This window comes from Desulfobulbus rhabdoformis, assembly GCF_016919065.1.
Lineage (GTDB): Bacteria > Desulfobacterota > Desulfobulbia > Desulfobulbales > Desulfobulbaceae > Desulfobulbus > Desulfobulbus rhabdoformis.
Genome location: NZ_JAFFQA010000034.1, coordinates 1 through 56,713 on the forward strand (window position 1 = coordinate 1; position 56,713 = coordinate 56,713).

Consider the following 56,713-nt stretch of genomic DNA (forward strand, 5'->3'; position numbering starts at 1 on the left):
TTCGAAACAACCCGGACCATGACTCTTCAAGAAGTTTGCGCCTCTTGGGCCCAATGTGACCCCAGGGATCGAAAATGTGCAGCTGTTTGTGGTTTTTTACGTAAAACATTTAAGCGCCTCGTATCATGTTGAATCTACGAAGCAATATTAACATTTGTCGAAGATTTTCTCAACTTAGAAAATAAATTTTATTTTGTAAAATTAGCCAGTTAAACACAAAAACTTTTTACGAAACCATCAAGATTCCCAACAATCAATTTCATATTCACGGGCATCCTAACGCAGGGAAAAAATTTCCTGATGAAACCGCTCTTCAGGCAATCCATGCTGGCGAAAATCCTGTAAGAGCAAGCGGCCGAAATCACTGAGGCCGCAAAACCAGAGACTCGCCTCCTGCCAGTGCTTCACCGTTTCTCGAATCTGTTGCGGTGTAAGACGCCCATCTGTACGGGTGCAGACAATATGAAGATGAATATTTGCCGCCTCGGCATCCCTGTGGAGCTGCGGCAAGGTAAAAACTCCACTCTTTCAGGGTTTCTGCTCGACCGCACTGACTTCCAATCCATTGTTCCCAAGGTGAAAGTTCTACCGTTGGTTGAGAATGCCTCTCGGGCCGGTCCAGCCAGCCCCAGCCAACCATCCATTTTGTTCCTTTGGCCAGCCACCAATGGAGGATGGACAGAATAAGCCACCTATACCGAGCCACTTATGCAAACAGTACATTTTATCCAGTCCGTTCAATAAGTTCTCGAGCCAGAAGGGCCGGGTCGCCAAAAGGAGCCCCAGACTCATCATGGCAATGCCAATAATCCCTGTATACTGAACAGAGACAACACGAAATGAAAAGAAGGTAAGGGAGTGAGGCATCGGGGGATCGGCAAACAACCAGAGTACGCTTGGAGCCAAAACACTCAGCCACAGGGCCAGCTTAATAGGAAACATAGCAAAGGGGGCCATTTCTTATGGGGTGGCGCTGCCAGGAAAACAGACAGACGACGAATAGGAACTCAAAACAAATTAAGTCGATTCAAACATACCAACAAATTCTGGATTAATCACCACCAACCGTGCTGCATCAAGCTGTTTCTCGCTTTGCGGCTCTGCAACAGTTGATACACCCAGGGGCAGGATTCCGCAATACCAAGTGCCCAAGCTCCCGGTAGGCTGCAGCCTGCTTCTCATCAGGAGTCACGGATTTAGAGAATCTTGAATAATTGCTTTTTCTGCCAATCCCGCGGAGTCTGGCGCTTACCTCGTCACGCTTGAAATTTTCCCCTCGGAGGTAAGCGAAGACTCCGATATCAGCGATATACCTGCGGTAAAATTTTGCGCAATCCTTGGCCTTGATTGAAAAATCTAATTATTCAAGACACCCTTTAGTTAAAGACCTAAATCCTGATTCACCAAAACAACCTTCACCCTGCTCTTGGGAAAGGATTTTTCCGTTATAGTCCAGCTATTACAGAGACGATCGGGACTGCTGCAATCCATACAGGTCGAGGTTTTGATACAGGGCGTTTTAAAACCAGGATGACGAATGGCGTTCACCGGAGCGGCAAAGCTTTTAATCCGCTCCATGGCAGCGGCAACATCAGGCACGATTTTGTTGCGTCCGACCACCACAACCACATGTTTGGGACCAAAAGTGAGCGCTGCCACCCGATTACCCACCATATCCAGATTGACCAGTTGCCCTTGCTCAGTCAAAGCGTTGGAACCGGTAAAAAACAGATCAACCAGAAGTGCCTGCCTGCGTCGTTCAATGATTTCCTCTCGGGGAACTCCTGGCTCAAAGGTTTTGAGCAATAAAAATTCCTTCCGTTTTTCTATCTCCTCTAAAATCCCGGTGGCTCGCATGGACATGGAATCCCCCCAGGAAACGGTTGTAGCCTCCACCTGGGGTAAGATATCCTGAAGAATAATCTCCAGGGCGGACTCGGTGTTTTGGGCAAGAAAAGGCAAAAAATTATTTTTTGCCAAGGCATCCCGGCACTTTTCAAGCCGCATCTTCCAGTAGATATCGATGGATTGCTGCATACGCTTTCTTCCTGTCAAAGGTGTTGTCCCTCAAGATGACGAAACTGATGAGTGCTCACGGCTTCAGGGCTAGCTCACCAGTTTATCAAAACCGGTATAAAAAAACTGACCAAGCCCAATGGTATAGAGCAGGCACCCGTAGAGGGCATGCTCAAAACTCACCGCCAGAAGAGACCGGGTCTTAAAATAGGTCCAGGAGAAAAGATAGCCCCCCAAAAAGCTCAGCACAATGGAGAGAGGATGAAAATAGATAATATGCCCAAATCCAAAGGCAAAGGCAGAGAGATGGATAAGGGAACGTTTTCTTCGCACGACCTCACCGTAACGGTGAAAAAGAAAGGCCCGATAAATCAGCTCCTGGGGGTAAACCGCCAAGAGTGGATAAACTACCATTAAAGAAACCCAAACGGGAAAATGGTTGCGTGGGCAGTAAAAAAGAGCCTGTGGGTATATCAGGGCGGTAAACAGAAGCAAGATACAAGCCGCCACGGCAAAAACACGCAGCACACGGGGCAGATCCCGCAACCACCCTTTTTTGTTTAGAAAAAAATAATTCCTGAAGCTCCTGTTTTTATAAAGAAAAATCACCCCAACCCCACCAAGCAACAGGAGAAAAACCAGGGGAGAAGAGTGTCGGTGAAAGGCATAAAACAGGGGCGCAAGAAAATAAAGCGCAGCAAACTCTCCCCAAAGAAGAAATGGACGTTTTGAGATGTCCTTGACTGTTGTTTGCAAAAGAGACATTGCGGAAGCCGGTATATGGGAAGAGTGGTGGGCTGACAAAAAATAACGAGAACTGTAACCATACCGCTCTAGAGCTGTTTTGGAAATAGTTCAATCAGCGATAAAAGTCGTTTTCAGCGCCAACAACTTTTGTTTGATGACCTGCAGATGTTTGCATACGGAATATTCCTTGCTCAGGGATGTTCACTTTTGCTTATCCGCCCGCCATCCCGCAGTATTCTGCCCACATGCACCAGACTGGTCAACTTGATCAGTGGTTTGATTAAGAGCTGGGCACTCCCAACGATAATAAGCCAGGTCCCACCTTTGACCAGCTGATCATTTAAGAAGAAAAAACTGCCTAATAAAAACCAGACAGCAATAAAAAGATCATTGCAGGCCCCCAGAGCCTCATATCGCCGTTGGATGACTACATGGCGGTGCCCAAGGTTTATATCAAGTTCACTATTCTTACCTGATTCCACACTCCCTGCTCCCTCTCACATGGCTAATAGGAATTTTCGCTTTAGCAATGAAGCATTTACTTTTCAGGCAGAAAAAACTCAAGGGTGTTTTTAATAGTGCCCATCCAGAAACGTTCTTTTCTAAGTCTACGCTTACCTACCCAATTTCCCGGAGTCTGTTCTTTCCTCGTGTTGCTTAAAATTTGCTCCTCGAAGGTAAGCGAAGACTCCGGTATAACAAATATGCCTGCGGTTTAATTTTGTGCAAGCATGTCCCCTTAAGGGTGTCTTGAATAATTAGACTTTTCAATCAAGGTCAAGGATTGCTGATAATTTTACCACAGGTATATAATTGATATCGGAGTCTTCGCTTACCTCCGAGGATAAAATTTTCAGCATGACGAGGTAAGCGTTAGACTCCGCGAGATTGGCAGAAAAAGCAATTATTCAAGATTCCCTTAATAATAATACCAGTACCCGTGGCGCCAATAGTACCTGTAGGGATAATCGTAGTACCAGTAGCGATAAAAACGCGGTCGCCATTCCGATTTCCAACGATAGTAGGCATGTTCACTCTTTTTAGCCGCGCTTGCCTGTTTTAGTAATGTGCGGGACTCTTTATCCCCTCGCCCCGCCGCGATGGTCAGCCACTTTTCCGCCTCCTGAGGATCTGAGCCCATTTCCTCAAGTCCCGTCAGGTAGAGCCGCCCCAACGCTTTTTGGGCGCTGAGATCACCATGCTCTGCAGCCTGGCGCATCCACTGCAGGGCCTGATAGCTGTCCTGACGCACACCGTCCCCGCGAAAATAACGTAGCCCCAAATCATAGGCAGCCTTGGGATCTTTGCGGGCGATCTCTTCCAGCGCGGACACCCGCGCTTCATCCTCAGCGGGCATCGTATCTCGTGAATCAAAGCTACTGTAACTGGTCGGCACCTCATGAAATCCAGTTTCGTCATGGATGATCATGGTATCTTTGGGTGTGGACTGTACACATCCCACCAGGGCACAGCAACACAGCAGGGTCAAAGAACACTTGTATGTGATATTCATAGGTTAACTCAAGGCATCCTGAAATAATCTAGTGTCCATCCAGAAACGGTCTTTTCGGAGTCTGCGCTTACCTGCTCAATTTCGGCGTTATGCTTAAAATTTAATCCTCGGAATATTAATTATATGCCTGCGGTAAAATTTTGCGCACGCCTCGGAATCGGGGCTTACCTGAACTTGAACAAAAATCCTCATTTCTTGACGGACACAATCGAACTGCTTTACCTTTCGATTTGGTTCTGTTGCTAAAAAAAAGACGGCTTGAATGATTATCGTCTTCAAGCCGTCCTGTTCGTCAAGTTACTGATACGAGGCGAGGGAGAGAGTAAAAATTCTGTTGCCTTTCCCTACTCGTCCGTAGAGGGGATCAGTTCACTTTCAGGACTCCACCACGGCCCAATCCACCACGAACATTTTGCGCTTTGTAATTACGCAGGGAGCGAACCATACCATTGTAGGCATCAAGAAAGGCTGCGACAGTCGCTTTTCCTTCAGGGGTCTGGGTCATACCACTCAGTCTCCCCCCAACCCCACTGCCAAAAGCGTTCAATGCTGCACCATAATTAGTGGCGGTTGAGCTGCCTTCAGAGGCTGAGATCTGCACAGCAGAGCGAATATCAAACAGGGAGAGGGTCACAACAGAACTCTTCATATTCATATTGCCGGCCAAACCACCAATGGTACTGTTGAACAGACCACCTATAGATCCGGCAACATTTCCCAGGGAAGAGTTGTTTATAACGATCTGTGGTTCCATGTAATAGTCGGCAGCAACCCGTTGCCCTTTATGTTGTTTGGAGCCGGCACGATACTCTCCAGAATTTCGCTGAATGTCAGTGATGCGTTTCAGACGGCTATCGGTACGACTGTTGCTGATGGAGGTTATGACAAAGCAATTTGACTGCTGAACGGCAAGGCGCAACAAAGGCTCGATGGAGGTAATATTGGTTGCGCGGCCAAAGTCATGATACCAGCTGGAAGCCCGGCCATCATCAACGGCCAAGGTTCCCAAAGTCTCATTGCAATGCTCCAGGTTACCGGCGCCAACACTGGTGCCACCACCGGCAGAGCCTTGGATCATTGTGCCCCCACCACCTGCAGTTACACACCCTGACAGGGCAAGCCCACAGGACAAGACAACAACAGGAAATATTCGAGTCAGCCATTTCTTTTGCATGCAGATGCCTCCAGAATTTTGTTACTTTCTTAACAATATGTTTCATCAGATCAAAATATTAAAGTTGCAACAAAATATCTGGATCAGCAGACTTTGTCTAGCCCGATTACTCTTTTCTCTTCTGACTTTTCTTCCTGTCTGCAGTCAAATTCCCGCAACCCCTTGCGCTCACAGGATTCCCCAGTAAAGGAAAAAGCATGTCTGACTCCACTGAACAGCCCAGAAAAAGAGCAGCCACATTCAGCCCAGATCCATTACAGGAATATCAAAAGAGACTTTTGCTCAATCTTCTGCCGCCTTTTTCAAAAGCGCAGCTTCGATCTGTTGCATGACCTCCCCGTTACAGGGATAGTGCTGCATGGCCATTCGCAAGCCTCGTAAATTCTCACTCAGGGTGCTGAGAGAGGTACGTACACCGCCCTTCCTCACACCAAACTGGCCCAACAGAGAGTTGACGAACTTCAGACTCTCTGCATTGGCAGGATCCTTAACGCGGTCAAAGATATACCGGTGTCGCCTTGCTATGGTATAATAGGTGGTTTCTGAATGGGGAATTCGGGAAAGCTCTACGCCATAGCCGTTGACCAGTACCTCATCCCATTCTTTGATTCGTTCTATCTGGATGGGATTTTCCCCCAGACACTGGGGAGCGAGACTGGCAAGGGAAAGGACATAAAATCCAGCCAGACTGGTGGCCATAGAGGCGGTTTCCATTTTTCGCTGCATATAGTTCTTCAACTGTTTTCCCTGCACCTGCCCACCACTGAACATGGCCATCAACTCATAGATGCCGCTGTCGTTCATGGGTTGCATCATTCTGGCGATTGGCAGAGCAAAGCTTCGATCCTCTTCCCTGATGGTTTTCCAGTCATTACGATATAAGGCATTAAGATAGACAGCACCAGGATGCTCAGCTTTAAATGGTCCATCCCCGACCCGTGCCGCAAAGGCCTGTTGTTTGAGGATCGCTTTCCGTTTGGCCTGAACACGTCCAAGCTGCTGCAAGGCGCGAGAACGCGACCGTTCTTCCGGGAGAATCAAATTCGTTCCCCATTGATCCACCGCTGCCATGCTTTCAAGCTCTGCCACCTCTTTTTGCATCTTTGGCAGCAGCAGGGTTAGCATCCGCTCCCGTTGTTCCCAAAACCGCTGGAGCAGCTGCTGGACTCCATCTGTTTCAGCAAACGGGGAAAAGAGATCGCTGTTTTTCAGATACCACTGTTTCCCCGCCTGCAAGGCCCTGCGGGGGGTACTCAGGTTGTTGGCCGAAGCTGGGAAGCTGTCATTGAGATATCTGCCAAGGGGGGCGTTTGCCGCCTGATGAAAATGGCGGGTCAGATGGTCGGCATCAGCCGGTGTGAGTTTTTTCCAGCCAGCCTCCTTTTTCACCCGAGCCAGTTTTCGCAAGCCCTCAAGCGTGCCGGACCCTGCTGCCAGAATATCGATTTTTGCAGTCAGTTCGTCTCTCGCCACCTGACTAGCCACCCGAGTGAGAGTATTTTTTGCCTTCTGAGTCTCACGGGGCCACAATGCTCGCATGGGGGCTTGTCCTTGGGCGGCTAAGGCCTCAACTCCAGCCAGGCGGCCTCCAACGACAACGCTTTCCAAGGTCTCCTGCAGCCACTGATCTACAAGATCAAGAGCTTCTCCTCCAATGGCCGCGCTGATGAAATTGAGCCCATGCCCCTGAGCAGCGAATCCCTTGGCAACACTTGTGATGTTTGCCCCCCGAGAAAAATCGGTGTTTAAGCGGGTACAGTCCCGCTGCAGCGCCATCCCTAAAGCGTTGCGTTGCCCTGCATCCATGGAAAACAAATCCGCAGCAAAGTACAAACGAAACACAGAAGGACGAAACAGGTTGATCAGCTGAGTCAGTCCTTTGAAACTGCCTGCGGATGCTCCGTTTTTCTCTAACTCAGAGGCCCAGTTCAAAACGATCTCCGGACAGTTGCTCCCAGCGGTTCTTGCAGCTGATCGGGCCTGTACTTGCCGAGTCTGCAGCCTAATCTGCTGTTGCTTCAAGGCCTGCACCTGCTGGGAGAGCGCTTGCAGCCTGGACCGGTCTTTTGCCTGTGAGGCGGTCAGGATCTCATCTTGTAGGCTTAAAAGCTGTCGCTCCACACGTGCCAACTCCGGGTTTTCTCGTGCTCTCTGCTCCAACCGCAGCGCCTCCACCTGTCGCCTCTGCCGGAGCTGCAATACATGCTGCTGCTCGCGTGTGGCACGAAGCTCCTGTTGCAAAGCCTGAATCTCCTCGCGTATCTGGCCAACAGCCGCCGTATCCCCAGCCCTCGTGGCAGCTCGCAACCTGTTGTTCAGTACCTGGTAGGCGAGCGCCTTTTCCTGGAGAGCCTGCACCGATGCCTGCATGGCATCCTGAGCTTTCCAGTACTTGGCCGTATCATCCTGCGAGGTTGCAAAGGGAGCAAGTTCAGGGGGGAGAGACTCTCCCCGTACCAGATAAAAAGGAAGCATATTGGTGCCAGCGCGTCCTTCATAGATCAAAGCCATTTTGTCTCGTTCCCCAACCAGTACTGCTGTCACCGCAAACTTGCCTCGGCGAGGCTGGTTGTACTCAAACCTCAAGAGATTGATTGCCGGATATATCCTCCCCTGAACAGCTACCGTCTGTGGAACAGTCCTCCTCCTGCCCTGCAACTGGGCCGGTTCAAAGCTCAAGGTGCCTTGCAGGGGATAACTGATCCCTCCAGCCCCCTCTACCGGGGAAATGGAATCAATGGTGAACGTTACCCGATTAAACTGCTTCCCTTCTTGCTGCAGTCCAGTCCAAATTTTTTCAAAAGCAGGGGGATGTAGTGCAGCAAAAAGGACTTGAGGATCAACGAGTAAGCACCAGAAAACAAGAAAAACAACGAGGGAAGACCGTTCTCTTTTGTGAAATGGAGGGTTCATTAGAAGGTAATTCCTACCAGAATCGTCATGTGAATATTTTTATTTTATTGAGAACACTCTTTACGAACTCTTTTTGCTCGCTCAAGGTCTCCACTTGTCTTACATCCCCCGAGGAAGAGAGCTGGCAGCAGTTTCCGTGCAAGCGCCATCCGCTTTCAATCCGTCCCGTTTCTCTTTGTCCGTTTCGATTTTGCCAGAAAGACGAAAGGGATCGCCAGCGGACCAAATAAAACTGCCATAACAAGCCAATATCGTTGACTTAAGCCACCCTGCTTGGCAACATAATAACAAACGGCTACACTGATAACGGTTAGAGCTATGAGTAAATATGCAGTCATATAGCCTCTCCAGAGATAATTTTGTGATCCATTTGAACAATACAAATAACATTGTGTTTTTCTCAATGTTACAAAAGGATCGTCGCATGGAATATTTTTATAATTCTCAATATCTCCCCAGCAACGTCGATTCTCAGGGAGAAGTAAAAATTACACAATCCCTTTTCAAGCAACAATCTTATTTTTATGTTCCTTCTTCATTCCCTTGTTTACACTTCTTGTTTTCATCGCAGTTATCTCTCTCTATCAGGAAGCACGATAAGAATACATCCACCGATACATGTTGCACTGCAAGCATTCTCAACGTTTGGGAATCTTGAATAATTGCTTTTTCTGCCAATCTCCCGGAGTCTGCGCTTACCTCGTTATGCAAAAAAATTTATCCTCGGAGGTAAGCGAAGACTCCGATATCATGTATATGCCTGCGGTAAAATTTTTCACATGCCTTGACCTTGATTGAAAAATCTAATTATTCAAGACACCCGTTTCTCAATGGCAAACGATCGATTTCTGAAAACCAGCATGAATTTCTGGTGCAATGGGGCACAGGCTCTTTCGATTTTGCTCATCAGGAGCCTGATCAGGCAATAGAGACAGATATCCCCCTTTAGCTTTTTCAATATTTTTACGGCAGCAAAACGCACATTCTCCAAGCGAGGGAAACAAAACCTTCTCGGCGTTTGAAACGCTCTCGATGGATAAAGAAAATACAATGGTTACCTCCAGACAGCACAGCTCTTTCCAAAAGCCCCAGGGCTCTTTGCGGCAGATCCTTCACAACCAATTCCCGGAAATCCCCCAGGCCCGCTTGCCAGGTGGTTTTGACAGGGTGGGTGACATTGGTGTGGTAGGTATCACCCCGGAAGCGGAACCATTTGAGAGTGAGATCGGAGCGTATATCCTAAAGCAAAATGCAAATATGCGAGTCGTAGCCAAACGCGCCGGTGAATACGAGGGAGAGTTTCGCATCCGGCCGCTGGAGGTTATCGCCGGCGAGCAACGCTTAACAACGGTCCACCGGGAAAATGAGGTTGTCCTTCATCTGGACCTGGCCCAGGTTTATTATTCAGTGCGCTCAAGCCATGAGCGCAGGCGTCTTGCAGCCCTGGTTCTACCAGGTGAGCGAATCTGTGTGCTTTGCTCAGGCGTTGGGCCTTTCCCCCTAGTGATCAGCCGCCACAGTGAGGCTTCCGAGGTCATCGGCATTGAAAAGAATCCTGTGGCCCATGGCTATGCGCTCAAAAACCTGCGGGCCAATCGCAGACTCCGAAATGTCCGATTCTACGAAGGAGATGTGCTCGAAGTGTTACCCCAGCTTGAGCCTGGATTTGATCGTATCCTGATCGTGCTCCCCTACGGGGGAGAGCGCCTGCTACCTGCGGCTCTTCAAGCTCTTCGTCCCGGCGGGAGTCTCCACTTTTACGATATGCAAGCCAAAGGATGCCATACAGCGACACTGGCCAAGGTAAAGGCAGCGTCCCTCGCTTTGGGACGAGATATTCTAGTCCAGCAGGTGGTGCGCTGCGGGAATTGCGGACCAAGCGTGCAGCGAGTATGTCTGGATGGGGTTTGCTAAGAATTCGGTCCTGTGAAGCATGGGGCCAAGCACTGATAACGCCCCAGCAAAAGCAGGCCAGGCATGGTCAGCCCCCTACAGCTCTCAATTTAAAGAGTGGACAGTAAAGCAGACTACCACTTTGTGCCGCCATCTTCCTCCGAACCAATCCGCATTAAATTGCCATCCCCACACTCCTGTGCTATGTTCACGGCTTACTTTGGCGCAAAGAAGGCGTCCTTTCCCAATTCTACCTATCCAACTGGAGTTTCTTCGATGGACACCACCGGTTATGTAAAAAAACAGACACTCTACCTCGCCATGCTCGGCGCACTCATTGTAGGCTTTGTCGGCGGCGTTGCCTATTCAGTCTACTTTACCCCAGCCGCAAGTACCGCCCAGCTCAGTCAGCAGCAACAACAGCAGCAGATGGCCGAGCTCATCACTCAGCTTGAACAGGCCAGCAAAGATCACCCCGAAGAGGTCGCCACCTGGGTGCAACTGGGCCACGCCTACTTTGATTCCGGCCAGGCTGGCAAGGCCATTGCAGCCTACAACAAGGCGCTTGAGCTCCAGCCCGGCGATCTTAACGTTATGACGGATCTAGGCGTGATGTATCACCAAAACAAACAGCATAAAAAGGCGATCGAACTCTTTGACCAGGTGCTGGCTCTTGACCCCAAGCACGAACAGTCCCGCTTTAATAAAGGTGTTGTCCTGCTCACAGGCCTTAACGATCGCAAAGCAGCCCTGACCGAATGGAAAACCCTGGTCAAATATCATCCCATGGCCGCCGCCCCTTCGGGCAAGATGGTCGGTGATCTCATCGATCAACTCGAGGCCAGCCAAGACAAACAATAGTTTTTTCTTCTCTGGTGGAGCGTCTCCTGATGCTCTACCAGAGAAGCTGCCCGACCTTCTGGTATCTTGTCCCCTCCCCCTTCTCACATCCTTCTCCCAAGGTGCCTGGTTTCCAGCTTGACAGCCCCCAGCCCTCCCACTATATTCTTTACTCTTTTGTAAGGCCTGAATCCGTGACGGCGGGTGGTCACCGATTCAGACAAGAAGCTGTCTGCACGGCAGGAGGAGCCGGTAGTGCACCGACCCCGGGGGGATACAAGGTTGGTATGCGGACACCATTACAGAGAGCACATGTGGGGAGTACCATGGTATATCTCTCTATCTCGCCGCACACGTCACATCCCAAACACTCTTTAATATTGAAAAAAGGAAGACTATGAGTAAATTGATTGGGACACAGGCCATCATCAAATGTCTGCAAGAAGAGGGCGTGGATCTCGTTTTCGGGTATCCCGGTGGTGCTGTTATTGAACTCTACGACGAGCTGTGCAAAAGCTCCATACGCCACATTCTGGTGCGGCACGAACAGGGAGCCGTACATGCAGCCGATGGCTATTCCCGTGTCAGCGGCAAGACCGGTGTGGCCATACTCACCTCCGGCCCCGGTGCGACCAACGGTGTCACCGCCATAGCCACCGCCTACTGCGACTCTATTCCTCTGGTTGTCCTCACCGGTCAAGTCCCCCGTGCCCTGATCGGCAACGACGCCTTTCAGGAGGTGGACATAGTGGGCATCACCCGCCCCTGCACCAAACACAACTACCTTGTCAACGATCCCAAGGAGTTGGTTAATACCCTGCGTGAGGCCTTTTATATCGCCTCCTCCGGTCGCCCCGGCCCGGTACTGGTCGACCTGCCCAAAGACGTCATGGCCTCGCTGGTGCCCTACCCGGACAAAAAACCGGTAAGCATGCGCACCTACCAGCCCACGGTTAAACCGCATGCCCGCCAGATTGAAAAAACCTGTAAGGAGCTGGTCAAGGCCAAGCGCCCGGTCCTCTATGTGGGGGGTGGTGTGATCCTCTCCGAAGGCAGTGAGGAGCTGACCAAACTTGCCCGTCGTCTCAACATTCCAGTAACCATGACCCTGATGGGGTTGGGCGGCTTTCCCGGTACAGATCCACTCTCTCTGGGTATGCTCGGCATGCACGGCAGCTATGCCGCCAACATGTCGGTTGCTAAAAGTGATCTGCTGATTGCTGTGGGCTCACGCTTTGACGACCGCGTCACCGGACGCCTCGACGCCTTTGCCCCGCACGCAAAAATCATCCATGTGGATATTGACCCCACTTCGATCTCGAAAAATGTCAAGGTCGATATTCCCATTGTGGCGGACTGTAAAGAGGCCTTAAGCGCCATTAACTGCTGCCTGGACAAGGCCACCGACTTCAAGGAAGAAGACGTCCATGCCATGCATCAGCCCTGGGTCGAAGAGGTCCAGGAATGGGATCGGAAGCATCCGCTGTTCTATTCGGAAGAGGCCGACATTATCAAGCCGCAGTATGTCATTGAGATGCTCAACAAGCTCACCGGCGGTGAGGCAATCATCACGACCGAGGTTGGCCAGAACCAGATGTGGACGGCACAGTTTTACAAGTTCAACCACCCACGCCGTTTGCTGACCAGCGGTGGCCTGGGCACCATGGGCTATGGCCTGCCCGCCGCCATCGGTGCTCAGATGGCCTACCCCGATGCCACGGTTATCGATGTGGCGGGTGACGGATCGATCCAGATGAACATTCAGGAGCTGGCCACGGCCAAAGAGTGCGGGGCCAAGGTCAAGATTGCCATCCTCAACAACAATTACCTGGGAATGGTGCGCCAGTGGCAGGAGCTGTTCTACAACCGCCACTACGCCTCCACCGTGATGGAGGTCACCCCGGATTTCGTTGCCCTGGCCGCGGCCTACGGTGCGGTAGGCCTGCGCGCCAAGACCAAGAGCGAGGTCGAGCCCGTGATCAAAGAGGCCCTGGCCACCGACAACACCGTGATCATGGACTTTGCCATCAGCCGGGAAGAGGGTGTTTTCCCCATGGTTCCGGCGGGTAAGGCTACTACGGAGATGCTCTTAGTCTAATGGGAATCTTGAATAATTGCTTTTTCTGCCAATCCCGGCGTCATGCTTAAAATTTTATCCTCGGAATATCAGACATATGCCTGCGGTAAAATTTTGCGCAATCCTTGGCCTTGATTGAAAAATCTAATTATTCAAGACACCCTAATAGCGATGAGCAATCAACTCACATCGCCCCCAGCAACCATATCGAGACGAGATAAATATCCCACAGGATACTGACCATGAAACATACCCTGACTGTTTTACTGCGTAACCGCCCCGGTGCCCTTTCCCGCGTGACCGGGCTCTTTAGCGGACGCTGTTTTAATATTGAAAGCCTCTGCGTGGCCGAGACCTATAACCCCGAGGTCTCTTGCCTGACCGTTGTCACCCGTGGCGAGGAATCTATCATCGAGCAGATCATCAAACAGCTGCACAAGCTCATTGACGTTATCACCGTCACCGATGTCTCCGAGGGCGAGTTTGTCGAACGGGAGATGGCACTGATTCGGGTCAAGGCCGAATCCCATACCCGTGCCGAGGTGCTGCGGGTCATTGATATTTTCCGTGGAAAGGTGGTCGATGTCAGCCCCACTTCCTATGCCGTCGAGATCACCGGTCCCGAATCCAAGATCAAGGCGGTTATCGATATTCTCCGCCCCCTGGGCATCAAGGAGATTGTCCGCACCGGCAAGATCGCCATGGCCAGAGCACCGAAAAAATAACATCCCCCCATAACAGCGGGTGGTCACAACTGAAGGGCATCTTGAATAATTGCTTTTTCTGCCAATCCCGGCGTCATGCTTAAAATTTTATCCTCGGGATATTACTTATATGCCTGCGGTAAAATTTTGCGCAATCCTTGGCCTTGATTGAAAAATCTAATTATTCAAGACACCCTAAGCGCTCACTGGTCCGGGAATGAGCCCCAGCTTCTGGAGCCTGGATTTCTCTCAAGAAATTCAGGCTCCCTGGCAGAGAGGGGAAGATGATGTGCAAGATCTCCTTGCCGAACCTGTTTATTTTTCGTACTCTGATTCCTATTCATTATCCTCCAGGCGCACCTTCGACCGGCTATTCTGGTCATTTTTCCTTTACTCATTCCTCCTGAGCCGTTCACTCGGTCTATGCATTGACTTATGGAACCCGCACAGCAATCAACCAATCGGATGTACATTGTGCCCTGCATGCTGACTATCTGCAGCCTGTTCAGTGGTTTTTACTCCATTGTCTCTTCCTTTAACGGTCATTTTTTCGCCGCTGCCATTGCTATCTTGGTGGCAGGGGTCTTTGATATGCTCGATGGCCGTGTTGCCCGCATGACCGGCTCCACCTCCACCTTCGGCATGGAGCTTGACTCACTCTGCGACATGGTCGCCTTTGGTGTTGCTCCCGGTCTGCTTGCCTTCCTCTGGGCCCTGACCCCCTATGGTCGTTATGGATGGCTGGCCGCCTTTCTCTATGTGGCAGCCACGGCCCTGCGTCTGGCACGGTTTAACGCCCAGGCCATTGATAATCGGGACTCTAAAACCAGCGCAACCAGCAGCGACTTCACCGGACTCCCCTGCCCTGCGGCCGCAGGCATGATTGCCACCTCGGTGATGTTCAGCACCTATGTTTTTAAAACCACCGATACCGTACAGAACATCACCCTTTTACTGCTGGTCTACCTGCTTTCTTACCTCATGGTCTCCAGCCATCGTTACTTAAGCTTCAAGCACGTTGAGATTGCGCGCGAAAAACGATTTCATGTATTTATCGGCCTGATCCTACTCTTAATCCTTCTGGCGAGCGAACCGCCCATTACTCTTTTTGCAGCCTCTCTGATCTATATTTCTTCAGGCCTGGTTCTGGCGCTGCGAGAACGCTCCCGGCGAAACAAACGCAAACAGGTCAAACAGGAAAAACTGCCCTGATTGCTTACTCTCCCTCTCATCTTTGGTAAACTGCGGTGCGTATTACCGGTGGCAGTGCCCGAGGGCGCAAACTTACCCCCCCTAAATCAAGCCAGATTCGTCCCACCTGCGACCGGGTTCGCGAAGCGCTGTTCAATATTCTCGGGCCACGCATAGCGGGAGCCAGGGTACTGGATTGCTTCGCGGGCACCGGAGCGCTTGGCATTGAAGCCCTGAGCCGAGGCGCGGACTTCGCTCTCTTTGTCGATCAAAGCCTTGAGGCGGGGCGGCTGATTGAGTCCAACCTCCGTTCCACCATTCAATCGCCTCAGGCCTCTTTTGAACGGCTCAACCTCGCCACAACGCCTACGCTGCGGCCACTGACACACCACCTGCCTTCAGGGCATGGGTTTGATCTGATTATGATGGACCCCCCTTATCGTAAACGCCTGGCCCTGAGAGTACTGGAGCTGATTGAGAGAGATGAGCTGCTTGCTCCGGATGGGCTGGTGGTGGTGGAAGAACAGGTCCAGGAGGAACTCCCGCAGGCTGTCGGCAGCCTGGAACTTGCCGATCACCGCAGTTATGGGGAATCCGGGATCTGGCTGTACACCTTTTCGTAATTTTCAATCTCAAATACCGCAAACTTTCTATGAACGAACAAACAGGTTCCAGCGCGGCAACAACGCCTGAAGGTAAGCACAGAATCGCCATTTATCCCGGCACGTTCGACCCGATAACCTTTGGCCATATGGATATCATCAAGCGTGGCCTGGAACTCTTTGATAAAATAATCGTTGCCGTGGCTGTCAACGCTCAAAAAACGCCCCTCTTTGACCTGGAAAAGCGTTGTGCAATGATTCGTGAATGTTTCAAAGGGCAGGAAGACCGGGTGGAAGTCGGCTCCACCGAAGGGCTCATCGTAGAATATGCCCTGCAAAAGGGGGCCGGGACGATTATCCGTGGGCTTCGGGCTATTTCCGACTTTGACTATGAGTTCCAGCTTGCTCTGATGAACCGCCGACTGGAACGAAGCGTGGAAACGGTCTTTCTCATGACCGGTTTCCGTTGGATTTATATCAGTTCAACCGGCATCAAAAATGCTGCGCGCTGCCAGGGGAATATTAGTGGCCTGGTGCCTAAACACGTTGAGAAAGCACTGAAGGCAAAATTCATCCATGGTTGCCAATAACCCCCGCAAAGATTCCCGTGTGTCCCAAGGGCGCCGCACCATCCTGACCCGTGGGGTACAGTGGCTGGGGGCGCTTCTGGCAGCCACCATTCTCTACCCGCTGCTGCGTTTTACCGGGCACAAGATCCCTTCAAAGCCGCGACTGATAGAAATTGCGGCTCCTCTGCCGCTGAGTGGAGTGCATATTCATCACGACTTCCTGCTCTTTGCAGGTGAGGGAGAGGAGCAACCGCCCCACGCGGTTTCCCGTATCTGCACCCACCTGGGCTGCCGGGTCAATTACCAGGAAGACAAGAAACTCATTGAATGCCCCTGCCACCAGAGCCGGTTTACGCCACTCGGGGTGCGTATCAGCGGCCCGGCGGAAAAAAACCTGCCCAGCTATGAGGTCAGTCTGAAAAAGGATGCCGAGGGGCGAATTACCACCTACGTGGTGCACCTCTAATGGCCAGGAACACGCTTTTGCCGCCCCTTCATCCCCTCAATTGGGTACGTGGCTACACCTGGGGAGGGGCCTCGCTGATCAGCCTCTTTCTCTCCATTCTCTCCGGAATAGTAATCGGACTCCAGTACGACCCGTCGGATCCCTGGTACTCCACCTCGACCATCGAACTGGTGGCCCCCTATGGTTCCTTCTGGCGCGCCCTGCATTACTACTCCAGCCAGGCATTTTTTCTGTTCCTGATCGCCCATCTAACCGTGGTGCTGTGGAAGAACGAGGCCAACTACAGCCGCAGCGCCTGGATTCGGCTCTGTTCCACCCTGCCCAGCGGGTTACTGCTGCTCTTTACCGGCTATGTACTGCGGGGGGATGCCACCGGCGAGGCTGCGGGCGCCATTGCAGAGCACATCTGTCTCTCGGTGCCGCTTATTGGCAACCAGCTCAATGAACTCTTTTTCGATCTGGCCGACAGTGGCCTGCGGAAAGTCTATATCCATCATGTGATTGGGCTGGTTATCCTGGGAGGGGTGGCGGCCTGGCCGCACCTGCGCCGCTACACAGCCCGTTGGCGCAATCACCTGCTCCTGATACTGGCGACAATAGCGATTTCAGTCCTGGTACCAGCCCCCATGGAACCTGCCCGCTTTGGCCTACTCTTTATTGCCGGCCCCTGGTTTTTTCTGGGCTTGCAGGAGTTGCTGCGCTACTGGCCCCCCTTTCTCGCCGGAGTGGTGATACCGCTTGTGCCCGTGATCCTGTTGCTCTGGCTTCCCCAGGCCTCCCGGCTGCGAAAAAGGGTTTACCTGGCAATTTGCCTGTGGCTGGTACTGTACGCAGTCTTGACCGCTCTTTGTATCCAGCGTATTTGACGAACTTGAATCCACTTTGCCTCAGTCCACCCGCAGCAGATGCAAGCGCTCGGGTGCCAGAAACCGGTCCAGCAGCACCCCGCCATCAAGTTGCCCGCAGAAAGAGCCCGCCGCACCTGCGACCTGGTCGTATATTTGCTCTAGTCGCTCACCGTAGCGTTCAAGCGTATACTGGCGCTGTAATATCTCCTGATTTTTATTGAGCGCAGCAGCCATCGTGGCTGAGTCCGGTAAGTCTGCAGGGCTCACAAGCGCAGCCTGTGCCTGGTGCCCGACCACCTGGCTCAGCACATCCTCCTGCATGGGCTCATCCAGCCTACCAAAATCAATGCGTCCGTCCTTGATCCAGGCCTGGAGACAACGCTCAAGGTCATCCTTTCCTGGTTGCCGCCCATAGGCGGCCAGGTTTCTGCACAGCCCACTTGCGGCCGCCTTTCGCACCCGCTCCTCGCCGAGCCAATCCAGTGGAACCGTCAACTGATCATAACAGCCGGGTAGTTCAAGCGCATCAATGGCAAACTGGCGAGTTATCTCAACAAGGTTTCGGCCACAGACCGGGGTTGTCTGGGTCCAGGGCTCCAAAAAAGCCATCCCAAATCCCTCGGCCACACTGGTGGTCATGGCCATATCCGCAAGGCGTAACAGATCGATAAAGCCATAGCCGTTGGGGCCGACCAGTTCGAAATGCACGGGCAAACCGAGCTCGGCTGCAATCTGCTTCCAACGCTGATAGCGAGGCTGCTCAAGCGGGTTTTCCGGTGCTGAGGTGGTCGCAAACCAGGTTGTCTCACCAACCAGTGCAGACCAGAGTAAAAACTCGCCCAGATTCTTCCGGCGAATTGCTCTGGTGGGATACAGCCAAAGGGGCAGTTTACCCGGCAGGGGGGCTTCCGCAAGACTCGGTTTCCCCAGATCCACAGGATTGGGCAACAGATGGAGCTGCGGCTCATCAAGGCCGGCCTCCTGCAGATAACAGTGATCACGGGTATTGAGGACCGCATAATGCACATGGTCCCCCTGTGGATAAAGTTGCGAGGCAAGGAGATCACACTGCCCACCTGCCATTTGCTGCAACATGGCCCTATAGTTGGCCGGGCGCCCATCCTCTGCAAAATCGTGGATATGAAAAAGAAAATGTTCCCCCTCGCTGGCCATCTGCCGTAGAGCAAGCGGAAGCAGCAAACTTTTTCCCAACGAATGATTGTGCACATGCCAGAGATCCGGCGCGCCCCCCAACGCCTCTGTTGCAGCGCTGCGCATCTGCTCCGTCAGCGCTTGAACACTGAGTTTTGGCCGATCGAGTTCATATTGCAGCCCGGGAACCACGCGATATGTTCCGCTGATATTGAAACCTGGCTCTTTCCCGGTGAGGACCATGCACTGAATACCACGGGCACGCAGGGCTTTGAGTACATGACAGATAATGCGGGTCACACCGCCGCTCTGCAAATGATAGTGAACCAGGGCCACCCGCATGCTTAATTCTCCACCAGTTGTCTTTGCGGCGTTGCTTGTTCCCCGCGGCGTTGCCGATATTGGCTCAGCTCGATCATGGGGGGCCGCTCATTTTCAGGTAAAAAAAGCTCGTGCTTTACATGGCTACCGTTTTGATACGCATACTGAACCAGGGGAGCAAGCTGCTCTGGCTGCCACTCCAAAGTCCCCTCTTGCTTCAGCCGTCGATATAACACCTGCAAAATGCCATAGGCTGCCTGTCCCAGTTGCCCATTGGAGCGCAGCCTGTGGCACCGACTTCCCAGATCAGTCTGCGCAAAGAGAGAAAGGCCATGGTGTGTGGACAGGTCAAGCAGATGCGCCAGCTCCACTCCGTAGCCCACCGGAAAGGTGAGCTGCTCAAGCAGGCTGCGCCGGGCAGCATATTCACCCCCCAGTGGTTGAATAAAAGTCGAGAGATGAGGATAATGCAGGGCCAAGAGAGGCCGTACCAGAATTTCCGTCAGTCGGCCCCCCTGCTCGCAGGACTGCGTCTCTTGCTGCGCAGCTATACCTTGGGGACGCGTGTAAAAACCTTTGACATAGCCAATGCGCTGATCTCCGAGCAGCGGCCCCAGCAATCCGGTAACAAATCCAGGGTGTAGGTTGCTCAGGTCCCCATCAACAAAGACAAACAGGTCACCTTGCAGCTGATACAGGGCTTTCCACAGATTTTCTCCCTTGCCGACCTGAGGGCCAAGTTCCGGAAGAATGGCAGATGCCAAATAGACATCCGCCCCAGCCGCAGTGGCCAACGTTTGCGTCTGATCGGTCGAGCCTGAGTCAATCACCGCGATCTCATCGACAAGTCCAATTTTATCCCGCAGGTCAATAAGTCGCGTCACCACCTGTCCAATGGTTTTGGCCTCATTGAGCGTGGGAATGCAGAGGGAGATACAAAGCCCCTGTTGCCGCTTTTGCTCCACAAGCGTTGCCACTTGGGCAAACTGTTGATAGTGGAACAGTGGTGGCTGACGCTGTTTGCTGATAGAGCCCATGGACCTCCCTGGCGAGCACACAATAAACGGCAGGAACTTATCTCGATTTTTAAGTCATTTCGATTATATGAGCGACTTGCCCCGAAAGTCAAGCAAGGCAGGATAGGAGCTCCCTGAGTATATCCAGAATACTCTGCTGTTCAGCTCTCCCCCGCTGTCAGGGATTCAGGAGTCTCATTTGCAGGGCAGATGGAACGAAATAGAGTCGCTGGTTACGCGCCTGGTTGGATGAAGAGTAGGTTAGAGGCGCCCGTGACGAATAATAGAGAGCAGCAACCAGAACCCCATAATCCCCGCCACTAGAAACCCTAAAAGACCAATCACCGGAATACTGTGCCAGCGCGGCGGAATGTCTGAGAGAATAATGAGTGAGCTCCCCACGATAAGTGCTGCAAGCACAATGGCAAAGCTGATCCGGTTGGAGACCCGGTCCAGGGTCACGCCCAACGCCTTCAATCCTCGATGCTCAAACTCGAGCCGCATTCGCCCCTTGCGCAGCTGCTGGAGAATGGTATGGAGGTCATCAGGCAACTCACGGAAAAGATTGAGATACGAAGAACCGGTGTTGCTGATCTCCTCGGCAATACGTCCCGGCCGCATCCGCTCCAGACGAATGCGGCGCATAAAGGGTTTAGCCTGACGAATCAGCTCCAACTTGGGATCAAGCATCAACCCCACACCTTCCACTGTACTCAAGGCCTTCATCATCAGATAGAGGCTCGGCTTGAAACTCAGCTTATGACGGGAGACCAGATCAAGCAGATCCTGCAGAATCTTCCCCGCCTCCAGCTCCCCCAAAGGCCGGTAGAGATAGAGATCCATCAGATTGCCCAGATCCTGCCCCAGCCCATCGCGATCAACCTCACCAAGCTGAACGGTGAGCTTCAGCACACCGGTGACCACCTTCTGTTCGTTCCCGGCCACCAGATCAAGCACCAGATCGGTAAAGTCTTCCCGATCCCTGAGTGAGAGCCTGCCCATCTGCCCAAAGTCGAGAAAGCAGATCACATTGTCTGGCAAAATAAAGATATTGCCCGGGTGCGGGTCGGCATGAAAGAAGCCATGCACAAAGATCTGCTCCATCACCAGATCGGCCCCACGTTTGGCAATCAGGGTGAGATCATACCCCTGCTCGCGTAAGGTATCCACTTGTGAGGCCTTGATCCCTTGCACATGCTCCATCACCAGAAGCCGTTCGGTGGAGAGCTCCGGATAAACCTCGGGCACATGAATATCGCTGTTCCCCTCAAACTGCTGGGAAAAACGCTGAATGTTGGCAAGCTCAATGGAAAAATCAATCTCACGGCTGAGACTGCGGGCAAACTCATGGACAATGGCCATGGGCTGGTGCCCCTGTACCTCCTCCAGATACTGCTCCATGAGTTCGGCGATATGGGCAAGAATCTCCAGGTCTACTGCGATGATGTTTTCAATCCCAGGCCGCTGGAGCTTGATGACCACGGCAGTACCGTCATCCAGGGTGGCCTGATGGACCTGACCGATGGAGGCTGCAGCCAGGGGCTCGACATCAAAGGTGGGAAAAATCTCCTCTGGCGCTCGCCCCAGTTCCTCTTCAAAAATCGCTCGAACTTCCTCTCCAGAGAAGGGGGGAATATCGTCCTGAAGCTTAGAAAGTTCGCCCAGAAAGTCGGCGGGTATCAGATCCGGACGGGTGGAAAGCAGCTGACCGAGTTTGATAAAGGTGGGACCCAGTTCTTCAAAAACCAGGCGCAGTCGTTCAGGACTGGAAAGCCGCGAGAGTTGCTCACGCGGCTTTCTGTTAATCATCTTCAGGCCGGATTCGAGGTACTGATCGATATGCAGCCGCTCGACCACATCGCTGAACCCGTATTTAAATAGCACCCGTAAAATGCGGTGATAACGATTCAGATGTCGGTAGGTGCGACCGATGGCACCAAGTTTACGAATACTGAACATGGACGGGTTACTGTCCAGCCCCTTTGTTCATGGCTACCTGAAGTTCATCTATTTTGCGTTGCAGCTCTGCCACCTCGTCTTTGGTCACCAGGTTGAGCTGATTGATTCGGTCCTCAACCTGCTTGTTGATCCAGAGATCAAGCTGGTCCTTGGCATTTTCCGATTTCTGCACCAACTCGTCGACAAACTGCTTGCCCTCTTCCTTGGACATCTTGCCCTTTTCAATTAGCTCAGTGCTCAGGGCCTCTACCTTTTCCTTAGTCAAAAAGGCAGCACCAATACCGGCATAGACGACATTTTTCAACATCTCTTTCATGGTTTCCTCCAGTCGTACTTCATTGAGTTGAGTCACGAGACAGACTGCAACACACAAGGGTGTCTTAAATATTTACCTGAACCAGTGCGTTTCTCATTAAACATTTTTTTGTAATGGGTAAAAAGGTATGCACGGCATACAACCTCTGCAATGCAACCGCTCTATTATCAACAAAAAAATTATAGACCGCAACCGGACTCTCTGCACCCTATTCCTTTTCTATATCGCGGTGAAAGAGATCTACCTCACAGCCAAGACCTTGCAAAACGCCCTTGAGTCGTTCAGCGGTCGCAACGGAGCGGTGCTTGCCTCCGGTACAACCAATGGCAAGGGTCAAGGCCTCGCGTCCGCCGGTTGTGTATTGGCTCACCAGAAAGGTAAGCAGAGGGGTAATGAGGGAAAAGAATTCTGTACCGGCCGGGTTGTCCAGGGCATACGCAGCCACCCGAGGATCTTTGCCGGTAAAAGCTTTGAGTTGATCATCCCAATAGGGATTCGGAAGAAAGCGGACATCCCAGACAAGATCTGCCTGGGGGTACCCGTGTTTGAAACCAAAGGAAAAAAGAGAAACCTGCACAACGATCTCCTAGGCCCTCAGGCCATTTCTGGTGCTGCAGATTGGTCGAACACTGTTGGGTGTCTTGAATAATTAGATTTTTCAATCAAGGTCAAGGCATGTTCAAAATTTTACCACAGGTATATACATGATATCGGAGTCTTCGCTTACCTCCGAGGATAAAATTTTGAGCATAACGAGGTAAGCGCAGACTCCGGGAGATTGGAAGAAAAAGCAATTATTCAAGATTCCCTGTTGTCTTGTTTTTGTACAGGGGGGCACAAACAACACATGAATCCGTGCCGAAGGGAGGAGCGAACCGCAAACATCCTTTTCAATACATCTCTGTCTGTTACAGAGGATACTATATGATTCAGCAGTCCCCCGCGCCTTCACGGATTCGGGATTCAGTCTACCCGGCCGAACAGAGCATCCTGATGGAATCGGCGCGCTCATTAATGCCGCGTTTGAGCATCTCATGATTGTATGCGGCAACCACATCCTGACGTTTAAGCATCCCCAGGACCCAGGGTTCTTCCTGGCTCTCCACCACGGGAATCTCATCAATCCCTTTGACGTCAAAAAGTTTCATTGCCTCGTAACAGTTGGTATCCGGTGTGAGCATGATCACATCACGGGTGCAGATCGCTCCCACAAGGTGACAGACACGCTCCTCTTCGGAATGAAGAATGGTTTTCACATCCTGCATGGAAACCACGCCAACCATAAGCCCCTTGGCATTGATGACCGGGAAATAAAAACTGTTACGGGCGAAACGAAAGAGCTGCAGCAGGTGATTGATGTTGGCGGTCTCGCTAATGAAATCAACATCCTCGGTGATCGCCTTCCCCACACGGATGGACTTCATGATCGCGACCTCACGCCCCTCGTGGATATCAATTCCCTCGCGGGTAAAGTCCACCGTATCCATGGAATCGTGGTAGAGCCAGGAGGAGGTTACGGTCCCGACAATGGCGGTCAGCATAACCGGGATAATGATCATGTAATTGCCGGTCATCTCAAAGAGCAAAAAGATGGCGGTCAGGGGGGCATGAGTGGTCGCGGCAAGAAAGGCGCCAATTCCCACTGTGGCATAGGCACCGGCCGATGCGGTATAGGCGGGAAAGAGGTAATGGACAATCCCTCCGTAAGCACCACCGAGCACTGCACCAATAAAGAGTGCAGGGGCAAAAACACCGCCCGCACCACCGGACCCCAAGGTAATGGAGGTGGCCAGTGATTTAAGGAATACCAGCACCATCATCTGCCAGACAATGGCATCACCGGTGAGCGAAACCTCGATGTACTCATAGCCGTTGCCCATAATCTGGGGGAAAAAGATAGCAATGGAGCCGACCAGCAGAGCACCAAAAATCGGTTTAATCTGGGGGTGAACAGGCACCTTGCGAAACAGATCGCGGATGCCGTAAAAAAAGTGGATATGCATCACCGCCGTCACCCCGACAATAACGGCCATGAGAGTGTAAAGCGGTAACTCGACAAAGGGATTGACAATGCTATAGGCAGGAATGGGGAATGCTGGGATTTCACCATAATAGGCCCGTGAAATCACTGTGGACAGGGCCGAGGAGATAACCAGGGCCGAGAAGGAGGAAATCTCATAGGTTCCCAGCAGCACAATCTCTGCGGCAAAGAACATACCGGCCAGAGGAGCGTTGAAGATACCGGCTATGCCGCCGGCACATCCCGCTGCAATATAGACCTTCATCCGCTTGCCGGATACGCGAAAGCGCTGCCCTACCTGTGAGCCGACAGCGCCGCCGATCTGGGCAATGGGGCCCTCGACGCCGGCAGAGTTACCCGATCCGATGGTCAAAGCCGTGGCAACAATCTTGATAAAAAGACTCCTGGCACGAATAACACCATTTTCAAGATTAACCTTGCGAAGAAAGTTGGTAAACCCGTAGCCATTGACTTCACCGGGAAAGGAGAGGGACAACGGAATAAGCAGAGAGGCCCCAAGCATGGGTAAAATGGGGAGCAGCAGGCGCCGCCAGCCCCCCTTGTCGATACCTAAGAGTTCATAGCCCCACCCAAGCGCAATCTCATCGACAAATTCAACAGACTCACGAAAAACAATAATAGCAACACCTGACATGACCCCGATAAAGGCGGCGATCATGATCATGCGAGCGCGGTCTCCAGGCAGGAGCACCTTGGCTTTTCTCAGCATGCCCGCACCTCAAATGTAGCGGTGGAAAACAATAAAAAGTGAACAACGTGAGGATAGGACAATGAGCTTGCCCGCAGAACAGGAACTTTTGTATTGAATGGATTTTGCAGGCACCAGAGTGCCGAGTCTGAACACATCTTCCTCTCCGAAATCGCACTAAGCACTAAGAATTGGCCCCTCTAGGGCGACTTGCATGACGGGATTGTTCACGCAAGAATGGAAAAACGCAGACACCGTGCTGCCGATAAAATATCCGTGTGCAGAACTCAACAAGGGCAGTACATACGCACCAGCCGACTGATGCAGCGCTTATTCGATCAAAAGAGCGAAGCATAACAAAATCGGGTTGTGAATAAAACCAGTTTTTCCAGAGATGCCAGGCACCACGTAGGTTTCAGCAAGAGATGCCACCGGCAAAAGATCCACGTTTAGGACTTGTCAGAGCCGACCAGAGCCCCTATATTCTGGGAATATTTAACAAACCTCTCTCATTCTTCAACGGGTACTCATCATGACATCAAAAAAGACACCCGACCCACAAAAAGTTGCCTTTCTTCGCTCATTGCCTGAAGAAATAAAAGCTTCCATCACTGGAGAAGAGGTAGAGCAGTTTATTTTTGGCGATTATATTCCCGAAACTCTCTATGAAAAGATCAAGCATTTACTGGTCGAGGATTCAAACCTCAATCCGTGATGTCGGGTGAATGCTCATGGATTCGGGTACAAAAAGCTGAAACCAGTTCGCTCCCTCTTTTTTTCTGACGCTGAAACTCAGCTGCAATATTTTTAGATGCAATATTTGCCGCTGGTTTTTGATGGTAATCGCATATTTTTTGTGGATTCCCAAAAAAATGTGCGAATCTTTAGGGTGTCTTGAATAATTAGATTTTTCAATCAAGGTCAAGGATTGTGAAAAATTTTACCGCAGGCATATAGCTGATATTCCGAGGATAAAATTTTGAGTATGACGCAGAGATTGGAAGAAAAAGCAATTATTCAATATTCCCTTTAGTCTCTTATCAAGGTAAATTGTCTGCCTTTGATGCACGGAGAGGATTGATGCGGTTAACGCCTACACCTCCCACCACGTCATTATTCCGTTCTTTTCCACCACATCGCCCCAAATTGGTATGTCCTGCCTGAAGATTGTGAACTCCTCAAAAATGTCCCCCCTTTTTGTCCCGCGGTTTAAGATTGCATAATGCGCGAAGATGGTTTACTGTGGCCGTCGCATTGACTGAATCCCAATTCATTACCAGCGCTGTCGTCGACAGCTTAGTGAAGTTTTATTCCGTAGTTGAAGCATGACCGCTCCTTAACCGGGCGGGGTTTCGTTTTAATCAGGAAGGAAACATCAGTCGTCTTTCGCGGTCTGCCTGATAGTCAACGCAGGCACCGCACCAAGCGCACTCCTTCAAGCTGCGCTTCCTTCCACAGCCCTTTGAGGTCTCCCATATCGTTATTCTACACACACCACAAAGGACCAAAGCGGGTAAGTACACTTAACAGGTTCCCAGGAACCTTTATCATAGCGTTCATCTTAACCGTTTCCGACACCAGCTGTCGGCGAACACCAACCACCGTGTAAGGAGAATGATCTTATGTCGCGAAAAATGGTCACTATTGACGGAAACCAGGCATGTACGCATGTAGCGTATGCCACTGCTGAAGTCATAACAATCTATCCCATTACCCCATCTTCTCCGATGGCTGCTGAAGCGGATGCGAAAGCTACCGCCAAGCAAGAAAATATTTGGGGTTCCATCCCGGTCATCTCCCAGATGCAGTCCGAGGCCGGTGTTGCCGGTTCCATCCATGGTTCTCTCGGCGCCGGTGCTCTGTGTACCACCTTCACCGCTTCCCAGGGTCTGTTATTGTTGACCCCGAATATGTACAAAATCGCCGGTGAGCTCCTGCCCACCGTTTTCCATGTAACCGCTCGCGCCATCGCCTGCCAGGGTCTCTCCATCTTTGGTGATCACGGTGACGTTATGGCTGTTCGTCAGACTGGTTGGGCTCTGCTGGCCTCCCAGGACGTTCAGGAAGCACAGGACATGGCCCTGATCTCCACCGCTTCCACCCTGGATTCCTCCATTCCCTTCATCCACTTCTTTGACGGTTTCCGTACCTCCCATGAGGTTATGAAAATCGAGCAGCTGACCATGGACGATATCAGCTCCATGATCGACGAGAGCAAGGTTGTTGAGCATCGTAAACGGGCACTGACCCCGGATAACCCAACCATCGGTGGTACCGCACAGAACCCTGACGTGTACTTCACCGGTCGTGAGACTGTAAACAAATACTACGATGCGGTTCCCGCCATTGTTCAGAAGAACATGGACAAATTCGCCGCAATGACCGGTCGTCAGTATCACCTGTTTGACTACCTTGGTGCACCTGATGCCACCGATGTTGTTGTCGTTATGGGTTCCGGCGCGCTGACCGTTGCCTCCACTGTTGAGCATATGATTGCAGAGGATGCAAAAGTCGGTCTGGTTATCGTTCGCCTGTTCCGTCCGTTTGATGCCGCTGCCATGGTTAACGCCCTGCCTGCAACTGTTGAGCGCATCACTGTTCTTGACCGGACCAAAGAGCCTGGCTCCAACGGCGATCCGCTGTACCTCGACGTACGCGCTGCCGTCACTGAGGCTGCTGAGGCCAACCCCACCATGATGATCCCCATGATCCTCAATGGCCGTTACGGTCTGGGCTCTGCAGAGTTCACTCCTGCCATGGTTAAAGCTGTCTATGACAACATGGCTTCTCTGGCTCCGAAGAAAAAATTCTGTGTTGGTCCCAACGACGACCTGGCCTTCACCAGCCTGAGCTACGACGCCTCCTACAACATTGAGGGTGAAGACGTCTTCCGCGCCCTGTTCTACGGTCTGGGTTCTGACGGTACCGTTGGTGCAAACAAGAACACCATCAAAATCATTGGTACCGAGACAGACAACTCAGCCCAGGGCTACTTTGTTTACGACTCTAAAAAGTCCGGTTCCATGACCGTATCGCATCTGCGTTTCGGTAAAAACCAGATCGTTGCCCCCTACCTCATCAACAAGGCTAACTTCATCGCCTGTCATAATCCTGCGTTCCTGGACACCTATGACATGCTGGCCAACCTTGAGCCCGGCGGCACCTTCCTGTTGACCACCACCTTCAGCAAGGATGAGATCTGGGAGCACATGCCTGCCCTGGTGCAAAAACAGTTGATCGAGAAGAAAGCGAAATTCTTCATCATCGATGCCGTAAAGCTCGGCTTGGCTCTTGGCCTGGGCGCGCGTATCAACATGATCATGCAGACTGCCTTCTTTGTCATCTCCAACATCATCACCAAAGACGAAGCGATCGTTGCCATTAAAAACGCCATTAAGAAAACCTATGGCAAGAAAGGTGACAAGATCGTTAACATGAACTACAGCGCTGTTGACGGTGCCGTGGACAACATCGTTGAAGTCACTGTACCGGATGCAGTGAACGGCCACGAAATGCCGCCCACCGTTTCCGACGAGGCTCCTGAGTTTGTTAAAACCGTTACCGCCAAAATGATGGAAGGTCACGGTGAGGATATCCCGGTTTCCGAATTCCCCGCAGACGGTCGTTGGCCCACCGCCACCACCCAGTGGGAGAAACGGAACATCGCGGTTCAGGTCTCCACCTGGGATGCCGAGACCTGTATCCAGTGTGGTCGTTGTTCCCTGGTTTGCCCGCATGGCTGTATCCGCATGAAAGTTGCCACACCTGAGGCTCTTGCGGCTGCCGGTGCTGATGCCTCCTTCAAAACTGCTGATGCCGTGGGTAAAGACTTCAAAGACATGAAGTTTACCATGCAGATCTCCACGCAAGACTGCTGTGGTTGTACGCTCTGTGTCACCGTCTGCCCGGCTCGCAAGAAAGACGCCGATGGCAACAAGACCGAGCAGCGTGCGCTCTCCATGGAAATGAACACCGAGGCAGTGAAAGAAGAGTCCATCAAGACCTGGAAAACCTTCCTGGCCCTGCCTGAGGTTGACGAGTCACTCATCAACGTTGGCACCATCAAAGGCAGCCAGTTCAAACGTCCGCTGTTTGAGTTCTCCGGTGCCTGTGCAGGCTGTGGTGAGACCCCGTACATCAAACTGGTTACCCAGATGATCGGTGACCGTATGCTGGCCTCCAATGCTACCGGTTGTTCCTCCATCTACTCCGGTAACCTGCCCACCACCCCGTATGCAAAACGCGCAGACGGACGCGGACCGGCATGGTCCAACTCTCTGTTCGAGGATAACGCTGAGCACGGCTTGGGTATGCGTCAGGCTGTTGACAAACTCGCCAGCCAGGCTGTCGAGCTGATGGAAGCTGCCGTTACCGACGGTCTGATCAGCAAAGAATTGGCTGATTCCATCCTCACCGCTTCCCAGAAAGATCAGGGAGAGATCGAGGCCCAGCGCGCCCGCGTTGCGGAGGTCAAAGCTGCTCTTGAGGGTAACACCGCACCGATCGCCACACGCCTCTACTATTGTGTCGACTACCTGGTGAAAAAATCCGTATGGATCATCGGTGGTGACGGTTGGGCCTATGACATCGGATACGGTGGTGTTGACCACGTTCTTGCCAGCGGCAAAAACGTTAACATCCTGGTTCTGGATACCGAGGTATACTCCAATACCGGTGGTCAGATGTCCAAATCTACCCCGCGTGCCGCTGTTGCCCAGTTCGCAGCCGGTGGTAAGAATGCACCCAAGAAAAACATGGGTCTGATCTTCTCCACCTTCGGTACTGTCTACGTAGCCCGTATTTCTATCGGTGCCAACCCGCAGCAGGCAATCAAGGCTATTCAGGAAGCCGAGGCTTATGACGGACCTTCCCTGATCATCGCTTACGCACACTGCATCAACCATGGTATCAACATGGCCATGGGTCTTGAGCAGCAGAAGAAAGCGGTTGAGTGTGGTCACTGGTCACTGTTCCGTTACAACCCGGATCTCGAGGCAGAAGGCAAAAACCCGATGATCATCGACTCCAAAGAGCCGACCATCAGCTTTGCTGACTATGCAATGAACGAGAACCGCTACCGCATGCTGAAAATGGCCAATCCTGAAATGGCTGAAGAGCTCATGGCAGAGTCGCAGAAAGACGTCGACAAAGCCTGGAAGCTGTTGAAAGGTTGGGCAAAAGCCCTTGATGCCGAATAAATCGACATCAGACCTTTGAAGGACCAAAGCCCTGCCGGTTTCCCGGCAGGGCTTTTTTTTGTGAGGAACGTCCAGCAGCACGTCACGTCCTACTCGTGTCAAGCCGATAAATTTTATACTTTAAGGTGTCTTGAATAATTAGATTTTTCAATCAAGATCAGGTAAGCGCCAGACTCCGCGAGATTGGCAGAAAAAGCAATTATTCAAGATGCCCTTTAATCGGCGTGGTACAACCAGCGTGTCTACCCTCCCGCTGAATGCCCTGAACATGGTTCCTTGGCTTTGCCATGCCCTGATGTCGAGGCCAGGGCAAAGCCCCCTCCAAGAGGTTTGGGGATATGCAAAATGGCGGGATGAGATTGGTGGTGAGGGGACAAAAAGCTCCTCAAACTAAAAAAGGGGAGCCCATCAAGGCTCCCCTTTTTGTGTCTATTGACGCAACTCTGTGACGGAGGCTTAGTTGTTTTCCTCTCGCTCCTTGCGCATCCGATCACGCTCGGCTTTCAGCTCCTGGTACTCTTTTTCCGCTTCGATCATGGCCTCATCCTGCCGCTTTTTGATTTCAGCCACCTTAGCCTTAATCTTCTCGTCTTTGATCTTGAGTCCGGGAGCACCAAAGAGGGTATTGGCCAGGTATGTATTGGCAAAAAGCATCAACTCGATATCGTCGTCCTTGATTTTGCCCAGAGTCTCGTCGTCGACCTCGTAGGTATCAAGAAAGGAAGATTCAAAAATAAACTTGCGAAAGGTCTCCAGGTCGGTGGAAGCCATGAAGAACATACGCTTTGCAGCCTCGCTCAAGGTTGCTTGGTGGCCAAAGGACTTACGGCGCATAACCAAACGCAACCACTCCTTGTTCATATCATCGCGCAGGTCAACGCCCTGATCGGCTCGCCACTCACCGATCGTCCACTTTTTAGGTTCTTCATGTCCCTTACAGTGGGGTTCTTTCACCAGAAAAAAGAATTTTTCCTCATCTGCATCGTTGGTGCCGCCCTCATGAAAGTCCGCCATCCCTACCGGATAGTAACGACAGGCAGTTGGGCGATCTTCGTAGACGGTACAGCCCTCGGAGGTAACAAAGGGACAACCGTTTTTCTCGCCGCGCAGCTTCAACTGTACACCTGGCATATCGGTCTTTTCCAGGAAGGTCGGTTCGGTGTACTCGGTGATAAATTCATGGGCTGCGAGCCCCAAGCGTTTGCGCAGAATCAGGATGTCATACGGGGTCAGGACAATCTTAATATTATGACAACAGGCGGTAAAACAACTGACACCGGGATGACAGGCAAACTGAAGCGCAGAGTCGAGCGTCAGTTTTTCCGGCATAATATTGGAAGGATTTTTATCCGTCGCCTTGAAAAAATCGGATTCATTCTCAATATGTTCATCATTGGACATGGGGTAATACCTCGAAGTGCAGATGATTCTAACCTAAATCCGTTTATATGCTCGTAGAGAGCAGTAGGTGTCGCTGAACCCAAAAAATCATTGTGGACATTGTGTGTACAACACGCTGGGTACGCTGTTCAGCAACAGCACAGTCACGGATGCAGGACTCAGACAGTTTAAGGCCCTGACGGGCTGCATCGGAACTGGTCATAATACCATGCACTCTCTTACTGTCAAACCCTATCCGGGCCAGTCCCGTACCTTTTTCGCCATTCCTCCACAAAGTGGTGTTTTTAGGAGTGGATACCACTCTTTTGCCAAGAGACATAAAAGAAGCCCTGACAGAAGAAAAAGAGGGGCATTGGAGCATATTTTATGTCAATTCTCCCCTAAACCTGCTAAGAGGAGAGAAACAAGCCTTTAAACGCAATATTACAATTATGAAAAAAATTTTTACGCATCCTATTGATCTAAGCAAAGTCGACACCCTGATCTATCACCTTCCGGATGGTCCGACTTTTTCCGTGGAAATGGATGGCATGGCGGATTTCCTCGACTTCGAAATGGAACTTGGCGATATCTGCGATACCTCTGATATAGACGGCGTGGTCCACTTTTTCCCCCGTGGCAACGCCTGATCGCCCGCCTTCCTTCCCCCCTTACTCCTCTCTACTTTCTCTTTTTCAGTTTCATGTCTCCCCTCATTGATACCCAATTTGACGGACACGTCCATACCCGCCTCTGCAACCATGCAGAGGGGGAAATGGAGGACTATGTTCGAGCTGCGATTGAACGTGGCCTGCGTACCATGTGTTTCCTCGAGCACCTGGAAACCGAGATCAATTACCAGCCATCCTGCTGGCTTGAAGACGAAACCTTTGTCGAGTATTTTGCTGAAGGCGCCAGGCTCAAAGAGCACTACCAGGATCAGATCGAGATACGCCTTGGTGTGGAAATGGGGTTTAACCCGCTGGCCGTGGAGGCGACACAGGCCAGACTGCAACATTTTCCCATTGAGCGCATTGGCCTCTCCTGCCATTTCCATCTCTATGAGGGGCGCCACCTCAACTTGCTCAGCCGTAGGCGGCAAAGCCTGGATATTCTAGCTGAACTCGGCCCAGACCAGGTACTGTCGACCTATTTGGATACCTTGACCGTGGCCGTGGCAACAGTGAACTGCGACGTGCTTTGTCATTTGGACGCAGCCCTGAGACACCTGCCCGGCATCAGTTTTAATGCGGAGCATAAAATTCAGATTGGTCATCTCCTGGATACTGTGAAAACACAGGAGACCGCCCTTGAGATCAACACCTCGGGATTTGATTATCGGGGCTCAGCCTTCCCTGCCCCCTGGATCATTACCGAGGCACTCAAACGAGACATTCCCCTGCAGGCTGGATCGGATGCGCATCGTCCACAGGATGTGGGCCGTTATTTTCAAGATCTGCCGGATTATCTGGAACCGTTGCGTCCAGCGTAACCCGCCTAACGCACCTGTTGGCGCCCTTGTTCCAACTCGATATTCCCCCCTGATTCTGCGGCTATATTGTAGCCCTCTTCCCCGTTTCAAGGCAGCCTGTCTTCCGTTTGGCCAATAAAAAAGCCCGCAACCATTGGGTTGCAGGCTTTCAAGGAGTGATGCGTTTCTTCTCTTTTTAAACCTTGATAAACTTTGCCATGGCCGCACGCAGGGAGTCGGCGTTGAATGGCTTGATAAGAATATCATCCACTCCGGCATCAGCTGCCGCCTCATGGTCCTGAACATCGGATTGGGTGGTGACCATAATGACCGGTAGAGCATCCTTGGAATAGAGGCTACGAATTTTTTCGGTCAGTTCGATGCCGGAAATCTCAGGCATGTTGAGATCGGTCAAAACCAATGCCGGTTTCTCTTTGGCCAACCACTCAATGGCCCCGGCTGGAAATTCAAACAGGATTGGATCAAACCCCAGCTCATGGAGGGTAGCTTTATAAATATTGAGGATCATGCGGCTATCGTCAACAGCACAGACCTTGATCCGGGAGCCGCTTTCTCCTTCATCGCCAGCGATCTTGACAGCGAAGTCATCAAGGCCTTCCCGCTTAAGCAGCGCCTCATAGTGGCTCTTGATATCCCGGTGGGCATGGGGCAGGTAGATCAGGGCCAACTCCTGAAAATACTCTTCATGGGCCAGGCTGAGAAAGACGTTATCGACCTGGGCGTTAACAATAATCTTGACTATATGCCGGGCCTCATCGTTTTGCGGGCGAATCATGTTTTTAATGCCGGCGGCAAGAATCTCATTAAAATTTCGATCAATAGCCCTGGCAGCAGCCGTACAGACGTGGTCCTCACTATCCGTGAGCCCCGCAGCCAGGGTGTAAGCTCCCTTGCGAAGTGGCAGCAGCGCGAGGGACTCGTACGCGGCGAAACGGACGTTCGCATTTTTAGGGACGGTGTTGAGCAGGGTTCGTATCGGCATGATTGCACTCTCATCGCCGATCTCACCCAAAACGTTGAGAGTATGAATCAAGAGATCGCTGTCGCTTTCCTTGAGATTTTCGATCAAGACTGGCACGGCCTTATCGCCGATGCGGACCAACTCATCCTTGGCATAAATACGCATGTGCGCATAATGGGAGCGCAGGGTATCATTCAGTTTTTCTAAAGAGACCTGATCCTGTACCTCGGCAAATATACTGAGAATTATAAGATCAAGCTCGTTGTCCGTCCCCATACGCTCAGCTAATCGGTGCATGGCGGTATTCGTCCCAACCTGCCCCAGAGCATGGATAGCAGCGGTAATCAGCTCCCGATCAGCAGCATAAAGGTAATCAGTCAGGGTATTGACCGATTCAGGATCTGCAATCAGGCCCAGGTTATCGATAATGAGCTTGATGGTCTGATTGTCTTCAGTGTGGGCCAGCAGATCAATCAGGCCTGGGGTTGCCTCTTCGAGTTTGAGCTCTCCCGCAGTTTCGATCATCACCGTTTTATCGCTGATAGACCTGTCTCTGAGCGCCTGGACCAGGACCTCGGGATAAGCGATCAGGTGCGAGATCAGGGTCTCACGAACGATAGGCAGCGTCTCCGACAATGCACGATGGGCAGTAAGCAGTTGATTTAACAGGGGTACGGTAAAGTGTATATCACCGCGGGAAACCTCGTAGAGCAGACGGTTCTGACTTTTTTTATCAAGATCACCGAAGTGATCCAGGACGAGACGGGCTTTGAGCAGGTCACCTGTCTGAATGTTTGCCTGAATCTCCTCAATCATATGATCAAAATTAACGTCTGCCATTCCGTACCCCTGTAGAAATCAGGTTATTCTCAACTAATCGGCCATTCCACCTCTAACCGGCTGATTACATTCGTTCCTCCACATAAGACCATGCTATCGGATTTTCCGAGATGGTCAAGGAAGACTTGTATTTCATAGGAGCGAGTACCTGCATTACAGAGAATAATCCAGGTTTTGCCGGTAGGAATTTCCTCGTGCCGTTCCCGCACCTGACCATACTCAAGGGCAAACCATTTATCGGCACCGTATTTTTCGACGTAGGGCTGCGACTCCAGAGGATGGCGTACATCAAGAACGGCCCAATCAGGCTCAATGCTCATGTCCGTCATCCACTCAAAGAAGCGGTCAAGATCAACCCGCCGCAGTCGATTGTCGCACATGTTCTCGGCCGCGTAAGCGGCCGCATTGATCGAGTCGATCGCCGAGGAGAAGGGGGGCGCATAGGCCATTTCCACCAGGCCAAAATCTTCAATGGTACCGCCTTTGGCAATGAGAGCGGCAGCAGTATCCACCCGGACCGAAATGGAATCATTCATCATACCAAAGGCTTGCAGCCCCAGAACCCGGCGGGTTTTGCGATCAAAGACCAGTTGCATGATCACCACTGACTGATCCGGAAAAAAATGCGCCCGGTCCGGGGGCGATGTCAGCGCATAGTCTGCATCAAAGCCCTCGGCCAGGGCAGCTTCGTAGCTCAGACCGGTCGCCCCGATACAACGCTCAAACCCTTTCATGATAAAGGAACCAAGCACACCTTTAAAAGTTGTGGGAATGCCTGCCAGATTATCGCCAACAACCCTGCCCTCACGGTTGGCAAGTGAGCCCAGTGGCGCCAGCATTTCCTTGCCAGTGATCAGGTTGGTCAGGGCCACACAGTCACCGGCTGCATAAATTTCCGGATCAGAGGTCTGCATCCGTTGATTGACCTTGATACCGCCAAAGGCGGTCACATCAAGCCCGGCCTCTCTGGCCAGTTCACTGCGTGGGCGCACGCCCACAGCCATAACAACCAGATCCGCCTCCAGGGTCCGCTGTGTGGTCTTGACACCACAGACCTTGCCCTCATCGTTACCCAGGAGTTCGGTCGCGGATTCCTGCGTATACACCGGAATATTATTTTCCTTGAGGTGTTTTTTCATCATATCGGCCATATGGCGATCAACAATGCGAGGGAGCAGCTGGGGAGCAAGCTCCAGAAGCACGGTTTCCACGCCCCAGAGATCGGTCAAGGCCTCTGCCATTTCGATACCGATGGCCCCCCCGCCAATCACCACGGCCTTGCTGACCTGGCCCTTGGCAATACGTGATTTAATTTCAATGGCCTTGTGCAGATTGGCAATAGAAAAAACACCATCCAGATCCGCACCGGGGATGGGCAGGTCAAAGGGCTTAGCACCGGTGGCCAGCATCAGCTTATCGTAGGGAAGATCCTGTTTTTCACCACTGTCCAGATTCTCCACCTGCACGGTCTTGGCCTTACGATCAATGGACAAAGCGCGGGTGCGAGTCATGGTCTTGATGCCTTTGGAGCCCTCAAAATAATTCTCGTCGCGGACCACATGAAAACTGGTCGCTCGGAGCTCACTTTCATCGGAAACATCACCACTCACATAATAGGGAATTCCGCAGCCGCCATAGGAAATCAGGCTGTCCTGATCAACCATGGTTACATCCCAGTCCGGCTGCAGACGCATCAGTCTGCAGGCTGCTTTGGGGCCTGCGGCAACGGCACCGACAATAACGACTTTTTTGCTCATGCTTTCTCCTCCTCAAAAGGTCAAAGGGTATTTTGTGCAACATTCGTTGCGCCATATTATGTACAATCTGGATCAGTGACGGCGGCTCTTCGCTCACCGACGTATCTGTTTCAATGCGCAATTTAATTTGGGCATATACTCGTTGTTCAGTTTCACCGATTTCACGGATTCAGGATTTATTGCGCTGGCTCCTCTGGCTCACTGCTGCTGAGCGGCTTTGGCAAGGAAGCTGTAATCTGCGCGGCCAATCCCTGAAAAAATTCCTGAGGGTGAAAAATGGGTCGGGACTGGGTGCCGGAAATTTCGGCGATTGCAGAAAACTGGCCCAAAGCAGAGATCCCCGCATGTTTAAGAAGCGGTTGAGTCACCGGCAGCTTGACCGCATAGCCGATCCTGCCGTTTCGGCGTTTACTCCCTGTGATCACCAGATCTGCCGAACCACTGCGCAAACGGAGCGGCGCACAAGTCATGGACCCATTCCACCCCTCACAGACAAGCTCTCGTTCCAGAAAGTGAAGGGAGGACGTGCCAAGACCTGCTGTGTCGAGCAACTGTTTCAATGCGCCTACGGCGTGAGGATGCGCCTGGTGCAGATCCAGAATCAGGTTAAAATCAGGTCGACGTCCGGCTTTATTCAGCGGCAGGGAAAAACGCTTCACTCGCAGCCCAACTCGTCCCGTTGCGGTCAACAGGGTCCCAAAAGGGGCTAATTGAGCTAAAAATCCATCGACGACCTCACGCGTCAGAGGAAGCTGTTCAAGCAGCTGAGTGCCTTCTGGTATTGTGAGTATGTACCCATCACCATCCTGGTGCCACTCCCCCCGGAAAAAAACCCGCTCAGGCCTGCTGCCCTCTCGCACCTGGGCCCGCAGGATCGAGCGGTTAAGTTCTACAGCCAGGATTGCCTCTCCCCCCCTTACTCCCAAAGAGCCCAGACCGTGCACTGGCAGCTCACCACTGAGGGTGAGCTGGTTCAGCTCTAAGGGGAGATGAAGCGGCAGGCTCACAAGAATACTGCCCGCATCGATCTGGGCGAGATCCACCTGGCTGGAAATAAGTGTATCAAGGAGCCTGGCTGTCCATTCCTCCGTGGGGTGAAGTTCTCCGTGGAGTTCAAGGAGCGTGGGCACGCGCCCATAATGGGCCAGGCCCGCGCCGTTAAAGGTTCCTCTGGTGCTTTGCAATTTCAATGCAGTAACGGTATAGCTCCGTTCTCGGGCTGCTCGCGGTTCTAATGTGCATGCAAGATGCACCTCAGGCTCCACGAGTACAGATTCCTTATCTTGCTCTACCTGGAATTTTTTGAGAGACAGCGTAACTTCGGTGGTCTGTGGGAGCTCTCCTTTTCTCGCTTGAACAATAACCGAACCTTTTGCCCTGCCATGCACCGTCGCGCTTGCATCCAGCCAGCCCTGCTGTCGCCACCAAGGCGTCAGCAGGGACACATCACTGACTGCGTGCAGGCTCAGCCGGGAAGCCTTGTTGCTGCCGGTCAACAGGCCCAGATCAGCTGTCATTTGAGGAGATCGTAGGCGAAGGTGGTTGAGATCAAGCCGCAAAGGCCAGAGGTTCAGGGAGCAATAATCGGGAGGAGGCTGGCTGGGGAACAGCTCTTTGTGAACGACCTGCAATGGCCCCAGGTGCATTGTCCCCAGGTACAGTGGGGTTTGCTCTCGACTCAGCGCTACGTGTTGAGCCCCAAATAACCGCAGCCCATCTTTCACCAAGGCGAAATGGTCGATATGCCCTGTCACCTCATGCAGGTGCACCGTATTTTTGAGCCACCTGCCCTCAGACTGCGCCTCAAGCCTTCCCTCCAGCCTGATGGCACGCTGTTGCCCAGTCCAGGCCTCCACAACCGACTGGACCCGGGCAAGATTCATGCTCATATCAAGCTGGCAGCCCCCCTTGTCCTTTTGAGGGCTGACCAATGAATTTTCCTGGCCCTGACGAAGGGTAAGGGAGAAGGCTCCTGGCCATCCCTTGACCTTAAGTTCCCCTGCAAACAGATCCTGCCAATGGGTGTAGCCGGGGGCTCCGCTCAGCTGCGCCTGCACAGTCAACGCATGCTGCGGCATGAGCGGCTGATCATGCAGTTTCAACTCAAAATTTTCTATCTGCAGATCGCTGCTTCGTGCAATCAAGCCTGTTGGCATACGCTGCGAGGCCATGGAAAGCGTGAGCTGTCCGCGGGCATGCAGGGGAAGAGCAAAGAGCTTGTCAAGCTCGCTAAAAAAACCATCAAGATCGGCAGATGCTCGCAACCGAAAATTTTTCGCCTCGCCCTCCCCTTTGATCTCTAAAAAAGGTGCGCGCAATGCAAGTGCGCGAAGTTGCACTTCAGGGGGGAGAACCAGAGCCTGCAATTGCAGGGACAGAGGCTCTTCCCAGCGATAAACCTGCGCATCCTGAGTCAATTCGAGTTTTCTGGTTTCACATGTCGCCTGCAACTCAATCTGGCTCGGTTTCCCCTGTGCCTGAAAAGAAAAATTCAAGGATCCCTTATCAACCCGGGTGGCCTGATGAATAGCAAGCAGATGGGGAAGCGCCGCGCTTAGAAGTGGGAGTTCCGCCCTTCCCTGACCACGCAGGTCAACATGCTGCTGATCAAGGATTCCCTTGGCTGTAAAACTCAATGGCTTTGAGGTCAGATCTAACCTGGAGAGATGCCAACCGCTAAACGGATGTCGCTTTCCTGCAAAAACAAGTTGAGCCCGCTTGAAACGAGGCTGATCTTTTTCTAAAACCCCGCCACTGAGTTCAAGAGACTCCAGCAGTGCCTCTCCCTTGATATCAAGGTCCTTGATGCCAGCCATATACAGGGTACCTTCACCGTTCAGGGTGCCGTGCCCTTGCGGGACCCTGGGAAAAAGACCGGCAAGCACGGAAAGGATGGGCTCGATCTCCATGGCGTGCACGCTCACGGTGGACTGGGAAACCAGAGAGCTGAAAAACGGTTGCCCGGCAATGGGCAGATTGAGAAACCCTTCTGCATGAAACTCACCTCCGGTTTGATCCCCTTGAAAGGTGAGGCGATAATTGACTGTCCCTGCAGCTAAATCACCATCCAGACTCAAATCCTGCGCTAAAATCTGGGTAATATTTCCTGGATGTTCATCCGAACGAACCACTCCCCCATCTATCCGCAAGCGAACGCTGCGCTGTTCCCACCAGGAAATTGGTATCTGCTGTGCCTCCTTCGCCGAACTATCCTTTTTCAGGAGATCTTTTTCGGGTTGGTAGACAGTAGGTTGCGCAATGGAAAGGATCGGCTGCGCAAGCGTCACCTCGCCAAAATATCCGGGTGCAATCAGCAGGGTGGACAAACCTTTATCGGTACTGATCTCAGGTAAAGACAGATGCAGCCCCATCCGCGGATTATCGTACTCAACATTTCTGCAGGAAAGCCCGTTCAACCATGCAAGCGAACAGCTCTCCACCTGTAATGTTCCAGGAATAGACGAAGAGAGTGCTGTATGTAACAAGGGAAAAATAGAGGGGATTGAGAGGATCGTGGGAAGCAAACAGATAAGCGCAATAACCGCTGCAACAGCAGCCGAGCTGATGAGGCGCCTGCGGAGTTTCAAGATCTTTCCCCCAAGTGGACGGCAACGAATGATAAATAGTGGAGACTAAAGAAGTAACTTGCCTCGAAAGACTGGCCTTGTCAACCCTGTATTGCACAGGGGGAGAGGGAATCCAGAGAAATTTCCCGGTACCACATAGGTGTGGTGGTTCGGAAAGGGAAAAAATAGGGAATGCAAGCACTCAGGGAGAGCGAAAAAGCTGCCCCTGACGAATCAATTCCGTCAACTCTTCCATTTTTTTCTGATAGCAGTCCGGGCAGATACCATGGCTCAAATCAGTCCCCAGGACCTGATGGAGGAAGTGTTCTATTGTGACCCAGTCCTTTGATTTTCGCCCATCTTGATCCATTGAACGAATTTTTTTGCAGTCTGAGCAAATAGAGAGGATCGGTGCATCCGGTTTTCGGTTTGCGCGGCGCTCTGCCCTTACCAGCAGACAGGTTGCAACCCGCTCGGCCATCTCCTCAAAGTCGTAGGGCTTGATCAGGTAATCATCAGCCCCCAGTCGCAAGGCGCCGATAGCCGCTTCAAGCTCCCGGTGCCCGGTGAGGATAAAAACCGCACACTCCGGGTTTTGCTCCTTTGCCCGACGGAGCACCTCCAGCCCGTTGATCCCCTCCATGACCAGGTCCGTGATAATGAGGTCATATTTGCGATCAAAAAGCGCAAGCGCCTCTTCTCCGCTAGCCACGGCATCAACACCATAGCCCTGCTCCAGAAGATCGAGACGAAGCGTTTCTCTGATCAGTTCTTCATCATCAACTATGAGGACAATTTCCTGCGCCAAGACCCCACCTTTATCAATGTGTTTGCTCGGTTGGCAAAGTAATAACCAAAGCCCCTATCCCTTGCACGGGGTCAATCGCCTGCATGGAAGCACCGTGCAACTCCACAATAGAATGGACGATTGCGATATCACTGTCAAAAGGAAGTTGGGTGCTAAAGAGTTGGCTAAAGAGCTCTGTCAACTGTTCATGGCGATGGGGGATGACCTGACATTGTATGACAAGACGTACGTTATTGAAACGGGGAACACATTGCAGGGTGATCTCCCCCTCGGCTTCAACCAACGCCTGACCAATTGTTAGAAAAAGATGAAGCAGCATCTGCTTAACCTGCTGCTCATTTCCATACACATGCACAGAATCCTGTACCTGAGGGGGATGCACCTGCAGGCCCAAGAGCTTCAACTGTTTTTGCATCAAACGCAGGACAAAACTCAGGGTTTCCAGCAAATCAAACGTTTCATTTTTCTGGGAATTCTCCCCCATAAACCACTGGATATCTTTGAGCACTGCTTTCATCCGCCCACATTGCTCCAGCGCCAGCCTGAGCAAATACGAATCGTGTTCATTCAGAGAAGCATTGCGGGACATCCGCTCAAGAAATGCGTTTACACCGCAAAGTGGATTATTAAGTTCATGGGCCAGAGAAGCAGACAGCGATCCCATGAGCCGAGCTTTTTCACGCTCAACGCTTTCTAAAAAAACGACCTCGTGCGTTCCACAGGGACAAGCATCATCCCTTGAACTGCTTTGCCAATCATTTTCTTCAGTCACACTGCCTCACGACCACAGAGAATCAGTATACAATCGCATACCAAATATTGTATTTTGTTATAGATTACGTCAGCTATAGCAACTTTACCGATGAACAGCATTAAAAAAAATACGTACTTACACAGCCCCCATCTCGTCTGTGTTGAGAGCTTGCAGGAGCAAAGCCAGACACCAAATGCGTGGTTGAATGCTCACGGATTCAGGAAAAATATATGTGGAAAAAGATTATCAGTACAGACGATTTGCAGGCAGCCTGCAAATCGACCATGATCCCAACCCTTGGCATAGAGTTTACAGCCATCGGAGATACCTACCTTGAGGCCAGGATGCCGGTGGATGAGCGCACCATGCAGCCCATGGGTTCCCTCCACGGAGGGGCCTCGGCCGCATTGGCAGAAACTGTGGGCAATGCCGCAGCCTACCTCTGTGTAGAAGAAGGGGTACTCTGTGTCGGCCTGGAAATAAATGCCAATCACATTCGCCCGGTCGGGCGGGGATGGGTTACCGCCCGGGCAACCAACCTCCATTTAGGGCGCACAACCCAGGTATGGGAAATAAAAATTTTAGACGAAAAGGGACAACTGGTTTGCGTGGCTCGTTTGACCGTGGCGGTCATCAAGGCGGAGAGAGACATGCGCAGTTTTCCCTAAACTCTAGCGGGCTGGGGAAGGGTTTCCATCTCTTCCCCCACCAAGTCCCCCAAACACAAGAGAGCCAACACCTGTACTCCCAAATTTTTTCAGGAGTACAGGATCCAAAACCTCCCGCTACCGCTGGGCACTGGTCATATCGCGCAGGGTATCTGCAATACCGCGTGTGTTATTGGCTGTATCCTCGGTTTTCTCACTGGTTCCCTTGATCGTCTCCAACAGCGATGACAGGTTGCCCACGCTCTCGTTTTGCGACTCAATTTTTCCGGCAACCTCACCGATCTCGTTGGCCAGATTGGTAATCTGCTGGCTGATCTCCAAGGCGTTGGTCCGTGAACGTTCGGCCAGGCTGCGAACCTCATCGGCGACAACAGCAAAGCCGCGCCCACTCTCCCCGGCCCTTGCCGCCTCAATGGTGGCATTGAGCGCCAGGAGGTTGGTCTGGTCTGAGATTTCCTCAATAATCTCGACTACACTTTGAATCTTGCGGCTGGCCTCAGCCAGCTCACGGGTACTGGCAGCCGTCTGGCTGGCCTGGGTTGCAAGCTCGGTAAACTGACCGCCGAGTTGATCAATGGTTTGGACCTGCTCTCCAATATGATCGACCAATCCATCCATGGAACTGTTGAGATCATTGGCAGACTCTTCAATCTGGCTGGCCATTATCTGGCGCTGATTTTCAGCCTCGTAAAGCGTTTGTCCCAGATCGTTCAGTCCGTCGAACATCTGGGTCATGGTGCGGTCAACTCCAGAGGCCTCTAGTTGCGCATCGTAATTTTTTTGTTTGAAGTCCTGAATCTGACTCACGATAATCTGGGAAAGACCGCTGAGCTTGGCCACATGGCGAGCCAGGAAAAAGGATTTGAAGTTGCCGTAATGGATCACGAAATTATCCACAAAATCATCATGAAATTTCTGTCCGGGCTCCACATGAAAGAAGAAGACGGCGGTCAGGGTCTGATTGAGATTAAGCCCCAGGATCTCGCCAAAGGTTGAAAACCCCGCAATGGCCGTTCCCTGCAGCACCTTTCCCATACCGGATAATTCACCTTCATTGCACAACCGCCTGAGAATACAGTCATTGAGCATACCGGCAATGGGAGGACCAGGTTTCCCTTCCATAAATTTCTTAAAATCTGCGGCTGAGTTATCTACCAGTCCGGTCCGACGAACCATCAGCAGTTCATCACCGGCAGCGATATCACAGTAAAAATGAACCTGCTGGGCCTCAAGGTCAATCTGTGAGATCGAGCGAACCAACATTTCATTGCCCACACGAATGGCAAAGGAATACTCGGCAAGCTTCTGCTCCAGGTTGTCCGGCGCGCACTGCAAGGTTTCACAAAGTGCATCAATCAGGGTGACGATTCTTCCCTGCGGGTTGAGCACCTGGCTGACATAACGCTGCTCAACCGAGGCGGAAAGGATGGGGAACTTATGGCTGGTGGGCTGAAAGTTCTGTGATTTCATCACCCCAAAACGAACATTGGGCGCCGTCTTGATAAAGGCGATCAGGGCATGGTTTTCATACTTCTTTTGGCCGTCATGGAGCCAGGTGTGCTGAAAGTCAAGTTTACCACCGGCCGATCCGCCGACAAAGAGGCAGGGAAAACACCCCGAATCATACAGGGCTTCCATGAAAAAGGATTCAGAAGCGGATAAACCGTCAAAAAGGATATAGGCAAAGGTGTCACGGAAATCGATGTCAAAAGGTACGCGGAGCCCCTGGATATTTCTTTTCAGGTTGGCAATGCGCTCTTCAAGGCTTGTAGAGACAACGCCTCGACGAAGATCTTCACAGCCCAGAGGTACACCGACAACCGCCGCCTGACGGATAACCGAGCCGTCATAGCACTGCACCACAACCCTATCCCATTGCGTTCCGGTCTGGCAATACAGTCCCCCCTGGCTGGCATACAACTCCCCGGCAGTGGAACAAAGACTCATCGCCACGCCTGGAAACCGCTTGCTTATCTGCGCGGCGACTTTGTCAATATCAACATGGGGAGAAACATATGCCGTTATAAAGGTGGGGCTCAGCGTCAGACTAGCGAGCTGCCCAGCAAGCTTTCCGGTTGAACTCTCGAGAACAACACACCCCTGTGCCAAACGAGTGCTCCCTTTACGTTTCCTGCTCCATCCCAAAAAGTTCATCCTCACCCCTCTGTGCAATAGTATCCCGTGAAGTCCAGGAGGACGATCTAAGCAGGCGGCCCCCTGTAAATCCCATGATGACATCTAAGACAAGGTCGAAAAGGCACGAGGTCAACGGTGCCGTTTCTCTCTAATTCAGGCTATCGTTTTGCCTGGGCAATTGCAAAAAAAGAGGTGAAAAAACAGGTGAAACAAGAAGATTTCTCAGCGACAAACAAAATTTTGTTACAGAAGCGTGATGGACTCCGTCATTTGAGTCAAAATGACCTGTACGCCCCACCTTATTCCGCCCGGATGAAGACGATGAGGGGGACAGGGAAAAATGAAAAAGCCGAAAAGGTAGCTTTTCTCCTCTTCGGCTTTGTGTCCCCCAACAGGACAGGTTTTGGCAACCTTATTTAGGGTGTCTTGAAAAATTAGATTTTTCAATCAAGGCCAAGGATTGCGCAAAATTTTACCGCAGGCATATATTTGATATTCCGAGGATAAAATTTTAAGCGTGACGCAGGGATTGGAAGAAAAAGCAATTATTCAAGATTCCCTTTAGTAAAAAAGCATCAGCATCATCGTCAGCACCACAAGGAAGATGATTGTCATGCCGGTACCGGTTTTGACATAATCCATAGTTTGATATCCCCCCGGTCGCATGACCAGGGCATTGACCTGATGGGTGGGCAGGACAAAGGTGTTGGAGGCTGAGATGGCTACCACCATGGCCGCAAGCCGTGGATCGACGCCCATTTCAAAGGCCATGGTCATGGCAAGGGGGACCAGCAGCACCGTGGCTCCCACATTGGAGACAACCAAGGTAAAAAAGGAGGTGAGCAGGCCAATAATCAAAAGGAACAGGACCTCTGGCACGGTTCCCACTACATGCATGATCGAGGTTGCCATCCACTCAGCCGCACCGGTCTTTTGAAAGGCGAGCCCCAGGGGGATCAACCCTCCGAGTAAAAAGACGGTCATCCAGTCAATGGATTTATACGCTTCGTCAATGGTAAGCACACGGGTCAGGATCATCCCTAACGCACCAGTGAGCAGGCAGACCGAAAGCGAAACATTTATCGGCATCCCCAGTGCCGTGGAAACAGGTTTGAGCCAGAGAATCATGGCGATGGTACACACCAGCAAGCCAAAAGCATGTTTGGCTTTATCTTCCCGCACCTCCTCCCCTTTAATCTCGTTGGTAAAGGCAAAATAGTCCTTTTGCGCCAGGCTTAAAAACTTATTCCAGCGGCCAAACATCAACAGGGCGTCACCGGGTTTGATGACCTCAAGTGTTATCTGGTTAAACTGGCAGATCCCTTCACGACAAAGCACCACGGGCACGATGCCGTTTTGCTTGCGGAAACGTAGCTCGCGCATATTTTTTCCCGCCAAGTAGGACCGGGGTGTAACGATTCCCTCGACCATTCCGGCATTGTTAGGAGAGAAATCCTCAGCAAAGACATTAAGCTCACCTTTGAACACCCATCCGAGATCTTTGGTACACTGACGAACATGGACCTCATTCCCGACCAGGGCTAGAGTTTCCCCTGAATGGATCAATTCCCAGCGAGTGGGTGCATAGTTTTTTATCTTTTTCTCCGGCGAGTAGACACCGGCTATGGTCACATGGTAGCGATCTCGCACATGCAGTTCCTGCAAGGTGAATGATCCGAAATCATGAGGAATTTCTATTTCAAAGACACCGGCTATCTCCTGGTACGTATCGGCCAGGGAGGCGGGCATGATTTTATTCTGCCCCTGAGAATCGCCTTTGGCGGGAATGACAAAGCGGCCAAAGACAACAAAATAGAGGACGGCAGCCAGGACCAGAGCAAGCCCGATGGGTGTTTGAGTGAACATCCCCAAGGGCTGTATAGTCGTCTCGAAGAGTCCCAGTCCATTGGCCTGGGCAATGAGGTCATTGAGCAAAATGGTCGGACTTGCCCCAACCAAAGTGATTGTGCCACCGATGATGGCGCAGTAGGCCATGGGCATGAGAATTTTTGAGGCCGGGATCCCAGTTTGGCGGGCAATCCGACGGACTGCCGGAAGAAACAGGGCTGCCGCACCGATGTTCTGCATAAAGCTGGAGATAAAGGCAACCGTCACCGATATAAAAATAACGATCTTATTTTCTGATTTTCCTGCTCGACGCAAAATTTGCCGTGCCAAAATATTCATGCAGCCGGTCTTATCAAGCCCCGCTCCGATAATGACCACGGCAATAATGGCCACAACCGCATTACTTGAGAGACCACTTATGGCCTCCTGCGGAGTGACCAGCCCCAAGAGGGGGAGGATAACCATCATCAGCAGCCCAACAACATCCACCCGAACCCACTCGAAAACAAAGAGTAAAATCACGAAAAACAATACGGCAAATACCAGTCCCATTTCCAGGGTGAAGATAATGTCAGCCGGCTTGGGCAATGCTCCGGCAAAAGCACCACAGGGCCCAACAAGGCTGATACATACGGCGATGAGTAGGCCTCCCAGGATATTGCGCATATCTCTCCTCTCTTGTATTTCCTGATTCATGCTCTCTGCCAAATGACTCTCGAATCTCTTGCGCTCTACTCTTTCTCTATCACCTCTGGACCTCTGGTTAACGCAACCCCACGAGATCCAGGTTAAAACCATGTATTCAAGATGCTCTGTCGACAAAAATATTCCCTGAATCCGTGAGCATTCATCAGTGCGCCAGTTTCGTTGTTTGTGACATGCCGATTAAAATAAACTTTATCGGTATGTTGCAGGCAATGAAGGTGGCGTGCTAATGGATGCCCCAAAGGGCGGCGGGTGCAACTGAACAATACATGAATTTGTAAAAATACGTCGTCTTATTAAAAAGATGCGTTGTTCAGTAACCACCCGCCGTCACGGATTCGGGTATACGACACGAATATCTTACTAGTAGGTGTATCACCATTTACCCAGGAATTCGAAACAGTTTTTCCTATACTTTAGTTCAAGAGCAGTGAAAGGTACTAAATCCAGGAACAATGATATGTGAAACAAGCGCGCCCCAAAAAATAGAAGGCCCGTGAATACGGGCCCAGACTAGGATGCAAAGATGATAAGTAACGATAAAAAAACGTTTACCCAGCGTTGTTAGAAACCATGGCGTAAAACTTTGGAGGCATACATCCCGGCAAGAAACTTACGAATAGAAGGCTCAAGGTTGAGGAACTGGAGTCCAGCAGTATACCCATGTTCTCCAGAACGCACATGACGCACCTGAGCGCTGGCGACAAAATGTTTTGTCCCCAGCATCATACCAACCTTGAGATTTTGGTACTCATCAAGCCGATTTTTCAAATCCAGCCCCATACCGCCTTCACCTAAATCACGCAGAGAAGCCTTGTAGGTGCCGTTGGCGCTGGCCACTTTGACCTCAATATGACTGGTTCCATAGAGGTTGACCATGTCGGTCCTGGTCATTCTTTTGTGGAGCCGTTGCCCATCGCGACAGTCCGGGATGTAATCCCATTCCATTTCCAAGCCTTCCAGATTTGGGACATCGCCCCATTCATTTTTCACCATGGACGCCTCCACACAACGGCTATGCCGATACTCGATCGACACCCGAATTTCGGAATTGATTGACCAGCTTACACGAAAAAAAGCTTACTTAAATAGCTTAGCTATGAAACAAACAGGAGGCAAGGAGAGCAAAGAAAATTTTGAAAAAAGAATCTTTAATCCCCAGCTTAAGGCCTCTCGGACCTCCACGCATTTCTCTTTCCACACGTGGGTTCAGGCAACACCATAAACCAAGCATTCGTCTCCCTTTCAAACAGACAAGGGGAATTATTCTTGACACGGTAACGCCCACTCAAGACAATACAAAGAAGTCGTATTGGCAAGCATCCTCCAATGCGTGAGGGGAAAACGCGCGGTAGAAAACCGACATGTCAGGTCGAACCGTAACAACCATCGCCAACCGCTTTCACAAATTTAGACCATTCTTAACCCCATGTTAATACGACGTAAATATATCGGTTGTACTCTTTAAACCTGCAGAGTGTACTTGCTCCCGGTTTTTCGTCCACCTGCTTCAAGAACCCGCTGCAACAGAAATGTTCCATGCCGCCAGCAGTCACCAACAGCATGGTCACAGGAGGTATCACAATCGCAGTAGTTCCTCTCTAGCGAGAGAAGGATACTCTTCAAAAACCCCAGCAAATGGAGAGACATGCCAACAACAACCCTGCCCCCCGGTCAACACCAAGCAGCAACATCTACCTTCACCCGTCTTCGTCTCCCCCATGCAACCCTTTTTGCCGAAAGAGTGCACCGCTGCCAGACTCTGGCGCAAGCCCTCCCCTTTGCAGACCGGCTCAAATTTTGTGCAGTACTGGCAAGACAGCAGGATCTGGAATTCCAGCGTTTTCCCACACTTCCTCTGCCGGATTCGGACTTTCTTCAGCACTGCCAAAGATATGAAGTTCCACCGCTTTCCCCTGCGGCCTGGCCACCTCATCCTCATTGGCAGGAACTGGTGCATCGCCTGATTAGAGCTGCGACTCCCGCACTCTCCTTAGAAGTCCAACAGGCCCTGCAGCGCTGTCCCACAACAGACCCGTCCTGGCTGGACATTCAAAAAAACCATCTCTTCAGCGGCAACACCCAACTCATCTCCGGCGTGATCATTCCCTTCATCAGTGGAGCACTCCAGGTTCAATGGAGTTCGCTGGCCGCCCGCCTCTCTCCGGCCTCCCTGCAACACCCAACCCCGAAGTCCCGTTGCCCGGTTTGTGGAAGCCTTCCATTGGTGGCCACCCTCAATCCGAAAGGAGCCAAACTCAACCAACGTGTTCTGCACTGCTCCCTGTGCAGCAGCTCCTGGCTGATGGATAAATACCAATGCAGCAATTGCGGGAGCGATAAAAAGCTTGCCATACAAGAGAGCACTACACAACCTCATGTTCAGGCCGAAGTCTGTCACCTGTGCATGAGTTATCTCAAACGAATCACAATGCAACAGACAGCAGAAGCCGAGCCCGTGGCCGATGACCTGGCTTCGCTGGAACTGGACCAAGCCATGGCGGCAAAGGATTTGAGGAAGGCCGGAGTCAATTTCCTTTTTCTCTCTGAATCATTCAGCAGGGACTCTTCTTCGGCATGTTGTTTGTCCTGAAGATACACCATCGGGCATTTGCACAAGCTGCTATTCTCCCTGTGCAGGAAGACAGTTGCTTGTAAGCATTTCGAATGCCAAATCTTGCCCCCATGGAAAGAGAAAAAAATACACAGGGAAACATATATAAAATCAACAAGATAACAACAGCCAAGCCTTATTACCAACTCAAAGGCGAGAGTTCTTCAGGGAGTACGGGGCAAAAAGAACGGGCAAAGTGTCTCTCCTTTGCCACAGATGCAAGAGGGGGCGAGAACCTTGTACCAGTGACAGCGGTTGGCCACGGAACAACGTATTTTACCGAATCAGTAAAGGTTTTCAGAAAATTTGGTTTTGTTCAGGGTCCCCCGTCGCCCTTTGGGAAACTCATCAACATCTCATCTTCATTGCTCGTAACAACCCGATAAAGAGTTCTTTAATCGGGTTGGCCCAAACACAACGAAGCTGCCCCACCGATGAACGCCCATAGATTCGGGGCAAACCGGAGAGATTGTCTGCCCCAGCGGACAGAAGGGCCACAGGCATCACAGACAAATATTGGCTATCTTCTGGATACATTCCTGCGTATTATTTCTGATGTTGTTCACCAGTGTTGACACTGCATAGGAGGCAAGGGCCTCCTCGGGACAGGGCCGTAAAAGCTGTAAGAGTGTCTTTTTCTCACTCGAACCGCTAAGCCAGAGAGGAATATCTTTTGGCGATAGAATCACCGGCATGCGTTCGTGCAAAGGAGCTATGGTTTTATTGGCCGTGGTCGTAATAATGGTACAGGAATCGATTATTTCACAGTGTTCGCTCTCCCAGGAGTCCCACAGCCCGGCAAAGGCGAACCGTTCAGCCTCGGTGGGATGAATATAGTAGGGTTGCTTGCCTCCTGGATGCTTTTGCCACTCATAATAGCCGTTGGCAGGAATGATACAGCGGCGATAACGAAACGGACCACGAAAGGATGGCTTTGTTTCAAGGCCCTCTGCCCGGGCATTGATCAAGTTAAATTTAGTCCTTTTACTCTTGGACCAGCTGGGAAGTAGCCCCCAACGCAAAGGGGCCCAGGCAAAGCGCCCTGGGCCAGAGAGACGAATCAAAGCCGGAATGTTTTGGCCTGGAGCGATATTATAACTCTCATACTGAGGTGCCGGTGGAATGCTTAAGGATTCATAGCCAAATGAGCCGTTACCGAAATAGGCAAATCGTCCACACATCTTGCAATTACTCTTCCTGAAAGATCTCGACCCGATTTCGGCCAAAATCCTTGGCCAGGTACAGGGCTTTATCTGCGTGTTTCAGGGCTGTGTCGATCCCGATCGATACCAGATCCGCTTCTGCAAGCCCGATACTGGCTGTTATATGAACCGGTTCCGCTCCATCCTCTGAAAAATCAAGAGAAGCCACAGTGGTAAGGATACGTTGTGCGGCAATTTCCCCCTGACCCAGGGAGGTTTCCGGCATCAGCAGGACAAACTCTTCCCCACCGTAGCGGGCAAAGATATCTATCTCCCTGATAGTTTGGTGACAAGCCCGTGCGATTTCCTGCAAAACCTTATCACCGAAATCATGGCCATAGGTATCATTGATCAGTTTGAAATGATCGAGATCAATCATCAAAAAAACCGCACCCTGCTTTGTCCGAGACGCTCTTTTTGCCTCCTTTGTAGCCAGCTCAAAAAAACTTCTTCGGTTATAGGCCTGGGTCAGTTCGTCGATGGTCGCCAGTTCACGCAAACGCCTTGCCTTATCTAAAAGTGCTGAGGCAGACCTGGCCATGGCGGATATCTCGTCATTGCCCTCAAGCGGCAAAGTCCACTCCCCCTTTTCTACCGAATCTCCACTCATTGCCTTGCTGATCATGCTCAGACGTCCACCAAAACCTCGGATAACAATAATAAAGTAGAGTAGGCACAAAACAACGATCGAAAGCAGTCCAAACAGCAGTTTTACGCGTGTTGCCCCTTCGATCTCAGAGATGACCAGTCTTGAGTTCACCTTGTATTGCTCAAAAACATTTTCAACGTAGGTTTCGGTCAACCGTTCGAGACGCCTGGAGAGCTCATCAAGTTCATTGAGCAGAATGTTCAGATTGGCCAGTGCATCGAGCACCTGTTCTTTTGCCACGAATAAGGCCTCAAGCCCGCCCGTCAATCCCTCAAAATAAGAGTAAAAATTGGGAACTTCTGCAGAATGTGCACGATCCTGGCTTGCTCCCCCCTTCAGCAAAGAGCGAAGGTGAGCATGATGTGATTCCACCTCCGAAATTGTTCTGCCCCGCCCTACCCCCTCTACAATGAGTGACATCTCCTGCAACACGGAGGGGTACGGGAGAGAAATTTCGCCCTCAGCGAAAGAGGCACCTTGCACCTGGAGCACTTTTTTCAGTGCATCAACGGCTTTTTGTACCTGCGCTTCTTGCTGCGTGATGTTCAACTCGAGTTGAAAGACGATAGCGGCATGGCTGCGAATTGCCTGGCTCGCCAGGTTCAAAGAGAGGATATCGACAAAGTTCCCCTCCTGAGACAGGGTCACGGTCAAAGATTCCACATCCTCAAGGGTTGCACGAAGCTCAGAGTAGTGACTTTGAAGGCTGTCGTGCATGTCGTGCTGGGTGAACTCATGGGAAAAAAGGCCCAGCTGATAGATCGCTTTTTCAAGGGTTCTGGCCATGTGTATTCTGGGCAGTGTTCCTTGCACAAAAAACTTTGTTGTCCCTAGAAATCTGCTGGAAAGAAGGACGGAGAAAATTTGACCGCCGAGAATTATACCAACCATGGCAAACAGCAGGATGGAAAACTTTGCCTGTATGGAATACAATCCTGAAGAAATCATTTTCACACTTCTCTTCCCCAGATTCGCAGATAGATTTTGCGGTAGCCATTGTCTGGCTCGAAGAAATCGAGCATCTTCTTTTGCCGATCAATGTTTTCCCTGGTGATCAGCACGGGCGGCGCGATGAAGCCACTGGGCTCCTTCCCCTGAAGGACCCTGTTCAGCTCATCAACGCACTGCCAGCCGTGAAAAAGCAACGGCTCTGGCACGGTGGCTGTCTGGTATATATTTTTGCGAATACGAATAAATGCGGAGGCGCTACCATCACCGGCAGAAATGTTGTATGGAGGGTCGCAGGGACCATGCCCAAGCATTGCCAGAATGGAAGCAGCATGGTCAAAATAAAGATCGTTAATTGCGAGAGTATACTGCCACCGCTTTCCGTACTGACGCATGAGCCGCTTGACGACCCCAGGCATCTCTTCACCAACCGTTTCCAGAGACAGGTCAACAACTTCCAGCAGGGTACACTGGCCACACTCGGCTAATCTTTCGGCCATAGCCTCTGATTTTTTCAGAGCGATACCAAAACGGCTATCGGTAAACAGAACCACACCTGCCTTACCTTGTGCATGTTCCACGACATAGCTCGCTGCTGCCTGAGCAACCAGCCCTGGATCTGTGGCAACATCCCATCGAACCCAGCTCTGACCAGCTTTACAATCGGCCGCCGAATGCCAACCAATCATGGGTATTGAGGCAGAGTGAAGCTGCTCAATATATAAAAGGTTTTTTTGAGCATCAACCCCGCCAAGAATGACACCGTCTGGAGAAAGCTCCCGGGCTCTTTTGAAGATCTGCTGCCTGCGTTCATCCCTCCCGCCAATATCCAGAAAGTGCACCTTCCAGCCCATGGCAGCAGCGGCTTCCCGAACACCGACCCCCACGCCGAGAACACCGCCATTGCGCAAGTCTTCGGCAATGAACACAACAGATTGATTATCCAAGGCCGGAGGTCCTGTTTGCGGGAGCCTCCAGTGCGCAGTTGCCTTTTTGGCAGATGCTTCAGAGCGGCACGATGGCAATGAGGTCTCCGCAAGAAGCCCCCCATGCATGACGAAAAAGAAGAGAAGGAAGGGCCACAGGGCACCCAGAACCCAGACGAATCGCCTCATCGTCATGTTCCTCCCTCGCTGAAAGAATATTCATCTTCGACTTAGGGGTGTCTTGAATAATTAGATTTTTCAATCAAGGTCAGGTAAGCGCGAGACTCCGCGAGATTGGCAGAAAAAGCAATTATTCAAGATTCCCTCAGAACAATCCCTTTTATTATAGCGAAAGCCCAAAGGGGTTAACAGCGATTATCAGGACTGTTTATTTCTTCGAGGGGCAGTTTTGGTGGTGAGATGTTGAAAGAAAAACAGCAGAAGCCCAAATGTGGCAGCCCGTTGGCTTCATGATCCCGAGTACTGAAAAATCCTGTCCTGGACAAACAGGTAAAGATTGTCTTGAAAAACATAGATAAAAAAAGAATCCGGCTTGTCCTCCAGTGGGTGCCCGCCCTCCCATTCGACCTCTTTTCTGGCAAGGGCCATGGTCATGGTGTTAAGTTTACACGTCTCAAGGTTCAGCCTCTTCAGATACCCTTTTGAGACTGGCTGGCTTCCGACGGCACGGGTACTCTCGTATCCAAGGGCTGAATAGCTGACCAGAGCCCCCCTGTAGGGGTGCATCCGCTACTTATGGCAAATTGTTCGAACCACACTTCAGGTAGACGTCAGCATGGGAAATTGGCCCATACTGCGGGCGGCGAACTTTTTAATTCCATAAGCTTCGGATGCTCCCCCCCTGTAGTACCGAATATCAGACCCCAGCTCTTCGGGCAGGGTGAACCGTCGCTCAAGCTTCCAAGATTCATGATCGTCATAAAAACCATAAGCACATAGTTTCTATTTTTTCCTGCCAGAACCATCAGCTGTCTCTTATGAACAAAAACACATGCAACCTGATAGCTAGTGTCCAGTGAAGAAAGATCCGTCATACCTCCTTCATACAAAAAAAGGAGGGCAGATGGATTGCGTATTTTTTTATGTGTTTTTGCAATCAGTTCCAGCCTCCCTTTTCTGAAAAAACTTTGCTGGAGATTTCTAAGGTACGAATTCCTTTTTAACAGCGGCCCCAAGCTTCTCTAATGTATATGGTTTCTTGATATACTGGCCTGCACCTAGCCTCTGAGCTTCTCTGACACGCTCAGTCTCAGAAAAACCGCTTGCAATGATTGCTTTTTGTCCTGGACGCACTTCAAGGATCTTCTTGTATGTTTCCAGACCATCTATCCCCGGCTCCATAATCATATCGAGTAGAATAAGGTCTGCGCTTTTATCTTTCAGATATTTGATCGCTTCTTCACCAGATGATGCCGTATCGGCAGTGTAACCTAATTTGGTCAACATACAGTGTGCCAGCTCTCTTTGCTCTTTTAAGTCATCAACGACTAAAATCGACTTTCCATCACCCATATATTCTGCAATGGAGAGGGAGGACTTCTCTTGAGCTACTCTTTCACGGGTGGCTGGAAAATAAAGCGTTATTTTTGTTCCTTTTCCTTCTGTACTTTCAATATCAATGTACCCTTTATGATCCTTGACAGTGCTCCACACAACAGACATGCCTAGTCCCGTCCCACTTTTTCCCATCGTTTTTTTGGTAAAAAAAGGCTCAAATATTTTTTCCATATCTTCAGAAGAAATACCAATGCCTGTATCGGAGACTGCCAAGGCAACATATTCACCTTCTTCGATACTATCATAACCACTTATTGGCCTATCAATATAGCGGTTTTCCGTGGAGAGAATAATAGTTCCCTCATTTGGAATAGCCTCTACTGCATTGATTACCAAATTCATAATTACTTTGGATAGATGAACAGTTGAACAACGGGTGTTTAAAAGATTTACATCAAGATTGATTTTTACATCAATCTGGGGGTGATAAAATTTTAGTTTCTCATATTCAGGACTTTCTAAATATTCGGAAATTATCCTGTTTATGTTAGCCACCACTGGGGTGGCAATTCCCATCCTGGTTAAAGTCAACAAATCTTGCACAATCGAGGCGGCTTTGACTCCTGAATCACGCATGGCGATAATTGGTTTTATCAATGGACTGTCTTTTGGGATCTGCATCAAAAGAATATCAGGGTAGCCTACAATTCCAGAAAGAATATTATTAAGATCATGGGCTACCCCCCCTGCCAAAGTGCCTATCGCTTCCATCTTCTGAGATCGTTGGAGCTGGGCTTCAAGCTTTTTTTGTGCAGTAATATCGCGAAGAAAATTGAGAGTAGCTGGCCTGTTCTCCCAATCGAGAAGAACCGTGTTGACCTCAACCCACAATCGCGCATCTGTTTTGCTTATAATCTGAAAGGAACAGCTACTTGCAGCTTTTTCGCCTCTTAATCTTCTTTTGTACCATTCAAGAACCAATTCACGGTCATCCTGGTAAATGAGTCCCTCAAAAGATATTTGAGCCATTTCTTCTGCTGAATAGCCGATGATATTTTCGGTTTTGGGATTTGAGAATTTGATTACTTCATCCTGAACAATAAATATTGCATCGTTAGCATTATCCACCAAGAGGCGATATTTTTCTTCATTATCATGAATTTGTTTTTCTACTTTTTGTTTTCTATTGAACAATAGAAATAATCAGTATGCCTAGGCTAACGAACAAAAACACAACCATTAAGCGAGATACAATCTGATAGGGAGAAACCTTTAACAAAATCAGCACTTCCCGTTATCCCGTAATGCCCTGTTTTTATGGGGTACGAGGGAATTGGGTTTCGTAAACTTTTAGAGAACATGCTTGGTTCCAAAACGGCTGCTCTCCGAGCGCCTCGGCAACGAGCTTAGACGCGATTAACTCATCAAAAATAAACGAAAAATTAATCAGGAGTAGCGTATTTTTTTCTTGACAAAGCCTTGAAGGTAAAAATCGATTTTTTCATGGAATTACAACTAATTACACGGAGAATCGATTATGCAGTCACTGAAAATTTTCTCGATCAAGGCCTTACAACTGGTTGCACCGACGAACGGAAGAGCCGTGAACAAAACACTCCACGTGGACGCATTAATTCAAGCTATCAAAGCTGATTTTGGCAAACTTACCGATCATCGGGCCCAAAATGCCAAGATTG

At 51.1% G+C, this 56,713-nt stretch carries 44 protein-coding genes; 16 read left to right on the top strand and 28 right to left on the bottom strand.

Annotated features, from left to right (window positions below):
- Positions 1 to 276: 276 nt before the first annotated feature.
- The 8 genes from JWJ90_RS16270 to JWJ90_RS16305 all read right to left on the bottom strand — a co-directional run bounded on the left by JWJ90_RS16270 (position 277) and on the right by JWJ90_RS16305 (position 8,363).
- Positions 277 to 510, bottom strand: coding sequence for a hypothetical protein (locus tag JWJ90_RS16270; protein ID WP_205228268.1), 234 nt, complete (start codon positions 508 to 510; stop codon positions 277 to 279).
- 75 nt (positions 511 to 585) lie between these two features.
- Complete coding sequence (locus JWJ90_RS16275; protein WP_205228269.1) at positions 586 to 942, bottom strand: ferric reductase-like transmembrane domain-containing protein; 357 nt, start codon at positions 940 to 942, stop codon at positions 586 to 588.
- Between the two features lie 438 nt (positions 943 to 1,380).
- Positions 1,381 to 2,037: a lactate utilization protein gene (locus JWJ90_RS16280; protein WP_205228270.1), complete on the bottom strand. Its 657-nt coding sequence runs from the start codon at positions 2,035 to 2,037 to the stop codon at positions 1,381 to 1,383.
- Between the two features lie 69 nt (positions 2,038 to 2,106).
- Positions 2,107 to 2,430: a CPBP family intramembrane glutamic endopeptidase gene (locus tag JWJ90_RS16285; protein ID WP_205228271.1), complete on the bottom strand. Its 324-nt coding sequence runs from the start codon at positions 2,428 to 2,430 to the stop codon at positions 2,107 to 2,109.
- A gap of 524 nt (positions 2,431 to 2,954) precedes the next feature.
- The gene (locus JWJ90_RS16290; RefSeq protein WP_205228272.1) at positions 2,955 to 3,245 is read right to left on the bottom strand and encodes a YrhK family protein; all 291 of its coding nucleotides are present in this window, start codon (positions 3,243 to 3,245) and stop codon (positions 2,955 to 2,957) included.
- Positions 3,246 to 3,682: 437 nt separating this feature from the next.
- Positions 3,683 to 4,276: a tetratricopeptide repeat protein gene (locus tag JWJ90_RS16295; protein ID WP_205228273.1), complete on the bottom strand. Its 594-nt coding sequence runs from the start codon at positions 4,274 to 4,276 to the stop codon at positions 3,683 to 3,685.
- A 364-nt stretch (positions 4,277 to 4,640) separates the two neighbouring features.
- The gene (locus JWJ90_RS16300; protein ID WP_205228274.1) at positions 4,641 to 5,450 is read right to left on the bottom strand and encodes a hypothetical protein; all 810 of its coding nucleotides are present in this window, start codon (positions 5,448 to 5,450) and stop codon (positions 4,641 to 4,643) included.
- Between the two features lie 282 nt (positions 5,451 to 5,732).
- Positions 5,733 to 8,363 (bottom strand): hypothetical protein, encoded by a 2,631-nt coding sequence (locus JWJ90_RS16305; protein WP_205228275.1) that lies wholly within the window; start codon positions 8,361 to 8,363, stop codon positions 5,733 to 5,735.
- A 1,050-nt stretch (positions 8,364 to 9,413) separates the two neighbouring features.
- Between JWJ90_RS16305 and JWJ90_RS16310 the strand changes: the two genes are divergently transcribed.
- The 9 genes from JWJ90_RS16310 (at position 9,414) to JWJ90_RS16350 (ending at position 17,571) form a co-directional block, all read left to right on the top strand.
- A complete protein-coding gene (locus JWJ90_RS16310; RefSeq protein ID WP_205228276.1) occupies positions 9,414 to 10,277 on the top strand; it encodes a class I SAM-dependent methyltransferase in 864 nt (287 codons plus the stop codon).
- Positions 10,278 to 10,532: 255 nt separating this feature from the next.
- Entirely contained in the window at positions 10,533 to 11,117 is a 585-nt protein-coding gene (locus JWJ90_RS16315; RefSeq protein WP_205228277.1) for a tetratricopeptide repeat protein, read from the top strand.
- A gap of 376 nt (positions 11,118 to 11,493) precedes the next feature.
- Complete coding sequence (ilvB, locus tag JWJ90_RS16320; RefSeq protein ID WP_205228278.1) at positions 11,494 to 13,194, top strand: biosynthetic-type acetolactate synthase large subunit; 1,701 nt, start codon at positions 11,494 to 11,496, stop codon at positions 13,192 to 13,194.
- Positions 13,195 to 13,415: 221 nt separating this feature from the next.
- A complete protein-coding gene (gene ilvN / locus JWJ90_RS16325) occupies positions 13,416 to 13,898 on the top strand; it encodes an acetolactate synthase small subunit (RefSeq protein WP_205228279.1) in 483 nt (160 codons plus the stop codon).
- A gap of 414 nt (positions 13,899 to 14,312) precedes the next feature.
- Entirely contained in the window at positions 14,313 to 15,089 is a 777-nt protein-coding gene (gene pssA / locus JWJ90_RS16330) for a CDP-diacylglycerol--serine O-phosphatidyltransferase (RefSeq protein WP_205228280.1), read from the top strand.
- Between the two features lie 35 nt (positions 15,090 to 15,124).
- Positions 15,125 to 15,691, top strand: coding sequence for a 16S rRNA (guanine(966)-N(2))-methyltransferase RsmD (gene rsmD / locus JWJ90_RS16335; RefSeq protein ID WP_205228281.1), 567 nt, complete (start codon positions 15,125 to 15,127; stop codon positions 15,689 to 15,691).
- 29 nt (positions 15,692 to 15,720) lie between these two features.
- Complete coding sequence (gene coaD / locus JWJ90_RS16340) at positions 15,721 to 16,260, top strand: pantetheine-phosphate adenylyltransferase (RefSeq protein ID WP_205228282.1); 540 nt, start codon at positions 15,721 to 15,723, stop codon at positions 16,258 to 16,260.
- Positions 16,247 to 16,705 carry a Rieske (2Fe-2S) protein gene (locus JWJ90_RS16345; RefSeq protein ID WP_205228283.1) on the top strand — a complete coding sequence of 153 codons (459 nt, stop codon included), beginning with the start codon at positions 16,247 to 16,249 and terminating at the stop codon, positions 16,703 to 16,705. The genes coaD and JWJ90_RS16345 overlap by 14 nt, the downstream gene beginning before the upstream one ends.
- Positions 16,705 to 17,571 (top strand): cytochrome b N-terminal domain-containing protein, encoded by an 867-nt coding sequence (locus JWJ90_RS16350; RefSeq protein ID WP_205228284.1) that lies wholly within the window; start codon positions 16,705 to 16,707, stop codon positions 17,569 to 17,571. Before JWJ90_RS16345 ends, JWJ90_RS16350 begins: the two co-directional genes overlap by 1 nt.
- Positions 17,572 to 17,592: 21 nt before the next feature.
- On the opposite strand, the gene JWJ90_RS16355 is transcribed toward JWJ90_RS16350, so the two are convergent.
- The 6 genes from JWJ90_RS16355 to JWJ90_RS16380 form a co-directional block, all read right to left on the bottom strand.
- On the bottom strand, positions 17,593 to 19,047 hold the full coding sequence (locus tag JWJ90_RS16355; protein WP_205228285.1) for a glycosyltransferase: 1,455 nt from the start codon (positions 19,045 to 19,047) through the stop codon (positions 17,593 to 17,595).
- 2 nt (positions 19,048 to 19,049) lie between these two features.
- Positions 19,050 to 20,063, bottom strand: coding sequence for a glucosyl-3-phosphoglycerate synthase (locus JWJ90_RS16360; protein WP_205228286.1), 1,014 nt, complete (start codon positions 20,061 to 20,063; stop codon positions 19,050 to 19,052).
- A 240-nt stretch (positions 20,064 to 20,303) separates the two neighbouring features.
- Positions 20,304 to 22,001, bottom strand: coding sequence for an ABC1 kinase family protein (locus JWJ90_RS16365; RefSeq protein WP_205228287.1), 1,698 nt, complete (start codon positions 21,999 to 22,001; stop codon positions 20,304 to 20,306).
- 7 nt (positions 22,002 to 22,008) lie between these two features.
- Entirely contained in the window at positions 22,009 to 22,317 is a 309-nt protein-coding gene (locus JWJ90_RS16370; RefSeq protein ID WP_205228288.1) for a phasin family protein, read from the bottom strand.
- A 208-nt stretch (positions 22,318 to 22,525) separates the two neighbouring features.
- Complete coding sequence (locus tag JWJ90_RS16375) at positions 22,526 to 22,894, bottom strand: RapZ C-terminal domain-containing protein (RefSeq protein WP_205228289.1); 369 nt, start codon at positions 22,892 to 22,894, stop codon at positions 22,526 to 22,528.
- A 391-nt stretch (positions 22,895 to 23,285) separates the two neighbouring features.
- Positions 23,286 to 25,067, bottom strand: a complete 1,782-nt coding sequence (locus JWJ90_RS16380) for a chloride channel protein (RefSeq protein WP_205228290.1) — start codon at positions 25,065 to 25,067, stop codon at positions 23,286 to 23,288.
- A gap of 511 nt (positions 25,068 to 25,578) precedes the next feature.
- On the opposite strand from JWJ90_RS16380, the gene JWJ90_RS16385 reads away from it, so the two are divergent.
- Positions 25,579 to 25,761, top strand: coding sequence for a hypothetical protein (locus JWJ90_RS16385; RefSeq protein ID WP_205228291.1), 183 nt, complete (start codon positions 25,579 to 25,581; stop codon positions 25,759 to 25,761).
- Between the two features lie 907 nt (positions 25,762 to 26,668).
- A complete protein-coding gene (nifJ, locus tag JWJ90_RS16390) occupies positions 26,669 to 30,244 on the top strand; it encodes a pyruvate:ferredoxin (flavodoxin) oxidoreductase (RefSeq protein ID WP_205228292.1) in 3,576 nt (1,191 codons plus the stop codon).
- 456 nt (positions 30,245 to 30,700) lie between these two features.
- On the opposite strand, the gene JWJ90_RS16395 is transcribed toward nifJ, so the two are convergent.
- Complete coding sequence (locus JWJ90_RS16395; RefSeq protein ID WP_205228293.1) at positions 30,701 to 31,645, bottom strand: YkgJ family cysteine cluster protein; 945 nt, start codon at positions 31,643 to 31,645, stop codon at positions 30,701 to 30,703.
- A 290-nt stretch (positions 31,646 to 31,935) separates the two neighbouring features.
- Here JWJ90_RS16395 and JWJ90_RS23290 point away from each other — a divergent pair, with 290 nt between their 5' ends.
- Both JWJ90_RS23290 and JWJ90_RS16405 read left to right on the top strand, forming a co-directional pair.
- A complete protein-coding gene (locus JWJ90_RS23290; protein ID WP_240194992.1) occupies positions 31,936 to 32,274 on the top strand; it encodes a hypothetical protein in 339 nt (112 codons plus the stop codon).
- Positions 32,275 to 32,327: 53 nt separating this feature from the next.
- Positions 32,328 to 33,116 (top strand): histidinol-phosphatase, encoded by a 789-nt coding sequence (locus tag JWJ90_RS16405; protein WP_205228294.1) that lies wholly within the window; start codon positions 32,328 to 32,330, stop codon positions 33,114 to 33,116.
- Between the two features lie 175 nt (positions 33,117 to 33,291).
- Here the strand turns inward: JWJ90_RS16405 and JWJ90_RS16410 are convergent, their stop codons facing one another.
- From JWJ90_RS16410 to JWJ90_RS16430, 5 genes are all read right to left on the bottom strand, one after another.
- Complete coding sequence (locus tag JWJ90_RS16410) at positions 33,292 to 34,917, bottom strand: response regulator (protein ID WP_205228295.1); 1,626 nt, start codon at positions 34,915 to 34,917, stop codon at positions 33,292 to 33,294.
- Positions 34,918 to 34,946: 29 nt separating this feature from the next.
- Positions 34,947 to 36,674, bottom strand: a complete 1,728-nt coding sequence (locus JWJ90_RS16415; RefSeq protein ID WP_205228296.1) for an FAD-dependent oxidoreductase — start codon at positions 36,672 to 36,674, stop codon at positions 34,947 to 34,949.
- Positions 36,675 to 36,850: 176 nt separating this feature from the next.
- Complete coding sequence (locus JWJ90_RS16420) at positions 36,851 to 40,261, bottom strand: translocation/assembly module TamB domain-containing protein (RefSeq protein WP_205228297.1); 3,411 nt, start codon at positions 40,259 to 40,261, stop codon at positions 36,851 to 36,853.
- A gap of 181 nt (positions 40,262 to 40,442) precedes the next feature.
- Positions 40,443 to 41,048 (bottom strand): response regulator, encoded by a 606-nt coding sequence (locus tag JWJ90_RS16425; RefSeq protein ID WP_205228298.1) that lies wholly within the window; start codon positions 41,046 to 41,048, stop codon positions 40,443 to 40,445.
- Positions 41,049 to 41,061: 13 nt separating this feature from the next.
- A complete protein-coding gene (locus tag JWJ90_RS16430) occupies positions 41,062 to 41,820 on the bottom strand; it encodes a histidine kinase dimerization/phospho-acceptor domain-containing protein (protein WP_205228299.1) in 759 nt (252 codons plus the stop codon).
- Positions 41,821 to 42,032: 212 nt separating this feature from the next.
- Between JWJ90_RS16430 and JWJ90_RS16435 the strand changes: the two genes are divergently transcribed.
- Complete coding sequence (locus JWJ90_RS16435) at positions 42,033 to 42,470, top strand: hotdog fold thioesterase (RefSeq protein ID WP_205228300.1); 438 nt, start codon at positions 42,033 to 42,035, stop codon at positions 42,468 to 42,470.
- Between the two features lie 117 nt (positions 42,471 to 42,587).
- Here the strand turns inward: JWJ90_RS16435 and JWJ90_RS16440 are convergent, their stop codons facing one another.
- Positions 42,588 to 44,624, bottom strand: coding sequence for a methyl-accepting chemotaxis protein (locus JWJ90_RS16440; protein ID WP_240194993.1), 2,037 nt, complete (start codon positions 44,622 to 44,624; stop codon positions 42,588 to 42,590).
- 186 nt (positions 44,625 to 44,810) lie between these two features.
- Between JWJ90_RS16440 and JWJ90_RS16445 the strand changes: the two genes are divergently transcribed.
- Positions 44,811 to 45,026, top strand: coding sequence for a hypothetical protein (locus tag JWJ90_RS16445; protein ID WP_205228302.1), 216 nt, complete (start codon positions 44,811 to 44,813; stop codon positions 45,024 to 45,026).
- Between the two features lie 141 nt (positions 45,027 to 45,167).
- Here the strand turns inward: JWJ90_RS16445 and JWJ90_RS16450 are convergent, their stop codons facing one another.
- A complete protein-coding gene (locus tag JWJ90_RS16450) occupies positions 45,168 to 47,120 on the bottom strand; it encodes an SLC13 family permease (RefSeq protein ID WP_240194994.1) in 1,953 nt (650 codons plus the stop codon).
- A 603-nt stretch (positions 47,121 to 47,723) separates the two neighbouring features.
- A complete protein-coding gene (locus JWJ90_RS16455) occupies positions 47,724 to 48,155 on the bottom strand; it encodes a PilZ domain-containing protein (RefSeq protein WP_205228303.1) in 432 nt (143 codons plus the stop codon).
- 652 nt (positions 48,156 to 48,807) lie between these two features.
- On the opposite strand from JWJ90_RS16455, the gene fdhE reads away from it, so the two are divergent.
- Positions 48,808 to 49,752, top strand: coding sequence for a formate dehydrogenase accessory protein FdhE (gene fdhE / locus JWJ90_RS16460; RefSeq protein ID WP_205228304.1), 945 nt, complete (start codon positions 48,808 to 48,810; stop codon positions 49,750 to 49,752).
- A gap of 524 nt (positions 49,753 to 50,276) precedes the next feature.
- Here the strand turns inward: fdhE and JWJ90_RS16465 are convergent.
- The 5 genes from JWJ90_RS16465 to JWJ90_RS16485 all read right to left on the bottom strand — a co-directional run bounded on the left by JWJ90_RS16465 (position 50,277) and on the right by JWJ90_RS16485 (position 56,210).
- Positions 50,277 to 50,954 (bottom strand): SOS response-associated peptidase, encoded by a 678-nt coding sequence (locus JWJ90_RS16465; protein WP_205228305.1) that lies wholly within the window; start codon positions 50,952 to 50,954, stop codon positions 50,277 to 50,279.
- A 7-nt stretch (positions 50,955 to 50,961) separates the two neighbouring features.
- Positions 50,962 to 52,410 (bottom strand): GGDEF domain-containing protein, encoded by a 1,449-nt coding sequence (locus JWJ90_RS16470; protein ID WP_205228306.1) that lies wholly within the window; start codon positions 52,408 to 52,410, stop codon positions 50,962 to 50,964.
- Positions 52,411 to 52,574: 164 nt separating this feature from the next.
- Entirely contained in the window at positions 52,575 to 53,693 is a 1,119-nt protein-coding gene (locus tag JWJ90_RS16475; RefSeq protein WP_205228307.1) for a substrate-binding domain-containing protein, read from the bottom strand.
- Between the two features lie 273 nt (positions 53,694 to 53,966).
- Complete coding sequence (locus JWJ90_RS16480; protein ID WP_205228308.1) at positions 53,967 to 54,245, bottom strand: hypothetical protein; 279 nt, start codon at positions 54,243 to 54,245, stop codon at positions 53,967 to 53,969.
- 414 nt (positions 54,246 to 54,659) lie between these two features.
- Positions 54,660 to 56,210, bottom strand: a complete 1,551-nt coding sequence (locus JWJ90_RS16485; RefSeq protein ID WP_205228309.1) for a hybrid sensor histidine kinase/response regulator — start codon at positions 56,208 to 56,210, stop codon at positions 54,660 to 54,662.
- Positions 56,211 to 56,713: the final 503 nt, after the last annotated feature.

What these genes read in the sequence shown, in the direction of transcription:
- JWJ90_RS16440 (WP_240194993.1), bottom strand. Translation starts at nt 44,624, where the DNA reads ATGAACTTTTTGGGATGGAGCAGGAAACGTAAAGGGAGCACTCGTTTG.
- JWJ90_RS16435 (WP_205228300.1), top strand. Translation starts at nt 42,033, where the DNA reads ATGTGGAAAAAGATTATCAGTACAGACGATTTGCAGGCAGCCTGCAAA.
- JWJ90_RS16465 (WP_205228305.1), bottom strand. Translation starts at nt 50,954, where the DNA reads ATGTGTGGACGATTTGCCTATTTCGGTAACGGCTCATTTGGCTATGAA.
- JWJ90_RS16295 (WP_205228273.1), bottom strand. Translation starts at nt 4,276, where the DNA reads ATGAATATCACATACAAGTGTTCTTTGACCCTGCTGTGTTGCTGTGCC.
- pssA (WP_205228280.1), top strand. Translation starts at nt 14,313, where the DNA reads ATGGAACCCGCACAGCAATCAACCAATCGGATGTACATTGTGCCCTGC.
- JWJ90_RS16300 (WP_205228274.1), bottom strand. Translation starts at nt 5,450, where the DNA reads ATGCAAAAGAAATGGCTGACTCGAATATTTCCTGTTGTTGTCTTGTCC.
- JWJ90_RS16350 (WP_205228284.1), top strand. Translation starts at nt 16,705, where the DNA reads ATGGCCAGGAACACGCTTTTGCCGCCCCTTCATCCCCTCAATTGGGTA.
- JWJ90_RS16395 (WP_205228293.1), bottom strand. Translation starts at nt 31,645, where the DNA reads ATGTCCAATGATGAACATATTGAGAATGAATCCGATTTTTTCAAGGCG.
- JWJ90_RS16355 (WP_205228285.1), bottom strand. Translation starts at nt 19,047, where the DNA reads ATGCGGGTGGCCCTGGTTCACTATCATTTGCAGAGCGGCGGTGTGACC.
- JWJ90_RS16305 (WP_205228275.1), bottom strand. Translation starts at nt 8,363, where the DNA reads ATGAACCCTCCATTTCACAAAAGAGAACGGTCTTCCCTCGTTGTTTTT.
- JWJ90_RS16455 (WP_205228303.1), bottom strand. Translation starts at nt 48,155, where the DNA reads ATGGTGAAAAATGAATGGGGCGATGTCCCAAATCTGGAAGGCTTGGAA.
- JWJ90_RS16275 (WP_205228269.1), bottom strand. Translation starts at nt 942, where the DNA reads ATGTTTCCTATTAAGCTGGCCCTGTGGCTGAGTGTTTTGGCTCCAAGC.
- JWJ90_RS16365 (WP_205228287.1), bottom strand. Translation starts at nt 22,001, where the DNA reads ATGTTCAGTATTCGTAAACTTGGTGCCATCGGTCGCACCTACCGACAT.
- JWJ90_RS16405 (WP_205228294.1), top strand. Translation starts at nt 32,328, where the DNA reads ATGTCTCCCCTCATTGATACCCAATTTGACGGACACGTCCATACCCGC.
- ilvN (WP_205228279.1), top strand. Translation starts at nt 13,416, where the DNA reads ATGAAACATACCCTGACTGTTTTACTGCGTAACCGCCCCGGTGCCCTT.
- nifJ (WP_205228292.1), top strand. Translation starts at nt 26,669, where the DNA reads ATGTCGCGAAAAATGGTCACTATTGACGGAAACCAGGCATGTACGCAT.
- JWJ90_RS16315 (WP_205228277.1), top strand. Translation starts at nt 10,533, where the DNA reads ATGGACACCACCGGTTATGTAAAAAAACAGACACTCTACCTCGCCATG.
- JWJ90_RS16470 (WP_205228306.1), bottom strand. Translation starts at nt 52,410, where the DNA reads ATGGCCAGAACCCTTGAAAAAGCGATCTATCAGCTGGGCCTTTTTTCC.
- fdhE (WP_205228304.1), top strand. Translation starts at nt 48,808, where the DNA reads ATGCCAACAACAACCCTGCCCCCCGGTCAACACCAAGCAGCAACATCT.
- JWJ90_RS16410 (WP_205228295.1), bottom strand. Translation starts at nt 34,917, where the DNA reads ATGGCAGACGTTAATTTTGATCATATGATTGAGGAGATTCAGGCAAAC.
- JWJ90_RS16480 (WP_205228308.1), bottom strand. Translation starts at nt 54,245, where the DNA reads ATGCACCCCTACAGGGGGGCTCTGGTCAGCTATTCAGCCCTTGGATAC.
- JWJ90_RS16345 (WP_205228283.1), top strand. Translation starts at nt 16,247, where the DNA reads ATGGTTGCCAATAACCCCCGCAAAGATTCCCGTGTGTCCCAAGGGCGC.
- JWJ90_RS16280 (WP_205228270.1), bottom strand. Translation starts at nt 2,037, where the DNA reads ATGCAGCAATCCATCGATATCTACTGGAAGATGCGGCTTGAAAAGTGC.
- JWJ90_RS16415 (WP_205228296.1), bottom strand. Translation starts at nt 36,674, where the DNA reads ATGAGCAAAAAAGTCGTTATTGTCGGTGCCGTTGCCGCAGGCCCCAAA.
- JWJ90_RS16475 (WP_205228307.1), bottom strand. Translation starts at nt 53,693, where the DNA reads ATGACGATGAGGCGATTCGTCTGGGTTCTGGGTGCCCTGTGGCCCTTC.
- JWJ90_RS16285 (WP_205228271.1), bottom strand. Translation starts at nt 2,430, where the DNA reads ATGGTAGTTTATCCACTCTTGGCGGTTTACCCCCAGGAGCTGATTTAT.
- ilvB (WP_205228278.1), top strand. Translation starts at nt 11,494, where the DNA reads ATGAGTAAATTGATTGGGACACAGGCCATCATCAAATGTCTGCAAGAA.
- JWJ90_RS16385 (WP_205228291.1), top strand. Translation starts at nt 25,579, where the DNA reads ATGACATCAAAAAAGACACCCGACCCACAAAAAGTTGCCTTTCTTCGC.
- JWJ90_RS16360 (WP_205228286.1), bottom strand. Translation starts at nt 20,063, where the DNA reads ATGGGCTCTATCAGCAAACAGCGTCAGCCACCACTGTTCCACTATCAA.
- JWJ90_RS16310 (WP_205228276.1), top strand. Translation starts at nt 9,414, where the DNA reads ATGGTTACCTCCAGACAGCACAGCTCTTTCCAAAAGCCCCAGGGCTCT.
- JWJ90_RS16380 (WP_205228290.1), bottom strand. Translation starts at nt 25,067, where the DNA reads ATGCTGAGAAAAGCCAAGGTGCTCCTGCCTGGAGACCGCGCTCGCATG.
- coaD (WP_205228282.1), top strand. Translation starts at nt 15,721, where the DNA reads ATGAACGAACAAACAGGTTCCAGCGCGGCAACAACGCCTGAAGGTAAG.
- JWJ90_RS16450 (WP_240194994.1), bottom strand. Translation starts at nt 47,120, where the DNA reads ATGCGCAATATCCTGGGAGGCCTACTCATCGCCGTATGTATCAGCCTT.
- JWJ90_RS16370 (WP_205228288.1), bottom strand. Translation starts at nt 22,317, where the DNA reads ATGAAAGAGATGTTGAAAAATGTCGTCTATGCCGGTATTGGTGCTGCC.